This window comes from Micromonospora sp. NPDC047620, from assembly GCF_043205005.1.
Taxonomy (GTDB): domain Bacteria; phylum Actinomycetota; class Actinomycetes; order Mycobacteriales; family Micromonosporaceae; genus Micromonospora.
Map to the genome: position 1 here is coordinate 282,034 of NZ_JBIDDG010000004.1, position 41,756 is coordinate 323,789.

The window sequence follows — 41,756 nt, forward strand, 5'->3', positions numbered from 1 at the left end:
GCTGGGCGGCGAGCCCTTCGACCAGGCGGCCCCGCTGGCGGCGGTCGCCGCCGGCGTACGCGCCGCCGGGCGCTCGGTGATGACCTTCACCGGCTACACCAGAGCACAGCTGGACCGGGCGGTCGACGCCGGCCGGGACGACGTCGCGGCGCTGCTCGCGGCGACCGACCTCCTCGTCGCCGGGCCGTTCCTGGCCGACCGGCTCGACACCCGGCGACCCTGGGTGGGCTCCACCAACCAGGAGTTCGTGCTGCTCGGCGACCGCTTCCCGGGCCTGCTCGATGCGGTGTCGGGCAGCCCGGACCGGATCGAGGTCACCGTCGACGCCGCCGGCGGGATCGCCGTGAACGGCTGGGCGGAGGTCGACGCCCTCGACGAACTGCTGGCGTCGGTGGCCCGTCCTCAGCCCCGCCGGGCGAGCTTCGAGCGGCGGTAGCCGTAGAAGGCGTAGATCAGCGCGCCGAGCACGAACCAGACCGCGAAGCGCAGCCACGTCACCGGGGCGAGGAAGGTGATCAGCCAGAGGGAGAAGAGGGCACCGAGCGCCGGCACCACCGGCATGCCCGGCAGCCGGAACGTGCGTGGCGCGTCGGGGCGGCGGTAACGCAGCACGATCACCGCCACGCAGACCACCACGAAGGCCAGCAGGATGCCGATGTTGGTCAGCTCGGCGGCCTCCCGGATCGGCAGGAGGCCCGCGATCAGGGCCGAGCCGACGCCGACGATCCAGGTGACCCGGCTCGGCACCCGGCGGACCGGGTGCACCTTGGCGAACCAGCCCGGCAGCAGGCCGTCCCGACTCATCGCGAACCACACCCGGGTGACGCCGAGCATGAAGGTGAACATCACGGTCAGGATGCCGATGATCGCGCCGACGGCGATCACGCTGGCCAGGCCCGACAGGCCGACGGAGGCGAACGCGGAGGAGAAGCCGCTCTCCGGGTCGATGTCGCGGTAGTTCTGCATGCCCGTCAGCACCAGGGTGGCCAGCACGTAGAGGGCCATCGAGATGGCCAGCGAGTAGAGGATCGCCTTGGGCATGTGCCGGCGGGCGTCCTTGGACTCCTCGGCGGCGGTGCTCATCGCGTCGTAGCCGAAGACCGCGAAGAAGACCGTGGCGGCGCCGGTGAACGCCCCGCTCAGCCCGAACGGGAAGAACGGCGAGTAGTTCGCGGTGTGGACGTGGAAGAAGCCGACCACGATGACCAGCAGCACCACGGCGACCTTCAACACGACGACGAACGTCTCGAAGCGGGCGGCGGACTTGATGCCGAGGTTCAGCAGGAACGCGATGAACAGGCAGAGGATCATCGCGAAGAGGTCCACCACGTGCCCGTCGCCGGTGCCCGGGGCGCCCAGCATCCAGGCCGGCAGCTCCGCCCCCAGTTCGGTCACGAGGAACGAGAAGTAGCCGGAGATGCCGATGGCCACCACGGCCACGATCGCCGTGTACTCCAGCAGCAGGTCCCAGCCGATGAACCAGCCCACCGCCTCGCCGAGCACCGCGTACCCGTAGGTGTAGGCCGAGCCGGCCTTCGGGATCATGCCGGCGAACTCCGCGTACGACAGGGCGGCGGCCGCGCTGGCGAGCCCGGCGATCAGGAACGAGATCAGCACGGCCGGGCCGGCGGTCTCGCTCGCCACCGCCCCGGCCAGGGCGAAGATGCCGGCGCCGATGATGCCGCCCACGCCGATGGCGGTGAGCTGCCAGAGGCCGAGGGATCGGGCCAGCCCGCTGTCGCGCTCGTCGGCGATCTCCTCGACCGGCTTGCGGCGGAAGATGCCCGTGCCGCCGCCCGCAGCGCTTCCCGCGGAGGTCATCGTGGTCCCCCTTCCGAACCCGCCCGGGCGGTCACCCGCGCGTTCCTGCCGGTACCCGCGAACGACGCGGGTAAATCTCCAACGAGGACGTCCGTGCCGGGGTGCGGCACGGGCTCACTCGGCGACCGGCAGCACCACCTCGTTGCGGCGCAGGAACCAGGGCGTCCACGGCGGGTCGAAGCGCGCGTACCGGACCGCGTCGGTGGGGCGCAGCCCGGCCGCGGTGACCGCCCGGCCGAGCGCGGTCGCCCGCCGGTCGAACGCCCGCGCCGTCCACCGGCCCCGGAACCGGGCCGCGGCGGCGAGCTGCGCGGGGACCTGCCGGGTGCGGACGCGGGGGTCCGTCGGCTCGGGCAGCGTGTCGGGGGCGCAGGCTGCCGGCAGCACCAACCGCAGCAGCCAGCAGCCCGGCCGGTCGGCCTCCTCCTGGAGGTACGGCACGGTCATCGCGATCGTCTCCGGGCCCGCCTGCCGCGCCGCGTTCCCGCCCGCGGCGCGGGGCCGGTTGGCACCCCCGACGTACGCGGCCAGCGGCCGGAAGCCGTCCCGGGCGGCCTGCTCGAACGTTCCCTCGACCTGCACCTCGGCGACCAGGTACGGCGGATAGCGGCGCAGCTCGAAGCCGGGGTGCCGGGTCACCACCCGGTACGGCTGCTGCTCGGTCATCGCGCGCTCCCCGTGCCCAGGGCCCCGTCGAACGCAACGCTACCGTCCGTCGACCTCCGGCTCAGGAGAAGTCGCGTCCTCCGGCCAGGGACGCACGGCCGACCGGGTCAGCCGCCAGTACTGCCGTTTGCGCTCGTCCCGCACCACCACCGGTACGCGTCCCGGTGCCGCGACCCACTCCCAGCGGATACACTCATCCGTGAGGGTTTCACCCTTGGAACTATCAAGGATGGTTGCATGGACGGATTCGTCGGGCGTGACCGGGAACTCGCTCAGCTGAGCCGGATGCTGGGCCGGGTGAGCGACGGTGGGCGTGCCGGCCGCCCGGGACGCGCTCTGCTGATGCGCGGCCGGCGACGGGTCGGCAAGTCGCGGCTTGTCGAGGAGTTCGTCGAGCGGGCGGGCGTGCCTCATCTGTTCTTCACGGCATCGGCGCAGCCCACGGCGGCGGCTGACCTCGCCTTGTTCGGCGAGGCGGTGGTGGGCTCCACACTGCCCGACGCATCCCTCTTCGCAGCGCAGCAACCACGGACCTGGGACGCGGCACTCACCCTGCTCGCGGCCGCGCTGCCGACGGACCGACCCAGCGTGGTCGTCCTGGACGAGATGCCTTACCTGATCGCCACCGACCCCGGCTTCGAGGGGACCCTGCAGAAGGTCTTCGACCGGGAGCTGTCCCGTCGACCGGTGCTGCTGATCTGCATCGGCTCGGATCTGGCGATGATGGAGGCGCTGAACGACTACGGCCGACCGTTTCACCAGCGGGCAACCGAGATGGTCATTCCGCCGCTCAGCCCGACTGACGTCCAGGCCATGGTCGGTCTGTCGGCCGCCGAGGCGTTCGACGCCTTCCTGGTCTCCGGCGGGTTACCACTGATCCTCGACGAATGGCCCGTCGGCGCATCGTTGCGCGACTATCTCGCAGACGCGGTGATCGATCCGACCTCCGCGCTGCTCGTCAGTGGAGAGCGGGCGTTGGCGGCGGAGTTTCCCGCACCGACGCAGGCCGGCGTGGTGTTGCGGGCGATTGGCTCCGGGGAGCGAACCTTCTCGTCGATCGCCCGAGCGGCTGGCGACCTTCCCCAGGCATCCCTGACCAGGGCCCTCCGTCTGCTGACCGACAAACGGATCGTCGACGCATCCCTTCCGCTGTCGACGAAGCCGTCCAGAGAGACCAGGTACGCGATCGCCGATCCGTACCTGCGGTTCTGGCTGTCCTTCCTGGGCCCCCATCTGCCGGAGATTGAGCGCGGCCGTGGCGATCTCACCCTGGCCAGGATCACCTCGTCCTGGACGTCCTGGCGGGGGCGGGCGATCGAACCAGTCGTGCGGGAGGCGCTGCGACGGCTGCCCGACGGCTACCTGCCCGAGGGCACCGCGGTGGTGGGCGGCTACTGGACGCGGACGAACGATCCGGAGATCGATCTGGTCGGAGCCGATCGTGAGCCGATCGCAAAGCGGATCACGGTCGTCGGATCGGTGAAGTGGCTGGAGAATCGTCCCTTCGACGTGCACGATCTGAATCGCCTGCTGCTGCACCGGTCCCGGCTGCCCGGGGCCGACGAGCAGGTGCCGCTGGTCGCGGTGTCCCGCAGCGGGACGACCGTCGAGGGAGTGCGGGCGTTGTCAGCGGAAGACCTGCTCGCCGCCTATCGGGATTGACCTTCCGGAGCCGTTGCCGAGGATGCGGCGCGGCGGGTCGGCCGCCCCGTTGCCGGAGGGCGGGAGGCCTGCCCTGCTGAGCGGAGCTACGCCCGATCGCGGCGACCCGGGGCGGGACGACGCCGGCCGGGGTGCGGGGACTTCCCACCCGCGCTCCGGCCGGCGTCGCTGTGACCGTCCTACCGATCCGCCGGTTCCTGGCCGGCTCGGGTGGCGCCGGTGCCGATTCCGCAGTCCGGCGCGGACCAACTGGTGGTGTTCGGCGTGCGGTCGCTGTTGTTCTCCCGCCGCGAGTCCACGTGCACGTGGTCGTCGTGGTCCGGGTAGCCCGGGCCGTAGATCCCGCTGAAGCCCCGGTTGCGGGCGTCCCGGGCGACGTCGCACAGCGAGCTGGTGCGGGAGACCACGTCGGCGGCGTTGCCGTAGAGGTGCTGGCTGTCCGAGGCCCCGCCGACCTGGTCGTTGCAGGCGCGGCTGCGGAAGCCGCTGCTCACGTAGAGCGGCTTGTCGCCGAGGCTGTGCCGCAGCGCCTCCAGCTTCCACATCGTCTGCAGGGCGTTCTGCCGGGTCTGGGCGGGCGACAGCGGGCCACCGGTCCACCCGCCGCGGCCGCAGCCGTCGTCCATCTCCGCGAAGCTGAAGTGCCGCGGGGTGCAGTCGTTGTCCTGCAGCTCGTAGAGCTTGGCGTACGTCTGCGGCCCGGCGACGCCGTCGACCCGCAGCCCGTACGCGGACTGGAACCGCCGGACCGCGGCGGCGGTCTTCGGCCCGAAGCGGCCGTCGAGTTCGACGATGTCCCGGTTGCCGGCCCAGCCGGCGACCCGGATCTGCAGCTGGCGGACGTCCTCGCCGGAGCGCCCCTGGTAGAGGTTGCGGTTCCACGTGTAGCAGGCGTCGGCATGGGCCGCCGGCGCGGCGACCACCGTGGCGATCGCGGCTCCCGGCACCGCCAGGGCGAATGCGACAAGCGCCCGCTTCAGGGTGTTAACGCGCACAGAAGTCCTCCCGATAGGAGTGCGATTGGGGTGGCGTTCGGGACTTCGACCGGGGCGTCCCGTGTTTCCACCCTGACACCTGGGCGGCCCTTTGGCGGCAATTAACGAGAATTGTCCTCACGATTGGCTGTTCCTGGGTCCTGCCCGGGCATCGGGCCCATTTGCGAAACGCCCAATCGCTGCGAAGCGGTCGCAGGAACCGCGAACAGCACGCGGCGTCGCAATAGGCGACACCGTGGGTGATGTTCTGCGGGCGGTTCGACGCGGTAACGTCAGCGCCGGCGGGAACGGGGGAGGTGGCGGCGTGGCGCGCGGTGGCGTCTTCTGCGTCGAGGGCCAGTGGCACCGGGACCTCAACGAGCGCGGCTCCGTCCTGCCCACCCTCGAACTGCTCGAACGGCTCGGGAAGATCCGCTTCATCCACAAGGACGCGGCGACCCGCGACGAACTCTTCTACTTCGTCGACCGTTGGTTGCTCAAGCAGTACGCCGACCACCGGGTGGGCTTCTTCGCGATGCACGGCGAACCGAGCCGGCTCTGCCTCACCGACTGGGAATCCGTCGAACTCGCCGACGTCGCCGAACTGATGGCCGGTCGTTGCGAGGGCCGGCGGCTCTATTTCGGCAGCTGTTCCGTGCTGCGCGCCTCCGACGCCGCGCTGCGGGACTTCCTGGCCGCCACGGGAGCGGCGCTGATCTGCGGTTTCACCCGGGAAGTGGACTGGGTGGAATCGGCCGCCTTCGAAACCGTACTACTCGACGTGCTGGCCAACGGGCAGCGGCACAACGCCGCCGAGCTGCGGATGGGCTCGGCGCACTGGGCGCCCCTCACGTCGTACCTCGGTTTCCGGATCATCTACGCCAACGGCCGCGCCTGGCGACCCTCGGTCCGCCCCCGGGTCCCCGCCCAGCCCGCCGCCGGCCGCGCCGCGCCCCGCCCGCGCTGACCGACTGAGAGAAGCGGGTGGTCGCCACCATCCGCCGCGACCCCGGGTCTCCGCGTGCGTGCTCGCCGACGACTGGAACGGCAGACGCACCGGCACCCGGGAAGCCGACGGCACCCTCAGTACGCGGCGGTGAACCGCTCGTTCGTGTGGCGCGGGGTCTCGATCTCGTCGACGATCGCCACCGCCAGGTCCTCGTAGCTGAGCACCGAGCGGCCCTCGTCGTCGGTGACCGGCTGCTCGCCGCCGGTGCGGTAGTGCCCGGTCCGCTCGCCTGGATGGAACTCCAGCGGCGGCGGGGAGACGTACGTCCAGGTCACCCCGTCGGCCGACGAGCGGTAGAAGTCCAGGGCGTCGGCCTGGCCCTGCGCGGCGTCGCGGTACTCGTCGGGGAAGTCCGGCTCGTCGAGGTAGCGGGTGCCCTTCGGGGTGAGCAGCGTCGACCCGCCGCCCACGTGGATGATCCGGGGCGCGGCCGGCAGGTCCCGCAGCGTGCCGACCAGGGTCCGCGCCGCGTTGAGCCAGAGGCCGCGCTCCCCGCCGCCGATCGCCACCACCATCGCGTCGGTGTCGGGCGCCAGCTCCCGCACGCTCCGCCCGCTGGTGGCGTCGCCGGTGACCAGCTTGACCGACGGCGGCAGGTACGAGGTGGCCTCCGGGCGGCGCACCGCGGCGGTGACCCGGTGCCCCCGGCCGACCGCCTCGGCGGTGATCCGCGAGCCCGCGGTGCCGCCCGCCCCGAACACGACGATGTTGCTCATGACCGCCTCCCGCCCCCGTCCGGCCGGGGCGGTGACCGTCTGCCTGCCCGCCCGCCGGGTTGCCGTCCGCCTCCCAGGTTATGGAGCGGGTGGCCCGGCCGGTGCGGTAACCGGCGATCCGACCGTGCCCGGCCGGCTCAGTCGACCAGGGCGGAGTAGACGAGCTGGCGCAGCTGGGGCCGCAGCGGGTAGGTGCTCGACGGCAGGAGCTGGGTGAAGAGCAGCGCGGTGACCTCCTCGGCGGGGTCGACCCAGAACGCCGTGCTCGCCACCCCGCCCCAGTAGTACTCGCCGACGCTGCTCGGCACCCGGCTCGGGATCGGGTCCTCCACCACCGCGAAACCCAGCCCGAAGCCGATCCCGTCGAAGGTGGTCTCGGCGAAGCCGCCGGTGGAGAGGGTCCCCAGGTCCTGCCCGCCGGGCAGGTGGTTGCGGGCCATGAAGCGCACCGTGCGCGGCGCCAGCAGGCGCGCCCCGTCCAGCTCGCCGCCGCGCAGCAGCATCTGGGTGAACCGGTGGTAGTCGGCGGCGGAGGAGATCAGGCCGCCGCCGCCGGAGAGCAGCAGCGGCTTCTCGTATGCCAGGGCGCCCAGCTTGTCGTAGCGGAACGCGCGGCCGGTGCGCGGGTCCGGCGCGTAGAGCGCGGCGAGCCGGTCCGCGGGGTCGCCGTCGGCCCACCAGTGGGTGTCGGTCATGCCCAACGGGCGGAAGATCCGGTCGGCGAAGAAGGCGTCCAGGCTCTGCCCGGAGACCACCTCGACCAGCCGGCCGAGCACGTCGGTGGCGACGGAGTAGCCCCAGGCGGTGCCGGGCTGGAACAGCAGGGGCAGCTCCCCGAACGCCTGGCAGGCGGTCGCCAGGTCGACGTCCGCAGGCGGATAGATGTCGTAGCCGGCGGCCCGGTAGAGGCCGTCGACCACCGAGGTCTGCATGAAGCCGTACGTCAGGCCGGCGGTGTGGGTGAGCAGGTGCCAGACCCGGATCGGCTCGATCGCCGGCACCGTGTACGGCTTGAGGGCCGAGCCCTTGCTGTAGACCCGCAGGTCGGCGAACTCGGGCAGCCAGCGGCTGATCTCGTCGGTCAGCTCGAAGCGGCCCTCCTCCCAGAGCATCATCGCGGCGACCGAGGTGACCGGCTTGGTCATCGAGTAGATCCGCCAGAGCGTGTCCGCCTCGACGGGCGCCCCCGCCTCGATGTCGCGCAGCCCGTACGTCGACGAGTGGGCGATCTCGCCGCGCCGGGTGACCACCACCTGCCAGCCGGCGATCCGGCCGTCGTCGACGTACCTGCCGAAGTGCTCGTCGATCCGCGCCAGGCGCGCCGGGTCGAAGCCGATCTGGTCCGGGTCGATGCTGCGTGCCACACTCACGCCGCCGAACCTACTAGCCGGTACCGCACACCGGAAGGGGCGGAGCACTGGCCCGCATATCGGTAGCCTGGCCCGATGCCCGAGCTGACCGAGGACGCGACCTTCCGCAACGAGGACTGGTACGGCGAGGAACTGGTGGACCGGCACTTCGTCGGCTGCTCGTTCTTCCACGTCGACCTGACCGAGGCGGTCAGCCAGGGCGCGGTCTTCGACGGGTGCACCTTCGGCAACGTGCGGTTCAACGCCTCCCGGCACACCGACTCGGCCTTCACCCGGTGCACCTTCCAGCGGTGCAACTTCTTCGAGGCCGAGTTCATCGGCTGCAAGCTGGTGGGCAGCACGTTCGCGCAGTGCGACCTGCGGCCGTTGACGGTCTCCGGCGGCGACTGGTCGTTCGTCGCGCTGCCCGGCGCCGACCTGCGCGGCGTGCGGATCACCGACGTCCGGATGCGGGAGGTCGACCTCACCGGGGCCAACCTGACCGGCGCCACGGTCACCGGCGTGGACCTCTCGGCCGCGCAACTGCACAGCTCCCGGCTGTCCGGCGCCGACCTGCGCGGCAGCGACCTGACCGCGCTCGACCCGACGGTCGTGGAGCGGGCCGGGGCGATCGTCGACCCGGAGCAGACCGTGGTGATCGCGCAGGCGCTCGGGTTCGAGATCCGCTGAGGAAAGCCGCCACGGGTTGTCCGGATTGGCTGCCACGCTGGGCCCCATGACATGGTGGTCCGACCTCCTGCGCGAGGAACCCGAGTTCGCCGAGCGGGTGCGTGCCCGCTTCGCGGTACGCAAGCACGGCACGATGGCGACGCTGCGCCGGGACGGCTCGCCCCGGATCAGCGGCACGGAGTTCGACTTCGGCCCCGAGCACCTGCGGCTGGGCAGCATGGCCGGCGCGCTCAAGGCCCTCGACCTGCGCCGTGACCCACGGGTGGCGCTGCACTGCCCGACGGAGGACGCTCCCGAGGACGATCCGCGGTCCTGGGGCGGCGACGCGAAGATCGCCGGTCGGGCGCACGAGGAGCCGCCCGGCGACGACGGCTCGCACCGGTTCCGGATCGAGCTGACCGAGGTGGTCCTGACCCGGGTGGGCGATCCGCCGGACCACCTGGTCATCGAGAGCTGGCACCCCGGCCGCGGGCTGCACCGCCGGCGGCGACACTGAGCTCCTGCGCGACGCCCACAGGGGCCGCGGATGTGGTCCATGATGGCCGCCATCCGGCCGTCGTACGACGAGTACCAGGCGAGGACCGACCGCGACATCCCGGTAGTCGTGCTCGACCGCCTCTGAGCACCGGCGGCAGGCCGCCGTTACCTCGTGGGTAATCGACGCCGGGCGGGCGCCGGCGGGAGACTCGGCGTACCGCACCGGCGACCGGCCGGGCGGACGGCCCACGGGGAGGGACCATGCCCGCGTTCGCGCTCGCCCACCTGTACGCACCGCAGATCAACGAGGACGTCCTGACCTACATCGAGCGGATCCAGGCCACGCTGGACCCGTTCGGCGGCCGGTTCCGGGTGCACGGCGCCGAGGTGGAGGTCAAGGAGGGCGACTGGCCCGGCACCGTGGTCATCGTGGAGTTCCCCGACCTGGAGCGCGCCCGGGCCTGGTACGACTCGCCGGCCTACCAGGAGATCATCGCGCTGCGCACCCGGCACATCCCGGGCGCGACGCTGATCGTCGACGGGGTCGCCCCCGACTACGACGCCCGCCGCACGGCGGCCCGGCTGCGGGAGCGCGCCGCCCGCTGATCCCTTGGGCGGGGGAGCCGGTCCACCCCCCGCCGGGGAACCGTCGCGCCGCGTACGACGGCAGCCTGGCGGCGTGACCACCACGCTGCCGACACCGGCCCCGCCATCTGACTCCGGGACAGTTTGTCCGTCGCGCTGCGTTCGCCGTGTCGTAACTTTCTGCTGTCCACGTCCGACAATCCTCTGTGGAGGCTCGACCGATGAGCAGCACCGCCGCCCGCACCGTCCGTCCGCCCGCCCCACGCGGCGCCGGAGAGCCGTCCGGGGAGGTGCTCCGGGAGATCCCGCTGCCGCCGTACGTCACCGCCGAGGACGCGCAGTTCGCCGTCCGGGCGGTGGTGGTGCACGCGCCCCGAAGCTGGTCCGGCGGGACGGTCTGCCGCAACGACGCCAGCCCGCACCCGTGCCGGCTGCACCGCTGGGGCGTCCGGGTGCTGGCGCAGCGCGGCCTGCGCCCCGCCGACATCGCCGCGCTGATCGCGCGCGGCGACCCGACCGCCGAGCCGCCGCAGCGCCCGGGCGCCTGAGCACCGGCGGGGCCCTCGCACCCGGCCCCGCCGGCCCGTCGGCGGGGCCCGGCCCGAGCCCCGCCGGCCCGTCAGCAGGCGACGGGTTTCACCCAGGAGCACTCCCGGCCCTCGGGGACCCGGGGGGCGTCGGGCGCCGTCGGGGGCGCGACCCGCGCCGCGGCGGCACCCTTCTCGGTGTACGAGGCGAGCGCGATCGCGATCTGGTCCTCCAGCCCCTTCACCGACGAGGCCAGGTAGTTGTTGAGCAGGATGGAGAACGCGAGCACCCGCCCGTCGGCGTCGGTGACGTAGCCGGAGAGGCCGGAGACGCCCGTCAGGCTGCCGGTCTTGGCGTGCACGTTGCCCGCCGCCGGGGTGCCGCGCATCCGGCTGCGCAGCGTTCCGCCGACGAAGCGGTCCGCGTCGCCGGCGACCGGCAGGGCGGCGTACCACGTGTCGAACCAGGGCTCGGCCCGGACGGCCGTGAGCAGGTCCACGAACTCGTCGGCGGGGATCAGGTTGCGCCGGGAGAGCCCCGAGCCGTCCCGCTGGCGCAGCGTGCCGGTGTCCATCCCCGCGTCGGCGACGTACTCGCTGATCGCCGTCAGCCCGGCCGTCCAGGTGCCGGTGCCGGAGAGCACCCGGCCGATCTCCTTGGTCAGCACCTCGGCGTGCCCGTTGTTGGACAGCTTGAGGAACGGCACCATCAACTGGGCCAGCGGCATCGACTCGTGCCGCCCCACCTCGGCCGCCTCCTCCGGGGTGGCCTGGCCCAGCACGGTGCGGCCGAGCACCCGCACGCCGTGCTTGCGCAGCGCGGAGCGGAAGACGTCGGCGGCGTAGCCGGTCGGCTCCCAGACGGTGACCCAGTCGCTCTCCGGCGCGTCGCCGAGCGCGATCTGTCCGGTGACCACGACCGTGTTGCCGCCGTGCGCCCGCTCGAAGGAGATCGACGTCTCCCCGTCGGCGACCGTCTGGGCCCGGTTGTCGATCTTCAGATACCCGGTGGCCGGGGTCGTGGTGACGACCGGGCGGGCGCCGGCGCTCGCGCCGGGTGCGGCCTGCACGATGACGGTGCCCGCGTCGTAGTCGGTGTCGGGAGCCACGGTCAGGGCGGAGACCTGCGCCGCGTAGTAGTAGGGCTCGTCGTCCCAGGTCCAGTCGGGGCCGAGGCGGGTGCTGTCGTAGCGGGTGTCGTCGGCGACCAGGTTGCCGGTGACGACCCGGACGCCCTTGGCGGCGACCTGCGCGGCCAGCGCGTCGTAGTCGGCGGCGAGCATGGTCGGGTCGCCGCCGCCGCGCAGGTAGAGGTCGCCGGAGACCAGGCCCGCGCGCCGGGTGCCGGTGGTGCGCACCTCGGTGGCGAAGCGGTGCCCGGGCCCGAGCAGTTCCAGCGCCGCGGCCGAGGTCAGCAGCTTCGTGTTGGAGGCGGGCACGAGGCGGCGGTCGCCGTTGCGGTGGTAGACGGTCTCGCCGGTGGCCGCGTCCTTCACGACCACCGATGCCTGCGCCCCGGCCAGCCGGGAGTCGGCGAGGATCGCGTCGATGGTGGCGTTCAGGCGGGTCGCCGCGGGGGTCGGCGACTCGGCGGTGGCGGTCGGGGCGCCGGCCGTGGCGGCGGCGGCCACCAGCGCCGCCAGCGCGAGCGTCCGGGGGAAGAGACGACGATGCATGCGCTGATGCTGCCACGGAGGTATTCGCCAGAGAAGACCGCCGAGCGAAAGAAAACTTCCGTTCAGCCCTCGAGTGGCGCGGCGGTGACCGGCCCGCCGGACGCCTCCGGGGTGAGGACGGCGACCGCCCGGTCGACCAGCCCCTCCGCCACCAGCACCAGCCGCCGGCACTCGGGGTCGCCGGTCCGGTCGGGGAGTCGACCGGCCAGGGCGCGCACCTTCTCGGCCGAGGCGTCGTCCAGCACGAACCCGTCGGCCCGCCACCGCCCGTCGACGCTGAAGAACGCCTTGCTGTCGTGCTCCAGGTCGCCGTTGAGCACCACCGTCCGGTCCCCGCCGCTCAGGTCGCTCGACGCCTCGTTGAGCCCCCACGCCTCGTACGACGCCGTGCCCTCGGTCGGCGCCTCGGCCACCCCGACGCCCGTGCAGCCGCTCAACAGCACGCCCAGCGCCGCCGCCGGCAGCAGCGCCCGCCATCCCCGCCGTCCACCCATTCCGCCTCCCGCCCGAGCCCGGCCCGTACGCCGATCAGACTCCGGGCGAGGCGGCCCGGTTCCTACCCGGGCCGGGACGTCACGACGCCGGCGGCGCGGCGGGCCGTGTGAGCGGCGAGACGCCACCCGGCGGGCAGTCGGACCGGGCGTGCGTTGTTGTACCCGACATGGACGAGCGCTCCGTCGACGTGCTGGTGGTCGGGGCCGGCCAGGCCGGCCTCTCCGCCGGCTACCACCTGCGCCGCGCCGGTTTCGCCCCCGGTGACGGCTTCGTGATCCTCGACGGGGACGACGGGCCCGGCGGGGCGTGGCGACACCGCTGGCCGACGCTGCGGCTCGACCGGGTGCACGGCTTCCACGACCTGCCCGGCCTGCCGTTCCCGGCGGCGGATCCCGACCGGCCGGCGGCCGAGGTGGTGAGCGCCTACTTCGCCGCGTACGAGCGCGAGTTCGCCCTGCCGGTACGGCGCCCGGTGCGGGTCCGCGAGGTGCGCGACCGGCCCGACGGCCGGCTGGACGTGCTGACCGACGGGGGTGCCTGGTCCACCCGGGCCCTGGTCAACGCCACCGGCACCTGGACCCGGCCGTTCTGGCCGCACTACCCGGGCCGGTCGGGCTTCCGGGGCCGCCAGCTGCACACCGCCGACTACCGGGGTCCGGCGGAGTTCGCCGGCCGGCGGGTCGTGGTGGTCGGCGGTGGGACGTCCGCCGTCCAACTGCTCGCCGAGGTTTCCGCCGTCGCGGCCGGCACCACCTGGGTGACCCGGCGCCCGCCCGACTTCCGCGACGAGGAGTTCACCCCCGAACGGGGGCGGGCGGCGGTGGCCCTGGTCGACGCGGCGGTCCGCGCCGGCCGCCCGCCGGCCAGCGTGGTCGGGGTGACCGGGCTGCCGCTCACGCCCGAGCTGCGCCGGCTCCGCGAGCGCGGCGTGCTGGACCGGTTACCCGTCTTCGACCGGATCACGCCCGACGGCGTGGCCTGGGACGACGGCAGGTTCGTGCCCGCGGACGTGATCCTCTGGTGCACCGGCTTTCGGGCCGCGCTGGACCACCTCGCGCCGCTGCGGCTGCGCGCGCCGGGCGGCGGTATCACGATGGACGGCACCCGGGTGGTCGCCGACGAGCGGATCCACCTGATCGGGTACGGACCGTCGGCGAGCACCGTCGGCGCCAACCGGGCCGGCCGCGCGGCGGCACGCGAGATCCGGGCACTGCTCGCCCCGGCCGGCGCCAGGCACTGACCCCGATCTATTTGACGGATCCCCCGGCAGGGGGCACCGTAGGCCGTGGAGGGGCCCTCACCTGCCCCGACCTGCGACGGCGACGTGCGTGTCGCCCTTTCGATCGCCTCCCACGTGCGCTCGTGCGCGGGCCGAATCCCGGTCCGCACCGCGTATCCGAGAATCCACGAGGAGTTCGCCATGCTCACCATGACCGACAACGCCGTGATGGTGATCCGAGATCTCGCCAACCAGCAGGGCGTCGCCGAGGACGGCGGGGTGCGGATCGCCGCCGACACCCAGGCGGGCTCGCTCACCGTCGAGCTGGTCGCCGAACCGGTCAAGGGCGACCACGTGGTCGACAACCAGGGCGCCCGGATCTTCCTGGACTCCGACGCCGCCGAGCTGCTCGGCGACGCCTCGGTGGACGCGACCGTCGACGACGAGGGCATCGTGCAGTTCGGGTTCACCGAGAAGTAGTGACGCGCCCCGTGCGGGGTCGCCGGCGCTGAGGTAGCGGGTCAGCCGGCCCGGCGGGTCTCCCCGCCCCGGTGCGGCCGGGCGGGTCGACCCCGCTCGGCGGCCGGCTGACCGGAGCGCCACGGCCCCGGCCGGGCCTCCCGCCCGGGGCGCGCCAGCGTCGCCAGCACGTGCGCCAGGTGGTGCGACGTGCTCCACGCCGCCCAGTTGCTGGCCGAGCCCGCACCGGCGCCCCGCCGGGCGCGCCGGACTATCTCGTGGTCGCCCCAGGAGAAGGCGGCCCCGGCGGCCGGCCAGTGCGGCGCCGAGACCAGCGCGCGGCACAGGTCCGCGAACCTGTCGTCGCCCCGCCCACCCCGCCGCGACCAGCGGTACACCCACCAGGCGTCGTCGGTGGTGTAGCGCACGGTGGGCAGCCGGTCGCCCGGCTGGTCGGCACCGGGCACCGCCGAGCCGACACCGTAGTCGCCGTACCCGACGCCGAGGTCCGCCAGCCGCTGCCAGAGCCGCCAGTCCCAGCGGTCGAGGCGTACCGGCTCGTCGGTGGGGAGGCGGGACACCGCGGGCGGCATCCCGCCGGCCGCCACGCTCACCGACCGCCAGGCGTGCCGGCGTGCCCACTCCAGCAACCGGCGCAGCCGCGGCTCGGCGAGCCGCACGTCGGCCGCGCAGCACACGTCTCCGGCGTCGAGGAGCAGGTCACACTGCTCGGGGACGAGGCGCGTGAGGCGCCAGACGCGCTCCACCGCCGCCGTGGTGGCGTCCGGGCCGGCCCGGTCCTGGCCGACCCGCAGGCGGACCACCGCCCGGTGGGCGTGGCCCCGCGCCGCCGCGCCGTGCGCCACCAGGCGCCGGTCGCTGTCCGCGAGCCCGATCACCGGCACCAGCGGTACGCCCCAGCGGGCCAGCTCGGTCTCCGGAGCGTCGGGCAGACCGGTGACGTCGACGGCCGGGAGCAGCCCGGTGGGCAGCCGGCCGAGAACATCCAGTGTGTACGAGTCCAGGATGGACACCTGGAGAACCGGGGCGAGCAAGGAAGTGACGACGTCGTCGAGATGACCGAGCGCCTCCAGCTCGCCCCGCCGACTGGCGAGGATGGGGCGGTAGACCGGTTCCGCCGCCCGGCCTCCGTGGGCGGGCACCATACCCCAATGTAGCCAGACATCGGTGTCGGTCACAGGGGCGATCAGCCCGCCCTCGCGCGCCACCGGCTCGCCATCCGCCGACGCCCGCCACCGGGCGCCCGACGTCTCACGCCGTACGCCCGACGCCTGACGCCGTACGCCCGACGCCTGACGCGGTACGCCCGACGCGGTACGCCCGACGCCTGACGCCGTACGTCCGACGCCTGACGTCCGCTGTTGGCGCAGGTCCGGATGCGACCCGGTCGGCCGACGACGCCGCCGCCCCCCTGACGCGGGAGGCGGCGGCACCGGGGTCAGTCGTCGTCGCGGTCGTCGTCGTCGCGGTCGTCGTCATCGTCATCGTCGTCGACGGGCTCCTGCTCGGCCTTGACCACGGTGCCGTTCTCCCGGTCGACGTCGATCTCGTGCTCGGTCTGCCCGGCGACGATCTCCACACTCCACACGGGCCGGCCGTGCTCCTGCTCGGCCTCGATCTCGACGACCTGGCCGCCGCCCGCCCGGGCGAGCGCGATCTCGCGGGCCCGCTGCTCGCTGACGGCATCCCCGCCGGCCGTCGGGGCTCCGCTGCCCGGCGGCGTGCCGGGGGCCGCCGAGGTGCCGCCGGTCGCCGGGGCGCTGGTCGTGCTGTCGCCCGGGGTCGCGGCAGTGGTCGGGGCGGTCGTGGCGGCGGCCAGGGTGGTCGCTTGGGCGGGACCGCTGTCGGCGGCCGCGACGCCGAGGGTCGCGCCGGCTACGGCGAGCACGGCCATGCCGCCGACCGACGCCAGGATCAGGGGGTTGCGCTTCATCTCGGTTCGCCTTTCCTCGGTTCCTGACCACGAGGATCGCGCCCGGCCGGATAGCGGCACGCTGCCCGAACGCTAAGCCCGGGTTAAGGTCGCCGCGCTCGGCCGCCGCGTCCAGTCGCCGGGCCCCCGACCGCCCCGACCCGCCCCGCGCGAGCTGCCCGGTCAGGGCGTCGGCGGGCCGAGCTCGAGGCGTACCTCGGCGCCGCCGGAGGGCGCGGTGTGCAGGGTGAGGCGGCCGCCGGCAGCCTCGGCGGCGCGCCGGGCGATGTCCAGGCCGAGTCCCGTGGAACCGGCGGTGCTGGCGCCCCGGTCGACGGTGTCGGGCGCGATGCCCGGCCCCTCGTCCGCCACGGTCAGCACGGCCCGGCCCGCCAGGGCCGTCAGCCGGACGGCGAACGCCGTGCCGTCCGGGGTGTGCGCGAAGACGTTGCCGAGCAGGGCGTCCACGGCCGCCGCCAACTCGTCGGCGGGCACGCCCACCGGCAGCGGTCCCGGCGCCAGGTCCAGCGTGACCGCGCGCCCCGTGTCCTCTGCCAGCACCGACCAGAACGCGACCCGTTCGGCCACCACCGTGGCCGCGTCCGCGCTGGCCGCCCCGGCTGTCGGCGCCCGCCAGCGGGCCTGCCGGATCAGGCCGGTGACCGCCCGCTCCAGCCCGTCCACCGCCGCGGTCACCCGGGCCGCGTCCTCCGGGTCGCTAAGCGACTCGGCCTCCAGCCGCAGTGCGGTCAGCGGCGTGCGCAGGCGGTGTGACAGGTCGGCGACCTCCTCCCGCTCCTGCGCCAGCAGCACCTGGATCCGACCGGCGAGGTGGTTGAGGGCGCCGGCCACCTCACGCAGCTCCGGCGGCCCGGCGGGCGTGACGCGCGCGTCCAGTTCGGCGTTCGCCAGCCGGTGCGACACCGTGGACAGCTCACCGATCGGCCGGACCAGGGTGCGGGCCAGCCGGTCGGCGACGGCCAGCCCGATCAGCACCAGCAACACGCCGAGCAGGGCCAGGACCAGCCAGGAGCGGGTCACCCCGGCGGTCAGCTCCTCGGGCGGGACCACCGTGCGGATCACCCCGGTGCCGTCGGGGCGGCCCTGCACCGCGATCACCACCTCGCGCCCCCGCCCCGACTCCGCGGTGAGGCTCTGCCCCCGCGCCGCCAGCGCCACCGCGGGCGTCCGCGGGGCCGGGGTGCCGAGCACGGTGCCGTCGGGCAGGAAGACGCTGACCGGCCGGTCGGACTCCGCGGCCAGTTGCTCCACCGTCAACCGGATCGTCGCGGTGTCGGCGGTGCCGACGACGGTGACGAGGCTCTGCGCGTCGGCCGTGGCCCGCACCGTGGCCCGGTCCTCGGCGACGGTCCGCACCAGCAGCGCCAGCGGTACCAGGAAGGCGACCAGGGTGAGCACGCTGACCGCGGCGACCAGCAGGGCCAGCCGCGCCCTCATCCGGCGCTCCCGGGCGCTTCGAGCCGCACCCCGACGCCCCGTACCGTGTGCAGGTAGCGGGGCGCCTGGGCGCTCTCCCCGAGCTTGCGGCGCAGCCAGGACAGGTGCACGTCCACGGTCTTGTCGGCGCCGCCGTACGGGATCTGCCACACCTCGGCGAGCAGCTCCCGCTTGGTGACCACCTGGCCCGGCCGGCCGGCGAGGTGGTGCAGCAGGTCGAACTCGCGCGGCGTCAGCTCGACGGGCTCGCCGTCCAGGGTGACCTGCCGCGACCTCGGGTCCACCCGCAGCCCGCCGACCACCAGCGCCGGGTCCTCGGGGACGGACCCCGCCCCGCGCCGGAGCACCGCCCGGATCCGCGCGTCGAGCTGCGCCGCCGTGAACGGCTTCACCACGTAGTCGTCGGCCCCGGCGTCGAGCACCCGGACGATCTCGGTCTCGTCGTCGCGGGCGGTGGCCACGATCACCGGCACGACGCTGACGGCGCGCAGCATCCGCAGCAGCTCCCGGCCATCCAGGTCGGGCAGGCCCAGGTCCAGCACGACGAGGTCGGGCCGGTCGTCCAGCGCGTCGCGCAGGCCGGCCATCGCCGTCGAGGCGGCGGCCACCGCGTGCCCCCGTTCGCGCAGCGCCCGCAGCAGCGGCGTACGGATCGTCAGGTCGTCCTCGATGAGCAGCAGGCGGGCCACAGGGGGCAGGGTAGCCGCCCCGGACGCGCCGGCCCGGGTCCTTAACCATCCCTTAGCCTCGGCCAGGGCTCGGCCCAACCCGGGATCGGGGACACTCGGTGGATGCGCCGCCGTTCGTTCCTCGCTGTCGCCGGTTGGCTGGCCACCGCCGCCGTCGCCACCCTGATCGGGGTGGCCGCGATCCGGTGGGTGGGGGAGAGCATCGCCGGCACCCCGGGCGGCGTCGTGCTGAGCCAGGAGGAGGTCGAGCGCGCCCTGGCCTCGCCCGAGCCGACCGGCACCGGCGCGGGGCCGTCGTCGCCGGCACCGACCGGCTCCGCTCCGCACGGCGAGCGCCGGGCCTTCGTCACGGCGGGCGGCACGGCCGTGGCCGAGTGCGGGCCGGACGGGGTGCGGCTGGTCTCCTGGGCGCCGGCGCAGGGTTACCGCGTCTCCGACGTCGACCGGGGGCCGGACGACGACGTGGAGGTCGCGTTCGCCGGCCCGGCCGGCGAGTTCGAGCTGAAGGTGCGCTGCGTCGGCCGGGAGCCCGTGGCGGCCGACGACGACTGAGCGCACGGCCCTCGAGAAGCGCGCGACGACGGGCGTTCCGCCGCCCTGGCGCGGGACATGAGCGCGCGGCGCCGCTCGGATCCCTCGGGATCGGAACGTCGCCGCGCTCTGGCCGTCTCCCACCACCGCAGCCGTACGGCAGTACGTCAGCGGGGACCTGGCTCGACCGGCGCCGTGCGCCCGTCCCTGTCTCGATCCCCGTCCACGGGGGTGCCAAACCTGGGATCAGTGGGGAATTCCACCACTTGTACATCTCGGCGTGGCGTCGCGCCCGAGCGGGTATGTGCGTCGGCATGGAGCATTACACGATCGCGACCGTCGCCGAGAAGAGCCCGGATTTCCGGCGGGTGCTGTGGACCGGTGAGCACACCCAGTTGGTGATCATGACGATCCCGCCGGGTGGTGAGATCGGCGAGGAGGTCCACGAGGACATCGACCAGATTCTCACGTTCGTCAGCGGCACCGGCGAGGCCCGGGTGGCGGGGGAGAAGCGCGAGGTCGTCCAGGGCGACCTGGTGGTGGTGCCGGCCGGTACGAAGCACAACTTCGTCAACACCGGCCCGAACCCGCTGGTGCTCTACACCGTCTACGGTCCGCCGGAGCACGCCGACCAGGCGGTGCACCGGACGAAGGAGGAGGCCGACGCGGCGGAGGAGGCCGGCGAGGACGAGCCGCCGCCCGCCTGACCGTCCGCCGGGCGGTGCCGCCCGCCTGACCGTCTGCCGGGCGGTGCCGCCCGCCTGACCGTCCGCCGGGCGCCGCCGCCCGCCTGGTCGGCCCGATCGGTGCCCCGGCGGGGCTGTCTGAGGCGGGCCGGACGGGGTACCCGCAGCGGGTGGACCAGCCGGCGATCTCCGACTACGGATTCCTCTCCGACTGCCGCTCGGGCGCACTGGTCGGCCGGGACGGCTCGATCGACTGGTGGTGCCCGGACCGGTTCGACGCCCCGTCGGTCTTCGGCCGGCTGCTCGACCCGGCGGCCGGCCACTGGCGGCTGGCGCCCGTCGCGGCCGGGCTGCCCGGGCACCGGACGGAGCGGGCGTACCTCGCCGACACGCTGGTGCTGCGCACCGTGCACCACACCCCGGAGGGCAGCGTGGCGGTCACCGACGCGCTCGCCGCCGAACTCGGCGCCCGGGGCCACGAGCTGGGGATGAACTCGCCGGCGGTGCTGCTGCGGGTGGTCGAGGGGCTGACCGGGCGGGTGCGGATGTCGTTGGACTTCCGCCCCCGCCCGGAGTACGGCCTGCTCACCCCCTACCTGCACGAGCGGCCCGACGGCGGGGTGCTCGCCGCGGCCGGCCCGGTGGTGCTGAGCCTGCGCGCCGGCGGGGTCCCGCTGACCGTCGAGCGGGACCGCGTCCGGCAGGACTTCGAGGTCGCCGCCGGGCAGGTGGTCGGCTTCGACGTGGCGTACGGGCGGGCGTACGGGGCGGCGCCGGTCCGGCTGGACCCGGTGACCGCGCTCGCCGAGACGGTGCGGGCGTGGCAGGCGTACCGGGAGGCGCACCGCTACGACGGCCGCTACCCGGGCCAGGTCCGGCACAGCGCGACCGTGCTCACCGGCCTCACGTACGCCCGCAGCGGCGCGGTCGCCGCGGCCCTGACCACGTCGCTGCCGGAACGGATCGGCGGCGACCGCAACTACGACTACCGCTACTCGTGGCTGCGCGACTTCGCGATGACCATGCGTGCCCTCTGGGTGGCCGCGTGCCCGTCGGAGGCGTCCCGCCTCTTCGCCTGGGCGGCCCGGTCGATCGGCCGGATCGGCCCCGCTCCCGTGCCGGTGCTCTTCGGGCTGGAGGGGGAGCGGGACATCTCCGAGTACGAGTGCCACCACCTGCGCGGCTACGCCGACAGCCCGCCGGTCCGGGTCGGCAACGACGCCTGGCGGCAGCGCCAGCTCGACGTGCCGGGCGAGGTGATCTCGGCGGTCTGGCGGCTGCGGGACCACCTGGGCGAGACGTTCGACGAGGAACTGCGCGAGATGGTGCTCGGCCTGACCGAGCAGGTGGCGGCCACCTGGCACCTGCCCGACCGGGGGATCTGGGAGACCCGGGACGCCGACCGGCACTACCTGTCGTCGAAGGTGCTGTGCTGGGTGGCGATCGACCGGGCGGTGCGGCTCGCCCCCCGGCTCGGCGACCGGGCCGACCCGCGGCGCTGGGCGAGCACCCGCGACGAGATCCGGGCCGCCGTGCTGCGCGAGGGCTGGGACGAGCGGGTCGGCGCGTACACGGGGGCGTTCGGCTCGCCCGAGCTGGACGCCTCCGCGCTGCTGCTGCCGTTGGTGCACTTCCTGCCGGCGACCGACCCACGGATGCGCGCCACCATCGAGGCGGTCGAGCGCGAGCTGGGCGCCGGCGACGGTCTCCTCCGGCGCTGGGGCACCGACCCGGCCGGCTTCCCGCTCTGCTCGTTCTGGCTGGTGGAGTGCCTGGTGATGGCCGGCGAGCGGGGGCGCGCCGAGGCGCTCTTCGAGCGGGTGCTCGGGCACGCCAACGACGTCGGCCTGTTCAGCGAGCAGATCGACCCGCGTACGGGCGCGCAGCTCGGCAACACCCCGCAGGCGCTGTCGCACATCGGCCTGGTCAGCGCCGCCTGGCGCCTCACCGACCCCACCACCGACTGACGCCGCGTGTAAGGAAGGGCCCCTTCCTATCGGAATTTGTATAGGAAGGGGCCCTTCCTTACACCGGCAGCACCGGCACGTCGGCGACGTCCACGGTCTCCGGGTACTTCAGCCCGGACCCGGTGTTGAGCACCACCACCCGCTCGCCGGCCCGGATCCAGCCGCCGGCGCGCAGGTGCCGGGCGGCGGTCAGGCCGGCGGCCCCCTCCGGGCAGAGCAACAGCCCCTCCCGCGCCGCGAAGTCCCGCAGGTCGGCGAGGATCTCGGCGTCGTCGACCGCGATCGCGGTGCCGGCGCTGGCCCGCAGCGCGTCGAGGATCAGCTCGTCGCCGAGCGGGGCGGGCACGGTGATGCCGAACGCCACGGTGTGCGCGTCGGCCCAGGGCCGCGCCCGCTCCTCCCCGCCGGCGAAGGCCCGGACGATCGGGGCGCAGCCGGTCGACTGCACCGCGACCAGGCGGGGCAGCCTGTCCTCGATCCAGCCCAGCTCGCGCAGCTCGTGCAGCGCCTTGTGGATACCGATCAGCCCGACCCCGCCCCCGGTGGGATAGACGATCACGTCCGGCACCTGCCAGCCGAGCTGTTCGACGATCTCGTACCCCATCGTCTTCTTGCCCTCGAGCCGGTACGGCTCGCGCAGCGTGCCGGCGTCGAAGACCGCGCCGCCGGAGCCCGCGACCAGCCCCGCGACGTGCCGGCCGGCGTCGCCGATCAGCCCGTCGACCAGGCGCAGGTCGGCCCCGGCGGCCACGCACTCCCGCCGGCAGACGGCCGGCGCGGACAGCGGCATGACGATCGTCGCGCCCAGCCCGGCCCGCGCGGCGTACGTCGCCCAGGCCGCGCCCGCGTTGCCGTTGGTCGGCATGGCGATCCGCCGCACGCCCAGCTCCCGGGCCCGGCTGACGCCCACCGCCGCGCCGCGCGCCTTGAACGAGCCGGTCGGCGTCAGCCCCTCGTCCTTGACCAGCAGGTCCGGGATGCCGATCTCCGCGCCGTAGGCCGGGGTACGCAGCAGCGGCGTCCAGCCCTCGCCCAGCGTCGTCGTGTGCCGCGGGTCGGCCACCGGCAGCAGCTCCCGGTAGCGCCAGAGGTCGGCCGGGCGCAGCGGGAACCGCTCGGGGGTGAGCACCTTCGCCACCGCGGCCAGGTCGTAGCGGGCCAGCAGCGGCGAGCCGCAGTCGCAGAGGTTGACCAGCTTGCCGGCGTCGTGCTCCCGCCCGCAGCGCGGGCACTCCAGGTGGGTCAGGTACACGCTGCTCCTCGCCGTCTCGACTCGTGTCGCGGATCGTGGTCCCGCTCGTGTCCCGGCTTCCGGCCGCCCCGTTTCTCAGCCCGCGTCGATGCTCTGCCAGCGCCGGCTGCGGCGGCCGGGCTCGTAGGTCGAGTCCAGCCGCTTCGCCACCACCCCGGGCAGCCCCTGCTCCCGCCCGGTCCGCAGCGCCTCGGGGCCCGCACCGGGAAACCAGGGCGGAGTTTGCCAGTGCGGGCCGGTGAGCGCCAGACCGTCGAGCAGCTCCCGGCGCTGCGCGTACGGCAGGTCGGTGCTGGTCACGCCCTCCAGCCAGAGCAGGTCGAAGATCAGGTACTGCGCGTCCGGGGTCCGGCGCCCGCCGCGGGCGGGGCGTACCCTCCCGGCGGTGTCGATGCGGACCAGGACGCCGTCCAACACCGCCTCCGCCGGGGCCAGCTCCTCGGCCATCTCGCGCAGCCAGGGGTACGTCCCGGAGATGTCCTCGTCGTCCTCCGAGAGCAGCCGCAGGCGTCCCCCGGAGACGTACGCGACCGCGCGCACGCCGTCCCAGCGCAGCTCGTAGCCCCACTCCGCCTGGTCCCTCGGCAGCTTCGCCGCCGGCGTGGGACGCATCGGGCGGACCAGCTCCGGCATGCTCGTCCAGCCCTCCGGCGGCGGGTCGGTGCGCCGGACCATCCAGTCCCGGCCACCCTTGCCGCCGGTGGCGAAGAGCACGTACCGCCCGGCGGTGCGCTCCCCGTCGAGCACGACGACGACCTCGTCGTCGCGCCACTTCTCGCAGCGGTACGTGCCCCGGTCGTGGATGGTCATCCGGCCGCCGCCGTACTCGCCCGCCGGGATCTCGCCGTGGAAGTCCAGGTATTCCATCGGGTGGTCCTCGGTGTGCACGGCGAGGTGGTTGCGGCCGGTGTCGCGGGGCAGCCCGCGCGGCACCGCCCAGGAGGCCAGTACGCCCTCGTGCTCCAGCCGCAGGTCCCAGTGCAGGCTGCGGGCGTGGTGCTGCTGGATGACGAACCGGGCCGTCCCCTCGGCCGGCTTCTTCCGCCGTGGGGGCCGCTTCGGCACCGGCTCCGGGGTGCGCGCCGCGTCCCGTTTGCGCCGGTACTCCTCCAGCCGGTCAGACACTCCCGCATTCTCCGGCAAACCGCGTCGGCCCGCTGGGTGCCCGGTTGTCCGGATCGGCGGAGCATGTCGGGGGTCAGCACGGGTAGACCCGTCGGCATGGACCACCAGGAGCAGCCGACGGTTCCGCTCCCGGGCGAGGTGCGGATGCCTCTGCTCGGCTTCGGCACGTGGCAGGCCACTGGCCAGGCCGGGTACGAAGCCGTGCTCGCCGCGCTGGACGCCGGCTACCGGCACGTCGACACCGCCACCATGTACGGCAACGAGGATGAGGTCGGCCGGGCGGTACAGGAGAGCGGGCTGCGCCGCGAGGACGTCTTCGTCACCACGAAGCTGCCGCCGGACCGGGTCGGCCGGGAGCGGGAGACCCTCGAGGCGAGCCTGACCGCGCTCGGCACCGACTGCGTCGACCTGTGGCTGGTGCACTGGCCGCCGGCGAACCCGGGCGACAGCATCCCGGTGTGGCGGGAGATGCTCGCCGCCCGGGACGAGGGGCTCGCGCGGGCGGTGGGGGTGAGCAACTACAGCACCGCCGAGATCGACGAGCTGATCCAGGCGACGGAGGAGAACCCGGCGGTCAACCAGATCCGGTGGAGCCCGTCGCTGTACGACCGGCAGCGGCACCGGGAGCACCGGGACCGGGGCGTGGTGCTGGAGGGTTACAGCCCGTTCAAGACCAGTGACCTCGCCGACCCGGTGCTGACCCGGATCGCCGCCGCGCACGACGTATCCCCGGCCCAGGTGGTGCTCCGCTGGCACGTCGACCACGAGATCGTGGTCATCCCCAAGTCGGCGACCCCGGACCGGATCCGCGCCAACGCCGACATCTTCCACTTCGCGCTCACCGCCGAGGAGATGCGCGACATCGACGCCCTCGGCAACCCCTGACAGCCCCCTCGGTGGTCCTTGGCGCAGGGGTCGGCGGGGCCCGGACAGCGTTCGGCGTTGCCAAATTCCTTCAGCCCGGATAGGGGCGATGAAGGGTATCGACATAGATGCTCGTGACGATATAGCGTGCGCGTCACCAGTTCATCGGTCAGTCGGAACCCCTCCGCCCTCGCTGAAGGAGCCCCCATGAACGCGCCACGACCCGCCCGCCTGCGCCGCCGCAGGCTCCTGGGCATGTCGGCCCTGGCGGCCACCGCGGTGGTCGTCGCCGCCAAGTCCGCCGCGGCCAGCGCCGCGCCGATCGCCGCGCCGAAGGCCGAGTGCCTCGCCGACCTGTTCGAGGAGTCCTGATGGCCACCATTCCCTGGCTGGTGGACGTCCTGCGGGGGGCGGGCGTCCAGGTCGTCGTCGAGGGCGACTGGCTCAACCGGATGCGCCCGGGTGACTTCAACCCGATCGGCGTGCTCTGGCACCACACCGCCGCGACCTCCAGCGCCACCAACCCGCACCCGGCGCTCAACGTCTGCATCAACGGCCGCTCCGACCTGCCCGGCCCGCTCTGCCAGGCCCTGGTCGACTACCACGGCGTCTTCCACGTCATCTCCGCCGGCCGCTGCAACCACGCGGGCGTCAGCGGCGGCAGCGGGCCGATCCCGGCCGGGGACGGCAACACCCTGATGATCGGCTGGGAGATCGACTACAACGGGGTCAGCCAGCAGATGACGGCGGCGCAGTACAACGCGTCGATCGCCGCCACCGCGGCCGTGCTCAAGCGGCTGGGCCGGGACGCCAGCTACGCGCGCGGGCACCGGGAGACGAGCACCACCGGCAAGATCGACCCGTCGTTCATCGACCTCAACAAGATGCGCTCCGACGTCGCCGCGAAGATGGCGGGCGGCACGGCCTGGACCTCCACGGTGGACAACTCCACCGCCGGCCGGTTCACCGCCAGCGCCAACTGGGGCACCTCGACGTACTCGACGCAGCGCTTCGGCGCCGACTACCGTTTCGCGGACCCGGTCGCCGCCAGCGACGCCGCCTGGTACAAGTTCAACGTCCCGGCGACCGCGAACTACCGGGTCGAGGCCTGGTGGCCGGCCAACGCGGGCTACAACGGCGCCACGCCGTACATCGTCGCCACCACCACCGGCAACCGGACGATCATCGTCGACCAGCGGGAGACCGGCGGGCAGTGGCGCACGCTCGGCACCTTCACCCTGCCGGCCGGCGACGCCAACCGGGTCGCGGTCAGCCGGTGGAGCTCCGCCAGCGGTCTGGTCATCGCCGACGCCGTCCGACTCACCCGGGTCTGACCGTTCGACGGTACGCCGCGTAGGGCGGCTCCGGTGACCCGGAGCCGCCCTACGCTCGACAGCCGTCCAGTCGGTTCCTCGTTTCTCCACGACGCGGGAAGAATGTGCGCCAGGCTGCGGCGCCGGTGCCGTTCGGGGAGCGGAGTTCATTCGGCGGTTGCGGATCCCGAGCGCTATTCCGGCGTCAGCCGATCGTGCTCCGGGAAGTGTCTCGAGCGGCTGTCAAAGAACCCTGGCCAAGCGCTTTCCCACCCGTTTCCAGGGCCGTTCCGTCGGCCGCCCTCGGCCCGCCTGAGCAGCGGCTGAGTACGCCAGGCGCCCCGGACTGAACACACCACCTCGGGTCGTCCGAACGTCACTCCCATTCATCCGTCGGTTGGGCCATCTCGCCGTGAGGACGATCGTCCGTTGGCCGCACGGGGTTGCGGGGGTGTCCGATCGGGGTGGCCGCCTCCGGGGGGCCGCAAGTCACTCGCAGTGAAATCGAACAGCACCGTTCACTGTGGCCCTTCCGCCCGCTGGGTGCGCCCCGACGCGTCGCATCCCGGTCGATGAATCGCCAGTCATGAACGCTTAACCTGCGGTTTTCATGCACTTCTTCGGCTGGGAGGCGGCGGGTGCTGTCGGCTCCGTCGGTGCGCGTCGGGTCCGGGAAGCCCCGCACCTGATCGATCGACGTCGGGCTGAACGATCTCTTAGCGTAACGGCACTCCTGGAAGATGTCCGGTTCGCTGGTGTTCGTCCTGACAGTTTGTGATCAGTCTTGTGCTCTCCGCCGTGTAGTCCATAGAGTCCCGGCTCGCACAAGTGGAGAGACACGGGGGAGGGTTCGTGGACCGTCGGATGACGGCCACTGTCCGTTCATGCCTTGCGGCCGGCGTCGCGATCATGACGGCGGTCGCTTTGTTTGGCATTTCCGGGGAGCCGGCGGAACTTTTCGCCGCCGGCCCGGACGGCGTGACAGGTGGCGTTCAGAACAGGTCGGACGAGGCGGTGTCCCTGCGCACCGCACGCGAGACCGGTAAGCCGGTGCAGGTCAAGAGCCTCACCTCCGAGACCACCGAGGTCTTCGCACTGCCCGATGGACAGTTCCGGGCAGAGATCGCCGCTGGTGTCCAGCGGTTCAAGCGGGACGGCGGGTGGGTGCCCGTCGACCTCACCCTCAAGGCGGCCCCCGACGGCTCGGTCGCGCCGGTCGCACACCCCAACGACCTGCGGATCTCCGGACCGGCCGGTGCGGGCGAGCACGAGTTGGCGGCCGTCGGGACCGGCGACGACCGGGTCGCGATGGGCTGGTCGGGGGCGCTGCCCACGCCGGTGCTGACCGGCAACCGGGCCACCTACGTGGACGCGCGGCCGGGCGTGGATCTGGTCGTCGAGGCCACCCGACTCGGCTTCGAGCAGTTCCTCGTCGTCAAGACCCGGTCTGCCGTCGCCCAGGTCAAGCAGGTCCGCTTCCCGTTCACTGGTCCCGGCGTCGCGTCGTCGGCCCGGGGCGAGGACGGCGCGGTGACCCTGACCGGCCGCTCCGGGAAGCAGACGGCCCGCATCCCGGCCCCGCTCATGTGGGACGCGAAGGAGACCATCACCGGTGCTCCGGCCGAGCAGAGGCCGGTGCGCACCGACCTCGCGCGGCGGGGTGGCGGCGTGGAGCTCACGCTCACTCCGGACGCCGGCTGGCTGGCCAGCAAGGCCACCACGTTCCCGGTGACGATCGACCCGACGGTCAACCCGCTGACCACCACGTTCGACACGTACGTGCGAGAGACGGTGACCACCGACCAGAACCAGGAACCGGACCTGCAGATCGGCCTGCTGGCGACCACGCCGGCCACGCTGACCCGCTCGTTCCTCACCTGGGACACCACGGTCCTCGCCGGTAAGCAGATCACCGCCGCCACGGTGTCGTTCTGGAACTTCTGGTCGCACACCTGCACGCCGACGTCCTGGGAGATCTGGACCACCGGCGCGTCGACCTACACCACCACGTTCACCAACCAGCCCGCCTGGGAGGGCACCGGCCCGGACGCGCGGTCCACCGCTACCGTCGGCGGGTCGACCTGCGCCGACGGCTGGGCCAACATCGACGGCAAGGTCTTCTTCCAGCGCGCCGCCACGGCCGGCAAGACCCGGGCCGGCATGGGCGTCCGGGCCACCGACGAGACGGCCACCGCCGGATTCAAGCAGTTCCGGTCCCGGGAGGGCGCCGCGGCGAGCGAGGACCCGAAGGCGTCGGTCACGTACAACTCCTGGCCGACCGTCACCTCCCGGGCCACCGTCCCGGCCACCAACTGCGCGACCGGCGCGGCTCGCCCGCAGGTCAACACGCTCACGCCGCAGCTCAAGGCGACCGTCTCCGACGGCGACGGCACCGCCATGACGGTCACCTTCGAGTGGTGGGCGATGAACGCCGAGGTTCCGATCGGCTCGGCCACCTTCAGCAATGTCGCCTCCGGCGCCACCGCCGCGGCCACCGTTCCGGCCGGCGCCTTCGTCGACGGCGGGATCTACCGCTGGCGAGTCAAGTCGGCGGACGGAGTCAGCGGCAGCGACGCCTGGTCGTCGTTCTGCGAGATGCAGGTCTACACCACCGTCGCACCGGTGACCGGCTGCACCGGCAACACGGAGAGCGACTTCAACGGCGACGGCGTCACCGACGTCGCGATCGCCGACCCTGAGGCGACCGTGAACGGCCAGATCCGCGCCGGGCAGGTCCACGTCTCCTACGGCGGCGGGACCACCGTGCACACCCTGCAGGAGGGGACGGCCACGGTCCCGGGCGCCCCTGAGGCCGGTGATCGGTTCGGCACCGCGGTCTCCGCGTACGACGCCAACAACGACGGATGCACCGACCTCGCGGTCGGCATCCCGGCCCAGGACATCAGTGGGCAGACCGATGCCGGCGCGGTGTATGTCCTGCTCGGCTCGCCCGCCGGCCTGGCGCAGGGCCCGGCCTCGCTGGTCTACCACCAGGACGTTACCAACGTGCCGGACGCGGCCGAGGCCTATGACTGGTTCGGCTACTCGGTGGCTGGCAGCCGAACCGCGGGCGGTGAGCCGTACCTGGTGATCGGTGTGCCCGCCGAGGGACTCACCGGCGGCTGGTCCGCCGGCGTCGTGCACTATCTCCGGGGCAATCTCAACCTGGTCCTGAGCCAGGGTGCAGGCATCCCCGGATCGGCGGAGCTCGACGACCGCACCGGTTACGCGGTGGCGGCGTCCAAGTACCACTGGGCCGTCAGCTCTCCGGGCGAGGCGGTCGGCACCGAGGCCTTCGCCGGCGCCGTGAACGTCTTCAGCCACACGCTGACCAACGGCCTTCCCACCTCCGTCGCCTCGTTCGACCAGGGCTGGGGAACCGTCTCGAACGAGGCCGAGGCCAACGACAACTTCGGCAAGTCGATCAGCATCGCCCCGTACCGGCCGACGGGGGCGCCGGCCGGGCAGGCGGACTCGCTGGTGGCCGTCGGCGTCCCGGGTGAGGACCTCACCATCTCGGGCACGCCGGAGACGGACGCCGGCATGGTGCACCGCTTCCATGTCACGTCCGCCAACGCCTACACCGAGCTTCCGCCGATCACGTACGCGTCCGAGGACGGCGACTACCTCGGCGAGAAGGTCGTGGTGGCGAACACGGCCCCGGCCGCGGAGGGCACCAACTCGACGATGTTCATCGCGATCGGCGTGCCGGGCGAGGACGCCGGCGAGACGACCGTCGACATGGGGCGGGTGCGGGTCTTCCCCGCGCTGGCCAACCCGATCGGCACGCCGGTGACGATCGAGCGCAACGGGACGAGCCTGCCGGGCAGCACCCGGCCGAAGGAGATCCTCGGCACCTCGCTCGTCGCCACCTCGCAGCGGCTGCTGGTCGCCACCCCGTACGGCACCGACGCCGTCTACGGCTTCACCTGGTCGAGTCTGGCTGCGGGCAACACCACGCCGAGCGCGACCTGGCAGCCCGGGGTGAACGGCATTCCGGCCGGCAACGGCCACTTCGGGGCGGCGATCGGCTGATGGCTCAGATCAATCCACACAGTTCAACGGGGGAGGACCGCAGGGTGGCCCGTCGTACGAGAAAGCGGGGTCGGCTCTTCACGCTCGGCCTCACGGTCGGCCTCGCCGGCCTGCTGTCCAGTGCCGCGTTCGTGGACCCGCCGCAGTCGGCGCCGGCCCCCGCACCGGTCGCCGCGGTCGAGGAGAACCCGGTGCGCGACACCGAGGCCGAGGCGCTGCTCGCGGCCAAGGCGCTCAACCAGTCGGTCGAGGTGCTCGCGGAGCGCAGCGAGTACCGCGACGTGTTCGCACAGCCCGACGGCACGCTGCTCGCCAACGAGCACACCCAGGCGGTCCGGGTGCTCCAGAACGACGCATGGGTCTCGGCCGACGCGACGCTCGTGGCCCAGCCCGACGGGACGTACGCGCCCACGGCGGCGCTGCTCAACATGCGGCTGTCCAACGGCGGCACCACCCCGCTGATGGTCGCCGAGCGGGACTCCCGGGTCATGACGCTGACCTGGCCGAACCCGCTGCCGACGCCCACCGTCAACGGGGACCAGCTCCTCTACCCGGAAGTCTTCCAGGGCGTCGACCTGGTCGCGATCGTGACCGTCGAGGGCTTCTCACACGTCCTGGTGCTCAAGACCCCCGAGGCGGCCAACCTGCCGGAGCTGCAGAACCTGCGGCTCGGCGTCACCGGTGAGGGGCTCACCATCCAGGAGACCGAGGACGGCGGCATCGTCGCCCTCGACCCGGCCACTGGCAACCCCGTGATGGAGGCCGACGCGCCGACCATGTGGGACAGCGGCAGCGGGGAGGGTGGCGAGGCCGCCACCAGCGGCCTGCGCTCGTTCGCCATGGCCGACACCACCGGCCAGGAGGACCCGAACGAGGCGTCCGCCCGGGGCCCCGGCGAGACCTCGCAGGTCACCCAGGTCGGTCTGTCCTACTCCCAGGGCACCCTGAGCCTCACCCCGGACGCCGCCATGCTCGCCGACCCGGACACCACCTACCCGGTGTACGTGGACCCGGTGTGGCAGGGCAGCACCAACAGCGCCTGGGCGATGGTGGACAGCGGCTACCCGTCGGAGGAGTACTGGAAGTTCGACGGCAAGCGGCACGAGCGCATCGGCCGCTGCCCGAGTTCCTGCAACAGCTCGCTGGTGAAGCGTCTCTTCTACCGGCTTTCCACGCCGTACGCGGGCAAGACGATCCTGGAGGCCAAGCTCCGGGTGACGATGCAGCACGTCTACAACGCCACTGAGCGGGCAGCGGCGCTCTATCTGATGCCGGCGGGTATCGCCACCACCACCAACTGGAGCAACCAGCCCGGTGGCTCCAGTTGGTCGACCGCGACGCACCTGGACACCAACTCGCCCACCAGCGTGCAGTCGACCTGCACCTCGACCAACCAGAACACCGAGTGGGACGCCAAGGTGGCCGTGCAGACGGCGGTGGCGAAGGGGTGGAGCAACGTCACCCTCGGCCTCAAGTCGGTCAACGAGAGCGACTCGACGCACACCAAGCGGTTCTGCGACAACGCCGTGCTCTCGGTTCGCTACAACCGGGCGCCGGTGATCCCCAACCAGTCCGAACTGACCATGTCGCCCGGTGGTGCCTGCGTCTACGCCACCAACGTGCCGTACACCCCTGAGGTGCCGCGCCTCGACGCCATCCTGCGGGACCCCGACCACTCGTCGTCGCACACCGAGCAGGTCCAGGCCGAGTTCCGGGTGACCTACACGGCGCCCGGCAGCTCGACGCCCACGGTCCTGCAGATTAAGTCGGGGTTCAAGGCCAGCGGGTCGAAGTTCAGCTACTACGTACCCAAGACCATCCCGCAGAACGTCACGCTGTCGTGGGACGTCCGGGGCGGTGACGGCGTGAGCTGGGGGCCCTGGAGCTCCGACGGAACGCGAAACACCTGCCAGTTCATCTTCGACCAGACCAGTCCGAGCGCCCCGGACGTCGACTCCGCCCAGTACCTGCCGCTGGACGCCACCGACACCACCGCCGACTGCCTGGACGACGACGAGTGGCGCGGTTCGATCGGCGTGGTCGGCAGCTTCACCTTCGACTCGGCGGCCACCGACGTCGTCGAGTACCTGTACAACTTCAACGGCGGGACCGAAATCTCGGTGAAGCCCGCCACCGCGGGTGGCCCGGTGACGATCAACTGGACGCCGGACAAGGAAGGCCCCCGCCAGCTCTTCGTCAAGGCCGTCGACGCGGCCAAGCGGGCAAGCGCTCCGGCCACCTGCACGTTCCGCGTCGGCAAGCGGCCTCCGGTGGCGCAGTGGCCGATGGCCGACGCGGCGGGAACGAGCCGGGCGGACAACACCAGGGGCCCGAACGACGCCACGGTCGGCAGCGGGGTCACGTTCGCCACGGTCAACAACTTCGGTCAGTGGGACCGCGCGGCCATCTTCGACGGCACGTCCAACGCCTACATGGTCACCGACACGTCGGTGCTGGCGGACACCTCGCAGAGCTTCGCCATCACCGGCTGGTTCCGGGTGGACGATGTCAACCGCCGCCAGGTCGCGGTGAGCCAGGACGGCACCGGTGAGCCGGGCTTCAGCCTCGGCGTCGACCAGGGCAAATGGTTCTTCCGGATGCCGGCCAACGATGTCATCAACTTCGGCGAGTGGAAGGTGACGGCGGGCACGGTCACCACCGAATGGACCTTCGTCACGGCGATCTTCGACGGCCCGAACAAGAAGATCTCCCTCCAGGTCGGCACCGGCCCGGTCGCCGAGAAGGACCGGCGTTCGCTGACCCGGGCCCGGGGCTCGCTCCAACTCGGCTGCCAGACCTACAAGGGCGGCGGGTACTCGGAGTTCTGGAAGGGCGGCATGGCGGACGTGTCCGTCTTCGACCGGCCGATCGTGACTGAGGACTCGACGGGGCTGCAGAAGCACCTGCTCAACCGCAAGGCGTACTGGCAGCTCAACGACCAGACCTCCGGCCAGAGTCCGGAGGTGGGCGGCGGCTCGCCGCTGGTGCTGAGCCAGCAGAGCCTTCTGTTCCCGACGCCGACCCCGATCGGCCGGATGGTCGGCACGGGCCACCTCAGGCTGATGGGTCGCTCCGATCACTACGCCGAGTCGACCAGCGCCCTGGTCGACCCGACGGGCAGCTTCACCATCACCGCCCGGGTGAAGCTCACCAGTAGCTCCAACAACCACGCCATGACCGCCTTCTCGCTCAAGGGGCCGAACAACAGCGCCGTCATCGTCCGGGCCAACAGCCAGGGCAGGTGGGAGGTGGCCGCGACGACGGACGACACGGCCGGGGCGGTCTTCCAGTCGAAGGAGGCGGAGCGGACGCCACGCATGGTGGGCGCCGGTGACCACCTCGCGTTGGTCTACGACGGTTACACCCGCCAGCTCACCCTCTGGGTCGAGGGCGAGTCGACGGAGCTGGAACCCCTCAACGTGCCGTTCAAGCCCACCTCGATGTCGAGCCTCCAGCTCGGCCGGGCCTTCCTGGGCACCACGGCGGGCGAGCACCTGTCCGGAAACATCGACGAGGTTCGCGTCTACGACGGGGTTGCGGACAAGGTGAAGATCGACAAGCTTCGTCTGATCGGCGAGGCCCCCACCATCTGACGACACGGGCGTCGGGGGCCGTCCTTTCGGGACGGCCCCGACGCCTCCTGCTCTCGGCATCAATCGAACTTCTTACAGCTATGTCCGATCGACCCCTGGGGAGGGTGGATGTTCTCCCGACTCCTGGTCGCGTCCGGCGTGTTGCAGCGCCGGGTGGTGCGACCGGTGTCCTGGGCGATGGCCGGTGTGATGAGCGTGAGTCTCATCCAGGTGGCCAACGCCCCCGCCTCGGCCGCGGAGCGTAAACGTCCGACGGCCACCGACGTAGGCAAGACCGTGCCCAACCGTGCCCCGCTCGGCGTGAAGCCGCGCAAGGGCAACCCGGCGGTGGACGCCGCCACGACCACTCCCGCCAAGGTCACCTGGCCGGCGGCGGGCGCCACCGAGATCACCGTGCCCGCCGCGCCGGTGACCGCGCCGGCGCAGGCCGGGGCGCGTGACTCCGGCAGGACCGCCACGATCGCCACCGGGCCGGAGGCCACCGGCAAGGCCGGTGGCCTGGCGGTGTCGGTCGCGGCCGTGGCCGCTCCCGCTCCCGCTGGCAAGGACGGCGCCAAGGCGGTGGCGCCGACGACGACGCCGGCCCCCGCACCGGGCAAGGTCCGCGTCGAGGTGCTCGACCGCAAGGCCGCCGAGCGGGCGAAGGTCGACGGCCCGCTGGTCCGGGTCCACCGTGCCGACGGGCAGCAGGCCGCCGGTGAGATCCGGCTCGGCGTCAGCTACGAGGGCCTGGCCGGCGCGTACGGTGGTGACTTCGGCTCCCGGCTGACGCTGGTGGAACTGCCGGAGTGCGCGCTGGCCACGCCGGAGAAGGCGGCCTGCGCCGCCCGGCCGGTGCCGACGGTCAACGACAACACCAAGCACACCCTGTCGGCGACGGTGAGCGCGGCGGCCGGCGGTACGACGTTCGCGCTGACCGCCACCGAGTCCTCGTCCCAGGGTGACTACGGTGCGACCAAGCTGGCGCCGTCGTCGAAGTGGTCGGTTGCCCCGTCCACTGGCGGCTTCTCCTGGAGTTACCCGCTGCGCACGCCCCCGGTCCCGGGTGGCGGGGCGCCGGGCATCACCCTGGCCTACTCGTCGCAGTCGGTCGACGGCCGCACCGCGGCGACCAACAACCAGGGCTCGTGGGTCGGTGAGGGCTTCAACTACGAGCCCGGCCACATCGAGCGCCGCTACAAGACCTGCTCGGACGACGGCCACGACCAGTACGTCGACCAGTGCTGGGCGTACGACAACGCCACGATCCTGCTCAACGGCAAGTCCACCGAGCTGGTGAAGAGCGGCAGCACCTGGAAGTTCGCCACCGACGACGGCTCCAAGGTGCAGCGGTTCACCGGCGCGGTCAACGGTGACAACGACGGCGAGTACTGGGTGGTCACCACCACCGACGGCACCGAGTACTACTTCGGCAAGAACCGGCTGGAGGGCTGGGTCAGCGGCAAGGAGGAGACCAACTCCGTCTGGACCGTGCCGGTCTTCGGCGACGACGCGCTGGAGCCGTGCAACAAGGCCACGTTCCTCGAGTCGTACTGCGACCAGGCGTGGCGGTGGAGCCTCGACTACGTCAAGGACCGCTACGGCAACGTCAGCTCCTACTACTACGCCAAGGAGACCAACCACTACGCCCGGGCCAAGAACACCGACGTGAACGGTGTGCCCTACCACCGGGGTGGTTACCTCAAGCGGATCGACTACGGGCAGCGGCACAACGCCGTCTACACCACCAACGCCCCGGCCCGGGTGCGCTTCGACATCAAGGAGCGGTGCCTGCCGACCGGCACCATCGACTGCGACGCGGCGGACCTGAACGCCACCACCGCGCCGTACTGGCCGGACGTGCCGTTCGACCGCAACTGCAACGCGAACATCAAGTGCAAGCTCGACCAGATCAGCCCGACGTTCTGGACCCGGGCCCGGCTGACCGGCATCACCACCGAGATCCGCGAGGGCACCGGTTGGACGCCGGTCGACAACTGGAAGCTGGACCACCTGCTCACCGACAACGGTGACGGTTCCCGCACCCTCTGGCTCCACAAGATCACCCACACCGGCATGTACGGGTCGGCCGCCGACATCGCCATGCCGTCGGTGGAGCTCGGCGGTCGCCAGCTGCCGAACCGGGTGGACCGGGACAACGACAACATCGGTCCGCTGGTCCGGTTCCGTCTGGCCATCGTGTGGACGGACACCGGCGGGCAGATCGACGTCAACTACGCCACCCCGGACTGCACCGCCACCACGCTGCCGACCGAGGGCAACAGCACCAAGCGCTGCTACCCGGTGAAGTGGAACCCGCTCGGCACCGGGGACCCGATCACCGACTGGTTCTTCAAGTACGTGGTCGGTGAGGTCAGAGAGACCGACCGGACCGGTGGCGCGCCGGACATGGTCACCAAGTACGACTACCTCGGCGGCGCCGCCTGGCGTAAGGCCGACCCGGACGGGATCTCGGACCCGAAGGACCTCACCTGGAGCGAGTGGCGCGGCTACGGCAAGGTGGTCGTCACCGTCGGCGACGGCGAGGTGCAGACCACCAAGACCGAGTACCGCTACCTGCGCGGCATGCATGGCGACAAGATCCCGGACAGCACGAACACCCGGGACGTCCGGGTGACCGACTCGGCCGGCGTCGAGCACATCGACTACGACGAGTTCTCCGGCCACCAGTTGGAGAGCACCGTCTACGACGGTGCGGCCGTGGTCAGCCGCAGCATCGCCACGCCGTGGCGGCACAACACCGCCACCGAGTCGCACACCTGGGGCGACAAGAAGGCCTGGTTCACCAACACCTCGACCACCCGCAGCTTCGTCGCGCTGGCGGCGGGCGGCTTCCGGGAGACCAAGAACGTCTCCACCTTCGAGACGACGTTCGGCCGGGTAACCCAGACCGAGAACCTCGGCGACGTGAACGTCACCGGCGACGAGGCGTGCAGCCGCACCACCTACGCCGACAACGCGAGCGCCTACCTGCACAGTCTGGTGGCGCGCACCGAGTCGGTGTCGGTGGCATGCTCCGTCACGCCGGATCGCAGGACCCAGGTCGTCTCCGACACCCGGACGCTCTACGACGGCCACGCGTTCGGCGTAGCTCCGACGCTGGGCAACCCGACGAAGTCGGAGCGGCTGAAGAGCCACGACGGCACCACCGCCACCTACATCACGGCCGCGGAGGGGACCTTCGACTCGTACGGCCGGCCGAAGACCGCGACCGACGCGATGGGCAAGGTCACCCGGACCGACTACACCGAGACGAACGGCCTGACCACCAAGGTGGTCGAGACCAACCCCCTCGACCACGTCACCACGACGGAGTACGCCCCGGCCTGGGGCAGCCCGGTCAAGCAGACCGACCCGAACAACCTGGTCAGTCAGCTGGAGTACGACCCGCTGGGCCGGCTGACCAAGGTGTGGATGCCGGATCGTACGGGTGCGACCGGGCTCGACCCGAGCATCAAGTACACGTACCTGATCCGCACTGACAAGCCGGTCGCGGTCAAGACCGAGAAGCGGCAGAACGACGGCAGCTACAGCGTCGAGTACAAGCTGCACGACGGCCTGCTGCGTCCGCGTCAGGTGCAGACCGAGGGGCCGAACGGCACCCGGATGGTCGCGGACACCATGTACACCCCGACCGGCAAGCTCGCCCGGACGTACGCGACCTACAACGCCGCGGGCGCGCCGGCCGACACCATCTTCCCCGCCACCATCGGCGAGGTCGAGGGTCAGACGTTCTACGTCTACGACGGTGCGGACCGGGTCAAGGCGGAGATCACCTCCGTCGCTGGCAACGAGAAGTGGCGGACCACCACCACCTACGGCGGTGACCGCATCTCGGTCGACCCGCCGCAGGGTGGCACCCCCACCACGACGATCACCAACGCCCTGGGGCAGACCACCCAGCTCCTCCAGTACAAGGGCGCCGACCCGTCGGGTGCGTACGACAAGACGGAGTACACCTACACCCCGTCCGGTCAGCTCGCCACCGTGAAGGACCCGGCCGGCAACGTCTGGAAGCACGAGTACGACCAGCTCGGCCGCAAGGTCAAGTCGGTCGATCCGGACGCTGGCACGTCGACGATCACGTATGACAACCTGGACCGGGTCACCAGCACCACCAACGGTGTGGGCCAGACGATCAGCACCACCTACGACGCGATCGGCCGGACGACCGCCACCTACAAGGGTTCGGCCGAGACCGGTGTGCTGCTCAGCAGCTGGGCGTACGACCTGGAGATGCTGGGCCAGCTCTCGTCGGCCAGCCGCTGGATCGGCGAGGAGGAGTACGCCACCTACTACACCGCCTACGACGAGTTCTACCGGCCGCACGCCACCTATTACCAGGTGCCTCAGCACGCCGGTGCGGAGCTGGCCAACCTCTACACCTTCTCTACGGAGTACAACAGCGACGGCACCGTCGCCTCCGTCGGCATGTCCGAGGGAGGTGGGCTGCCCTTCGAGGCGATCGCCTACACCTACGACGGGCTGGAGCGACTCACCGCCACCAGCGGTGACGATCCCTACCTGACGGACATCGACTACTCGACCACCGGTGAGGTCATCCTGACCGAGGCGGCACTCGGCGCCAACCAGGTCGTGTCGATCTACCAGTACGAGCACGGCACGAAGCGGCTGGCCAACCAGCAGTTGTCTCGCAGCAACGCGCCGAGCATCGACATCGACGCCAGCTACACGTACGACGCGTCCGGCAACATCCTGCGGATCTCCGACACGCCGTCGTCGGGCACCCGGGACGTGCAGTGCTTCACCTACGACTACCTGCGCCGGATGGAGCGGGCCTGGACGTCGGCGAGCACCGCGACCGACCCGTGCGCCGGCGGGCCGTCGGTGACGGGCGTCGGCGGGGTGGCGCCCTACCACCACGCCTACACGTTCGACCTGACCGGCAACCGCAAGACCGAGACGCAGTACGGCACCAACGGCGCCACGCTGATCAACCGGGCGTACACGTACCCGACGGCGGGCGCGGCACAGCCGCACACGCTCCGCCAGATGACCGAGACCACCCCGCAGGGTGACCGTCTCTACTCCTACGAGTACGACGCCGCCGGCAACACCACCCGACGCACGAAGGTCGGGGAGGACCAGACCCTGGTCTGGGACGCCGAGGGCAACCTCGAGTCGGCCACCGACGCCGCAGGCAAGAAGACCAGCTTCTTCTACGACGTCGACGGCTCGCGGATGCTTCGCAAGGAGCCGGACAGCACGACCCTGTACCTGCCGGGGATGGAGATCCGGCTCAACCACACCACCCGTGCGACGGACGCCACCCGCTACTACACCTTGCCGGGCGGCGGCACGATCGTCCGCAAGCTCAACGGCCTCTACTACGTCGCCTCCGACCACCACGGCACCGGCCAGGCGACGGTCGACGAGGGCGGCGCGATCACGCACCGGCGGAGCACCCCGTTCGGCGAGTCCCGCGGCAGTCAGCCCGCACCGGGGCAGTGGCCGACAGAGAAGGGCTTCGTCAACGGCAACATCGACTCGACCACGGGCCTGGTGAACATCGGGGCCCGTGAGTACGACATGATCGCCGGCCGATTCATCTCCGTCGACCCGATCATCGACAACGGCGACCCGCAGCAGATGAACGGGTACGCGTACGCCAACAACAACCCGATCTCGTTCTCCGACCCCGACGGCCTCAAGGCGTGTTCCGACGACGCCTGCGGCCCCGGTGCCGACTACGAGGACATGTACGGCAACTACCACAAGGTCAAGGGGCACAACGACGGCTGTGGTGGCTGCTCGGGTGCGTACGATCCGGACGAGCCGCACCTCAATGCGTGGAACAACCCCCGCGCTAGCGAGGCAGACCGCCGGGCGGCGGCGGCTGCCGCTGCTGAGAAGGAACGGCAGGCGCGGATCGCCCGTGCCAAGCAGAAGATTCTCGACTCGGCGAAGGCCCTGACAAAGATCCTCGCGGACGAGTTGGGCATCACCGACGCGCTGAGCTGCCTGACTAAAGGCGACATGGATGGCTGTCTAGCGACTGCGGGAAACATCGCTGGCGCCATGCTCGGCGGCGTTCTAGGCAAGTTGGCGGCGAGGTATGGCGCACCGTGGAAGTGGAAAAAACTGGCGGATCTTACTAGCAGAGTCAAGGGGCTGCTCGGCGATCTGGTTGGCGGAGTCAAGGACTTCTTCAAGGCGTCCAAGGCGTGTCATAGCTTTGCGCCCGGCACTTTGGTCCTGCTGGCTGACGGTTCCCTGAGGCCGATCGAGAAGGTTCGACTCGGAGACAAGGTGGTGGCGTTCGAACCTGAGACAGAAGAGGTTGCGGCGCGCGAAGTGGTGGCGACGTACATCAACTTCGACCGTCACTTGACTGATTTGACCCTGGTTGGCGGGCACGGTGAGACCAAGACCATCCACACTACCTTCAACCATCCCTTCTGGAGCGCCGACAGGCGTGCTTGGGTCGAGGCGGGGGAGTTGCGATCGGGGGAGCGGCTGCTGGCAGTCGGCAATTCCCCGGTTCGGGTCAAATCGGTGAAGACATTTAGCGGCGGTCGCCTCATGCACGATCTAACCGTCGACACGACCCATACCTACTTCGTAAGCGTGGACGGCAGTACCGTGCTCGTTCACAACACTCGTGGTGGGGGCTTGCGGCCCGATCCCAATGCCGTCGGAGAGCACACCACCTTCGCTCGGGACGGCACGACGGGACAAGTCAAGAAGTGGGCCACTTGGCGTCCGCAGACCAACCCTCGTAATCCGGCTCCATTCGAGATGGTCGAGCGCTTTGACCTCCAGGGACCGGCCCATACGAACAAGGATGGGACTAAGGTTCCTACGCCACACATCAACCTGCCCAACGGGGGCGACGCCCGGCCTGCCCAGCCGTGGGAGATCCCCGGAAGTGGAGCCTCATGTCCGTTGACCTGACCTACCTGGAATCGTGGTTCGTACGCCAGTGCGACGGGGACTGGGAGCATGAATATGGGATTCGCATCGAAACCACGGACAACCCGGGGTGGACCATCGAGGTGGATCTGCTCGGTTCGGACCTTGAAGGGCGGTTGCTGAGCCGGCGCAAGTTGGAGCCAGCCGTGGACCGGTGGGTGTGGGTGTGGTCTGACGGGCAGCGCTTCAATGCCGCCTGCGATGCCTCGTCGCTGAATGTGGCGCTGCAGCAGTTCCGTGTTTTTGCTGAAGGGCGCGCACCGGCTACTTTCGGAGGCGACTCCGGGTAGAGGGCGGTGAAGTTGCCACGCCTACGTGATCGGCGCTGAAGTAAGGACGGCAAGAGGGCGTGACCAGAAGGTCACGCCCTCTTCGCCGCCGGACTCACGGGATTTATGGCCGGGAGCGGGTCACCCCGTTAAGCGAGAAACTGGTCGGCGACGAGTACGCCCCGCTCAGCGTCCCTGATACCCGAAGTTCGCGGTGCCCCCAGGCGCGATGGACCCGTTGAAGCTCACGTTCCGTGCGCTTACCGCGGACCCGCTCTGCGTCACCGTGGCGTTCCACGCGTTTGTGACCTGCTGCCCCGACGGCAGGTTGTAGGTCAAGTTCCAGCGTTGATGGTGCTCGAGACCCGGTTGGTGACCTGCACGTCGGCGGTGAAGCCGTTGCTCCACGAGTTTTGGCGTGTACTTCACCGCGCACCGGCACTGCCCGGCGGCGGGGCGGTCGGCGGCGTGGTCGTGTCGGCGGGGTGGTCGGGTTGTCGCCGCCGTTGACCGCAGCCGAGAACGAGGTCACCGCGAGGCCGGTGCCGCCCTGCCACAGCTCGAAGCCGGCCTGGACGCTGGTCAGGTACCAGGAGTTGGTGATCGTGCTCCGGTCGCGGGTGTCGTTGATGAAGGCCAGCAGGTTGACGTTCGCGCTGCTAGCGCGTGTTTCGTAAGGGCTTGCCGGGCGGTGAGGTAGGCCCGGCGTGGCGGTGATCGATAAGAGAGGAGGTCTCCGGTAGATCGGTTAGCGACCAAGCAAACCGAAGACCGACCGGAGAC

The 41,756-nt window shown here is 72.0% G+C and carries 33 protein-coding genes and 2 pseudogenes (1 of these 35 running past the window's edge); 20 read left to right on the forward strand and 15 right to left on the reverse strand.

Going from position 1 to position 41,756, the window contains the following annotated elements; all coding sequences use genetic code 11:
• Positions 1–436: the 3' portion of a 4Fe-4S cluster-binding domain-containing protein gene (locus ACGF5C_RS06940; RefSeq protein WP_393297526.1), read on the forward strand. The gene continues 317 nt to the left of window position 1, outside the view; the window shows 436 of its 753 coding nt (coding positions 318–753); the start codon falls outside the window, past its left edge; its stop codon occupies positions 434–436.
• Here ACGF5C_RS06940 and ACGF5C_RS06945 read toward each other — a convergent pair.
• Both ACGF5C_RS06945 and ACGF5C_RS06950 read right to left on the reverse strand, forming a co-directional pair.
• A complete protein-coding gene (locus ACGF5C_RS06945; protein ID WP_393297528.1) occupies positions 403–1,821 on the reverse strand; it encodes an amino acid permease in 1,419 nt (472 codons plus the stop codon). The two genes, ACGF5C_RS06940 and ACGF5C_RS06945, sit on opposite strands and share 34 nt — an antisense overlap.
• 114 nt (positions 1,822–1,935) lie before the next feature.
• Positions 1,936–2,487: an SOUL family heme-binding protein gene (locus ACGF5C_RS06950; RefSeq protein ID WP_393297530.1), complete on the reverse strand. Its 552-nt coding sequence runs from the start codon at positions 2,485–2,487 to the stop codon at positions 1,936–1,938.
• Between the two features lie 237 nt (positions 2,488–2,724).
• Here ACGF5C_RS06950 and ACGF5C_RS06955 point away from each other — a divergent pair, with 237 nt between their 5' ends.
• Positions 2,725–4,149, forward strand: a complete 1,425-nt coding sequence (locus ACGF5C_RS06955) for an ATP-binding protein (RefSeq protein WP_393297532.1) — start codon at positions 2,725–2,727, stop codon at positions 4,147–4,149.
• 179 nt (positions 4,150–4,328) lie between these two features.
• Here the strand turns inward: ACGF5C_RS06955 and ACGF5C_RS06960 are convergent, their stop codons facing one another.
• Entirely contained in the window at positions 4,329–5,144 is an 816-nt protein-coding gene (locus ACGF5C_RS06960; RefSeq protein WP_393297535.1) for a D-Ala-D-Ala carboxypeptidase family metallohydrolase, read from the reverse strand.
• Between the two features lie 304 nt (positions 5,145–5,448).
• On the opposite strand from ACGF5C_RS06960, the gene ACGF5C_RS06965 reads away from it, so the two are divergent.
• Positions 5,449–6,090, forward strand: a complete 642-nt coding sequence (locus tag ACGF5C_RS06965) for a DUF6642 family protein (protein WP_393297538.1) — start codon at positions 5,449–5,451, stop codon at positions 6,088–6,090.
• A 116-nt stretch (positions 6,091–6,206) separates the two neighbouring features.
• On the opposite strand, the gene ACGF5C_RS06970 is transcribed toward ACGF5C_RS06965, so the two are convergent.
• Both ACGF5C_RS06970 and ACGF5C_RS06975 read right to left on the reverse strand, forming a co-directional pair.
• Complete coding sequence (locus tag ACGF5C_RS06970; RefSeq protein ID WP_393297541.1) at positions 6,207–6,848, reverse strand: NAD(P)-dependent oxidoreductase; 642 nt, start codon at positions 6,846–6,848, stop codon at positions 6,207–6,209.
• Between the two features lie 137 nt (positions 6,849–6,985).
• Complete coding sequence (locus ACGF5C_RS06975; RefSeq protein WP_393297544.1) at positions 6,986–8,218, reverse strand: serine hydrolase domain-containing protein; 1,233 nt, start codon at positions 8,216–8,218, stop codon at positions 6,986–6,988.
• 75 nt (positions 8,219–8,293) lie between these two features.
• Here ACGF5C_RS06975 and ACGF5C_RS06980 point away from each other — a divergent pair, with 75 nt between their 5' ends.
• The 5 genes and pseudogenes from ACGF5C_RS06980 (at position 8,294) to ACGF5C_RS07000 (ending at position 10,497) form a co-directional block, all read left to right on the forward strand.
• On the forward strand, positions 8,294–8,887 hold the full coding sequence (locus ACGF5C_RS06980; RefSeq protein ID WP_393297547.1) for a pentapeptide repeat-containing protein: 594 nt from the start codon (positions 8,294–8,296) through the stop codon (positions 8,885–8,887).
• Between the two features lie 46 nt (positions 8,888–8,933).
• On the forward strand, positions 8,934–9,383 hold the full coding sequence (locus tag ACGF5C_RS06985) for a pyridoxamine 5'-phosphate oxidase family protein (protein ID WP_393297550.1): 450 nt from the start codon (positions 8,934–8,936) through the stop codon (positions 9,381–9,383).
• Positions 9,384–9,407: 24 nt separating this feature from the next.
• Positions 9,408–9,509: pseudogene (locus ACGF5C_RS06990) on the forward strand (nitroreductase/quinone reductase family protein); the annotation flags it as partial.
• 116 nt (positions 9,510–9,625) lie between these two features.
• Positions 9,626–9,970: a DUF1330 domain-containing protein gene (locus ACGF5C_RS06995; protein WP_350702924.1), complete on the forward strand. Its 345-nt coding sequence runs from the start codon at positions 9,626–9,628 to the stop codon at positions 9,968–9,970.
• Between the two features lie 200 nt (positions 9,971–10,170).
• The gene (locus ACGF5C_RS07000) at positions 10,171–10,497 is read left to right on the forward strand and encodes a hypothetical protein (protein WP_393297553.1); all 327 of its coding nucleotides are present in this window, start codon (positions 10,171–10,173) and stop codon (positions 10,495–10,497) included.
• Positions 10,498–10,568: 71 nt separating this feature from the next.
• Here ACGF5C_RS07000 and dacB read toward each other — a convergent pair whose 3' ends face one another.
• Both dacB and ACGF5C_RS07010 read right to left on the reverse strand, forming a co-directional pair.
• Positions 10,569–12,152, reverse strand: a complete 1,584-nt coding sequence (gene dacB, locus ACGF5C_RS07005) for a D-alanyl-D-alanine carboxypeptidase/D-alanyl-D-alanine-endopeptidase (protein WP_393297556.1) — start codon at positions 12,150–12,152, stop codon at positions 10,569–10,571.
• 62 nt (positions 12,153–12,214) lie between these two features.
• Positions 12,215–12,646: a hypothetical protein gene (locus tag ACGF5C_RS07010; protein ID WP_393297559.1), complete on the reverse strand. Its 432-nt coding sequence runs from the start codon at positions 12,644–12,646 to the stop codon at positions 12,215–12,217.
• A 167-nt stretch (positions 12,647–12,813) separates the two neighbouring features.
• Between ACGF5C_RS07010 and ACGF5C_RS07015 the strand changes: the two genes are divergently transcribed.
• Positions 12,814–13,887, forward strand: coding sequence for an NAD(P)-binding domain-containing protein (locus tag ACGF5C_RS07015; protein WP_393297562.1), 1,074 nt, complete (start codon positions 12,814–12,816; stop codon positions 13,885–13,887).
• A gap of 180 nt (positions 13,888–14,067) precedes the next feature.
• Positions 14,068–14,346, forward strand: a complete 279-nt coding sequence (locus ACGF5C_RS07020; protein ID WP_393297565.1) for an adhesin — start codon at positions 14,068–14,070, stop codon at positions 14,344–14,346.
• A 41-nt stretch (positions 14,347–14,387) separates the two neighbouring features.
• Here ACGF5C_RS07020 and ACGF5C_RS07025 read toward each other — a convergent pair whose 3' ends face one another.
• From ACGF5C_RS07025 to ACGF5C_RS07040, 4 genes are all read right to left on the reverse strand, one after another.
• Positions 14,388–15,491 carry a hypothetical protein gene (locus ACGF5C_RS07025; RefSeq protein ID WP_393297568.1) on the reverse strand — a complete coding sequence of 368 codons (1,104 nt, stop codon included), beginning with the start codon at positions 15,489–15,491 and terminating at the stop codon, positions 14,388–14,390.
• A gap of 293 nt (positions 15,492–15,784) precedes the next feature.
• On the reverse strand, positions 15,785–16,279 hold the full coding sequence (locus tag ACGF5C_RS07030; RefSeq protein ID WP_393297571.1) for a PepSY domain-containing protein: 495 nt from the start codon (positions 16,277–16,279) through the stop codon (positions 15,785–15,787).
• A 162-nt stretch (positions 16,280–16,441) separates the two neighbouring features.
• Positions 16,442–17,716 carry an ATP-binding protein gene (locus tag ACGF5C_RS07035; RefSeq protein ID WP_393297574.1) on the reverse strand — a complete coding sequence of 425 codons (1,275 nt, stop codon included), beginning with the start codon at positions 17,714–17,716 and terminating at the stop codon, positions 16,442–16,444.
• Positions 17,713–18,405, reverse strand: coding sequence for a response regulator transcription factor (locus ACGF5C_RS07040; protein WP_350676845.1), 693 nt, complete (start codon positions 18,403–18,405; stop codon positions 17,713–17,715). Before ACGF5C_RS07040 ends, ACGF5C_RS07035 begins: the two co-directional genes overlap by 4 nt.
• Positions 18,406–18,507: 102 nt before the next feature.
• On the opposite strand from ACGF5C_RS07040, the gene ACGF5C_RS07045 reads away from it, so the two are divergent.
• From ACGF5C_RS07045 to ACGF5C_RS07055, 3 genes are all read left to right on the forward strand, one after another.
• Positions 18,508–18,957 carry a septum formation initiator gene (locus ACGF5C_RS07045; protein ID WP_393297577.1) on the forward strand — a complete coding sequence of 150 codons (450 nt, stop codon included), beginning with the start codon at positions 18,508–18,510 and terminating at the stop codon, positions 18,955–18,957.
• Between the two features lie 281 nt (positions 18,958–19,238).
• A complete protein-coding gene (locus tag ACGF5C_RS07050; RefSeq protein WP_393297580.1) occupies positions 19,239–19,643 on the forward strand; it encodes a cupin domain-containing protein in 405 nt (134 codons plus the stop codon).
• 149 nt (positions 19,644–19,792) lie between these two features.
• On the forward strand, positions 19,793–21,589 hold the full coding sequence (locus tag ACGF5C_RS07055) for a glycoside hydrolase family 15 protein (RefSeq protein ID WP_393297583.1): 1,797 nt from the start codon (positions 19,793–19,795) through the stop codon (positions 21,587–21,589).
• Between the two features lie 58 nt (positions 21,590–21,647).
• Here ACGF5C_RS07055 and ACGF5C_RS07060 read toward each other — a convergent pair whose 3' ends face one another.
• Together ACGF5C_RS07060 and ACGF5C_RS07065 are read right to left on the reverse strand one after the other, a co-directional pair.
• Positions 21,648–22,841, reverse strand: coding sequence for a threonine synthase (locus ACGF5C_RS07060; RefSeq protein ID WP_393297586.1), 1,194 nt, complete (start codon positions 22,839–22,841; stop codon positions 21,648–21,650).
• Between the two features lie 75 nt (positions 22,842–22,916).
• Positions 22,917–23,966, reverse strand: coding sequence for a DNA polymerase ligase N-terminal domain-containing protein (locus ACGF5C_RS07065; RefSeq protein WP_393297589.1), 1,050 nt, complete (start codon positions 23,964–23,966; stop codon positions 22,917–22,919).
• A gap of 96 nt (positions 23,967–24,062) precedes the next feature.
• Between ACGF5C_RS07065 and ACGF5C_RS07070 the strand changes: the two genes are divergently transcribed.
• From ACGF5C_RS07070 to ACGF5C_RS07100, 7 genes are all read left to right on the forward strand, one after another.
• Complete coding sequence (locus tag ACGF5C_RS07070) at positions 24,063–24,851, forward strand: aldo/keto reductase (RefSeq protein WP_393297592.1); 789 nt, start codon at positions 24,063–24,065, stop codon at positions 24,849–24,851.
• 186 nt (positions 24,852–25,037) lie between these two features.
• Positions 25,038–25,202 (forward strand): hypothetical protein, encoded by a 165-nt coding sequence (locus ACGF5C_RS07075; RefSeq protein WP_393297595.1) that lies wholly within the window; start codon positions 25,038–25,040, stop codon positions 25,200–25,202.
• Entirely contained in the window at positions 25,202–26,164 is a 963-nt protein-coding gene (locus ACGF5C_RS07080) for an N-acetylmuramoyl-L-alanine amidase (protein ID WP_393297598.1), read from the forward strand. Before ACGF5C_RS07075 ends, ACGF5C_RS07080 begins: the two co-directional genes overlap by 1 nt.
• Positions 26,165–27,052: 888 nt before the next feature.
• Positions 27,053–30,178 (forward strand): hypothetical protein, encoded by a 3,126-nt coding sequence (locus ACGF5C_RS07085; RefSeq protein WP_393297601.1) that lies wholly within the window; start codon positions 27,053–27,055, stop codon positions 30,176–30,178.
• 44 nt (positions 30,179–30,222) lie between these two features.
• A complete protein-coding gene (locus ACGF5C_RS07090; RefSeq protein ID WP_393297604.1) occupies positions 30,223–33,771 on the forward strand; it encodes a LamG-like jellyroll fold domain-containing protein in 3,549 nt (1,182 codons plus the stop codon).
• Positions 33,772–33,879: 108 nt separating this feature from the next.
• Positions 33,880–40,686: a polymorphic toxin-type HINT domain-containing protein gene (locus ACGF5C_RS07095; RefSeq protein ID WP_393297607.1), complete on the forward strand. Its 6,807-nt coding sequence runs from the start codon at positions 33,880–33,882 to the stop codon at positions 40,684–40,686.
• The gene (locus ACGF5C_RS07100; RefSeq protein ID WP_393297610.1) at positions 40,671–40,994 is read left to right on the forward strand and encodes an Imm53 family immunity protein; all 324 of its coding nucleotides are present in this window, start codon (positions 40,671–40,673) and stop codon (positions 40,992–40,994) included. Before ACGF5C_RS07095 ends, ACGF5C_RS07100 begins: the two co-directional genes overlap by 16 nt.
• Positions 40,995–41,159: 165 nt before the next feature.
• Here ACGF5C_RS07100 and ACGF5C_RS07105 read toward each other — a convergent pair whose 3' ends face one another.
• Together ACGF5C_RS07105 and ACGF5C_RS07110 are read right to left on the reverse strand one after the other, a co-directional pair.
• The gene (locus ACGF5C_RS07105; protein WP_393297613.1) at positions 41,160–41,402 is read right to left on the reverse strand and encodes a cellulose binding domain-containing protein; all 243 of its coding nucleotides are present in this window, start codon (positions 41,400–41,402) and stop codon (positions 41,160–41,162) included.
• 88 nt (positions 41,403–41,490) lie between these two features.
• Positions 41,491–41,718, reverse strand: a pseudogene (locus tag ACGF5C_RS07110) (hypothetical protein); the annotation flags it as partial.
• Between the last annotated feature and the right edge of the window lie 38 nt (positions 41,719–41,756).

Excerpts from the sequence above, each read along its gene's own strand:
- ACGF5C_RS06995 (WP_350702924.1), top strand. The coding sequence starts at position 9,626 with ATGCCCGCGTTCGCGCTCGCCCACCTGTACGCACCGCAGATCAACGAG.
- ACGF5C_RS07000 (WP_393297553.1), top strand. The coding sequence starts at position 10,171 with ATGAGCAGCACCGCCGCCCGCACCGTCCGTCCGCCCGCCCCACGCGGC.
- ACGF5C_RS07095 (WP_393297607.1), top strand. The coding sequence starts at position 33,880 with ATGTTCTCCCGACTCCTGGTCGCGTCCGGCGTGTTGCAGCGCCGGGTG.
- ACGF5C_RS06970 (WP_393297541.1), bottom strand. The coding sequence starts at position 6,848 with ATGAGCAACATCGTCGTGTTCGGGGCGGGCGGCACCGCGGGCTCGCGG.
- ACGF5C_RS07080 (WP_393297598.1), top strand. The coding sequence starts at position 25,202 with ATGGCCACCATTCCCTGGCTGGTGGACGTCCTGCGGGGGGCGGGCGTC.
- ACGF5C_RS06945 (WP_393297528.1), bottom strand. The coding sequence starts at position 1,821 with ATGACCTCCGCGGGAAGCGCTGCGGGCGGCGGCACGGGCATCTTCCGC.
- dacB (WP_393297556.1), bottom strand. The coding sequence starts at position 12,152 with ATGCATCGTCGTCTCTTCCCCCGGACGCTCGCGCTGGCGGCGCTGGTG.
- ACGF5C_RS07020 (WP_393297565.1), top strand. The coding sequence starts at position 14,068 with ATGCTCACCATGACCGACAACGCCGTGATGGTGATCCGAGATCTCGCC.
- ACGF5C_RS06955 (WP_393297532.1), top strand. The coding sequence starts at position 2,725 with ATGGACGGATTCGTCGGGCGTGACCGGGAACTCGCTCAGCTGAGCCGG.
- ACGF5C_RS06950 (WP_393297530.1), bottom strand. The coding sequence starts at position 2,487 with ATGACCGAGCAGCAGCCGTACCGGGTGGTGACCCGGCACCCCGGCTTC.
- ACGF5C_RS07100 (WP_393297610.1), top strand. The coding sequence starts at position 40,671 with ATGTCCGTTGACCTGACCTACCTGGAATCGTGGTTCGTACGCCAGTGC.
- ACGF5C_RS07045 (WP_393297577.1), top strand. The coding sequence starts at position 18,508 with ATGCGCCGCCGTTCGTTCCTCGCTGTCGCCGGTTGGCTGGCCACCGCC.
- ACGF5C_RS07070 (WP_393297592.1), top strand. The coding sequence starts at position 24,063 with ATGGACCACCAGGAGCAGCCGACGGTTCCGCTCCCGGGCGAGGTGCGG.
- ACGF5C_RS07030 (WP_393297571.1), bottom strand. The coding sequence starts at position 16,279 with ATGAAGCGCAACCCCCTGATCCTGGCGTCGGTCGGCGGCATGGCCGTG.
- ACGF5C_RS06985 (WP_393297550.1), top strand. The coding sequence starts at position 8,934 with ATGACATGGTGGTCCGACCTCCTGCGCGAGGAACCCGAGTTCGCCGAG.
- ACGF5C_RS07025 (WP_393297568.1), bottom strand. The coding sequence starts at position 15,491 with ATGGTGCCCGCCCACGGAGGCCGGGCGGCGGAACCGGTCTACCGCCCC.
- ACGF5C_RS06980 (WP_393297547.1), top strand. The coding sequence starts at position 8,294 with ATGCCCGAGCTGACCGAGGACGCGACCTTCCGCAACGAGGACTGGTAC.
- ACGF5C_RS07085 (WP_393297601.1), top strand. The coding sequence starts at position 27,053 with ATGACGGCGGTCGCTTTGTTTGGCATTTCCGGGGAGCCGGCGGAACTT.
- ACGF5C_RS07035 (WP_393297574.1), bottom strand. The coding sequence starts at position 17,716 with ATGAGGGCGCGGCTGGCCCTGCTGGTCGCCGCGGTCAGCGTGCTCACC.
- ACGF5C_RS07015 (WP_393297562.1), top strand. The coding sequence starts at position 12,814 with ATGGACGAGCGCTCCGTCGACGTGCTGGTGGTCGGGGCCGGCCAGGCC.
- ACGF5C_RS07010 (WP_393297559.1), bottom strand. The coding sequence starts at position 12,646 with ATGGGTGGACGGCGGGGATGGCGGGCGCTGCTGCCGGCGGCGGCGCTG.
- ACGF5C_RS07050 (WP_393297580.1), top strand. The coding sequence starts at position 19,239 with ATGTGCGTCGGCATGGAGCATTACACGATCGCGACCGTCGCCGAGAAG.
- ACGF5C_RS07075 (WP_393297595.1), top strand. The coding sequence starts at position 25,038 with ATGAACGCGCCACGACCCGCCCGCCTGCGCCGCCGCAGGCTCCTGGGC.